This is a genomic window from Paenibacillus sp. GYB006 (assembly GCF_036577645.1).
Lineage (GTDB): Bacteria > Bacillota > Bacilli > Paenibacillales > Paenibacillaceae > Paenibacillus.
Genome location: NZ_JARBDA010000018.1, coordinates 1 through 57,671, shown reverse-complemented (window position 1 = coordinate 57,671; position 57,671 = coordinate 1). Strand labels below are relative to the sequence as shown.

At 38.2% G+C, this 57,671-nt stretch carries 59 protein-coding genes (1 of these 59 running past the window's edge); 42 read left to right on the top strand and 17 right to left on the bottom strand.

The window, feature by feature from the left end; genetic code table 11:
• The 9 genes from PV403_RS22075 to PV403_RS22035 all read left to right on the top strand — a co-directional run.
• Nucleotides 1-532, top strand: the 3' portion of a protein-coding gene (locus tag PV403_RS22075) for a hypothetical protein (RefSeq protein WP_332085997.1). The gene continues 68 nt to the left of window position 1, outside the view; the window shows 532 of its 600 coding nt (coding positions 69-600); its start codon lies beyond the left edge, outside the window; it ends in the stop codon at nucleotides 530-532.
• Nucleotides 529-1,599, top strand: coding sequence for a peptidoglycan DD-metalloendopeptidase family protein (locus PV403_RS22070; protein ID WP_332085996.1), 1,071 nt, complete (start codon nucleotides 529-531; stop codon nucleotides 1,597-1,599). The genes PV403_RS22075 and PV403_RS22070 overlap by 4 nt, the downstream gene beginning before the upstream one ends.
• 330 nt (nucleotides 1,600-1,929) lie before the next feature.
• Nucleotides 1,930-4,548 (top strand): lipase/acyltransferase domain-containing protein, encoded by a 2,619-nt coding sequence (locus PV403_RS22065; RefSeq protein WP_332085995.1) that lies wholly within the window; start codon nucleotides 1,930-1,932, stop codon nucleotides 4,546-4,548.
• A gap of 26 nt (nucleotides 4,549-4,574) precedes the next feature.
• Nucleotides 4,575-5,153, top strand: a complete 579-nt coding sequence (locus PV403_RS22060) for a hypothetical protein (protein ID WP_332085994.1) — start codon at nucleotides 4,575-4,577, stop codon at nucleotides 5,151-5,153.
• Between the two features lie 440 nt (nucleotides 5,154-5,593).
• A complete protein-coding gene (locus PV403_RS22055) occupies nucleotides 5,594-6,970 on the top strand; it encodes an HIRAN domain-containing protein (protein ID WP_332085993.1) in 1,377 nt (458 codons plus the stop codon).
• A 151-nt stretch (nucleotides 6,971-7,121) separates the two neighbouring features.
• Nucleotides 7,122-7,826, top strand: a complete 705-nt coding sequence (locus tag PV403_RS22050) for a hypothetical protein (RefSeq protein ID WP_332085992.1) — start codon at nucleotides 7,122-7,124, stop codon at nucleotides 7,824-7,826.
• Between the two features lie 673 nt (nucleotides 7,827-8,499).
• Nucleotides 8,500-9,105, top strand: coding sequence for a recombinase family protein (locus tag PV403_RS22045; protein WP_160037133.1), 606 nt, complete (start codon nucleotides 8,500-8,502; stop codon nucleotides 9,103-9,105).
• A gap of 738 nt (nucleotides 9,106-9,843) precedes the next feature.
• Nucleotides 9,844-10,245, top strand: a complete 402-nt coding sequence (locus tag PV403_RS22040) for a PBECR3 domain-containing polyvalent protein (protein ID WP_332085991.1) — start codon at nucleotides 9,844-9,846, stop codon at nucleotides 10,243-10,245.
• A gap of 822 nt (nucleotides 10,246-11,067) precedes the next feature.
• Nucleotides 11,068-11,784, top strand: a complete 717-nt coding sequence (locus PV403_RS22035) for a phosphodiester glycosidase family protein (RefSeq protein WP_160037216.1) — start codon at nucleotides 11,068-11,070, stop codon at nucleotides 11,782-11,784.
• A gap of 51 nt (nucleotides 11,785-11,835) precedes the next feature.
• On the opposite strand, the gene PV403_RS22030 is transcribed toward PV403_RS22035, so the two are convergent.
• The 3 genes from PV403_RS22030 to PV403_RS22020 all read right to left on the bottom strand — a co-directional run bounded on the left by PV403_RS22030 (nucleotide 11,836) and on the right by PV403_RS22020 (nucleotide 12,826).
• A complete protein-coding gene (locus PV403_RS22030; RefSeq protein ID WP_160037217.1) occupies nucleotides 11,836-12,216 on the bottom strand; it encodes a hypothetical protein in 381 nt (126 codons plus the stop codon).
• A 104-nt stretch (nucleotides 12,217-12,320) separates the two neighbouring features.
• Nucleotides 12,321-12,539: a helix-turn-helix domain-containing protein gene (locus PV403_RS22025; RefSeq protein ID WP_160037218.1), complete on the bottom strand. Its 219-nt coding sequence runs from the start codon at nucleotides 12,537-12,539 to the stop codon at nucleotides 12,321-12,323.
• Nucleotides 12,449-12,826, bottom strand: coding sequence for a hypothetical protein (locus PV403_RS22020; RefSeq protein WP_332085990.1), 378 nt, complete (start codon nucleotides 12,824-12,826; stop codon nucleotides 12,449-12,451). The genes PV403_RS22025 and PV403_RS22020 overlap by 91 nt, the downstream gene beginning before the upstream one ends.
• A gap of 1,350 nt (nucleotides 12,827-14,176) precedes the next feature.
• On the opposite strand from PV403_RS22020, the gene PV403_RS22015 reads away from it, so the two are divergent.
• The 4 genes from PV403_RS22015 (at nucleotide 14,177) to PV403_RS25360 (ending at nucleotide 16,667) form a co-directional block, all read left to right on the top strand.
• On the top strand, nucleotides 14,177-14,617 hold the full coding sequence (locus PV403_RS22015) for a hypothetical protein (RefSeq protein WP_160036954.1): 441 nt from the start codon (nucleotides 14,177-14,179) through the stop codon (nucleotides 14,615-14,617).
• Between the two features lie 388 nt (nucleotides 14,618-15,005).
• The gene (locus tag PV403_RS22010; RefSeq protein ID WP_213534486.1) at nucleotides 15,006-15,329 is read left to right on the top strand and encodes a hypothetical protein; all 324 of its coding nucleotides are present in this window, start codon (nucleotides 15,006-15,008) and stop codon (nucleotides 15,327-15,329) included.
• A gap of 156 nt (nucleotides 15,330-15,485) precedes the next feature.
• On the top strand, nucleotides 15,486-15,689 hold the full coding sequence (locus PV403_RS22005) for a hypothetical protein (RefSeq protein ID WP_213534488.1): 204 nt from the start codon (nucleotides 15,486-15,488) through the stop codon (nucleotides 15,687-15,689).
• 846 nt (nucleotides 15,690-16,535) lie between these two features.
• On the top strand, nucleotides 16,536-16,667 hold the full coding sequence (locus tag PV403_RS25360) for an IS3 family transposase (protein ID WP_160037121.1): 132 nt from the start codon (nucleotides 16,536-16,538) through the stop codon (nucleotides 16,665-16,667).
• Nucleotides 16,668-16,834: 167 nt separating this feature from the next.
• Here the strand turns inward: PV403_RS25360 and PV403_RS22000 are convergent, their stop codons facing one another.
• Nucleotides 16,835-17,293, bottom strand: coding sequence for a hypothetical protein (locus PV403_RS22000; RefSeq protein WP_160037120.1), 459 nt, complete (start codon nucleotides 17,291-17,293; stop codon nucleotides 16,835-16,837).
• Between the two features lie 236 nt (nucleotides 17,294-17,529).
• Here PV403_RS22000 and PV403_RS21995 point away from each other — a divergent pair, with 236 nt between their 5' ends.
• The gene (locus tag PV403_RS21995; RefSeq protein ID WP_160037119.1) at nucleotides 17,530-18,063 is read left to right on the top strand and encodes a hypothetical protein; all 534 of its coding nucleotides are present in this window, start codon (nucleotides 17,530-17,532) and stop codon (nucleotides 18,061-18,063) included.
• A 12-nt stretch (nucleotides 18,064-18,075) separates the two neighbouring features.
• Entirely contained in the window at nucleotides 18,076-18,726 is a 651-nt protein-coding gene (locus PV403_RS21990) for a hypothetical protein (RefSeq protein ID WP_160037118.1), read from the top strand.
• 1,238 nt (nucleotides 18,727-19,964) lie between these two features.
• Here the strand turns inward: PV403_RS21990 and PV403_RS21985 are convergent.
• Entirely contained in the window at nucleotides 19,965-20,165 is a 201-nt protein-coding gene (locus PV403_RS21985) for a hypothetical protein (protein WP_160037117.1), read from the bottom strand.
• Between the two features lie 160 nt (nucleotides 20,166-20,325).
• Here PV403_RS21985 and PV403_RS21980 point away from each other — a divergent pair, with 160 nt between their 5' ends.
• The 3 genes from PV403_RS21980 (at nucleotide 20,326) to PV403_RS21970 (ending at nucleotide 23,063) form a co-directional block, all read left to right on the top strand.
• Nucleotides 20,326-20,979: a stalk domain-containing protein gene (locus PV403_RS21980; protein WP_160037116.1), complete on the top strand. Its 654-nt coding sequence runs from the start codon at nucleotides 20,326-20,328 to the stop codon at nucleotides 20,977-20,979.
• 243 nt (nucleotides 20,980-21,222) lie between these two features.
• Nucleotides 21,223-21,492, top strand: a complete 270-nt coding sequence (locus tag PV403_RS21975; RefSeq protein ID WP_160037127.1) for an excalibur calcium-binding domain-containing protein — start codon at nucleotides 21,223-21,225, stop codon at nucleotides 21,490-21,492.
• 278 nt (nucleotides 21,493-21,770) lie between these two features.
• The gene (locus PV403_RS21970) at nucleotides 21,771-23,063 is read left to right on the top strand and encodes a hypothetical protein (RefSeq protein ID WP_160037115.1); all 1,293 of its coding nucleotides are present in this window, start codon (nucleotides 21,771-21,773) and stop codon (nucleotides 23,061-23,063) included.
• An 11-nt stretch (nucleotides 23,064-23,074) separates the two neighbouring features.
• On the opposite strand, the gene PV403_RS21965 is transcribed toward PV403_RS21970, so the two are convergent.
• The 3 genes from PV403_RS21965 to PV403_RS21955 form a co-directional block, all read right to left on the bottom strand.
• Nucleotides 23,075-23,413, bottom strand: a complete 339-nt coding sequence (locus tag PV403_RS21965) for a YolD-like family protein (protein ID WP_160037114.1) — start codon at nucleotides 23,411-23,413, stop codon at nucleotides 23,075-23,077.
• A gap of 2 nt (nucleotides 23,414-23,415) precedes the next feature.
• Nucleotides 23,416-23,697, bottom strand: coding sequence for a hypothetical protein (locus PV403_RS21960; RefSeq protein ID WP_201450770.1), 282 nt, complete (start codon nucleotides 23,695-23,697; stop codon nucleotides 23,416-23,418).
• Nucleotides 23,698-23,986: 289 nt separating this feature from the next.
• Nucleotides 23,987-24,334 carry a DUF3139 domain-containing protein gene (locus tag PV403_RS21955; RefSeq protein ID WP_160037113.1) on the bottom strand — a complete coding sequence of 116 codons (348 nt, stop codon included), beginning with the start codon at nucleotides 24,332-24,334 and terminating at the stop codon, nucleotides 23,987-23,989.
• A 120-nt stretch (nucleotides 24,335-24,454) separates the two neighbouring features.
• Between PV403_RS21955 and PV403_RS21950 the strand changes: the two genes are divergently transcribed.
• Nucleotides 24,455-25,177, top strand: coding sequence for a hypothetical protein (locus PV403_RS21950; protein ID WP_191805021.1), 723 nt, complete (start codon nucleotides 24,455-24,457; stop codon nucleotides 25,175-25,177).
• Between the two features lie 159 nt (nucleotides 25,178-25,336).
• On the opposite strand, the gene PV403_RS21945 is transcribed toward PV403_RS21950, so the two are convergent.
• On the bottom strand, nucleotides 25,337-25,660 hold the full coding sequence (locus tag PV403_RS21945) for a siphovirus Gp157 family protein (RefSeq protein WP_160037205.1): 324 nt from the start codon (nucleotides 25,658-25,660) through the stop codon (nucleotides 25,337-25,339).
• Between the two features lie 47 nt (nucleotides 25,661-25,707).
• Between PV403_RS21945 and PV403_RS21940 the strand changes: the two genes are divergently transcribed.
• The 3 genes from PV403_RS21940 (at nucleotide 25,708) to PV403_RS21930 (ending at nucleotide 28,496) form a co-directional block, all read left to right on the top strand.
• On the top strand, nucleotides 25,708-26,955 hold the full coding sequence (locus tag PV403_RS21940; RefSeq protein WP_249717592.1) for an MBL fold metallo-hydrolase: 1,248 nt from the start codon (nucleotides 25,708-25,710) through the stop codon (nucleotides 26,953-26,955).
• A 17-nt stretch (nucleotides 26,956-26,972) separates the two neighbouring features.
• A complete protein-coding gene (locus PV403_RS21935) occupies nucleotides 26,973-27,185 on the top strand; it encodes a DUF3006 domain-containing protein (RefSeq protein ID WP_213534498.1) in 213 nt (70 codons plus the stop codon).
• A 606-nt stretch (nucleotides 27,186-27,791) separates the two neighbouring features.
• On the top strand, nucleotides 27,792-28,496 hold the full coding sequence (locus PV403_RS21930; protein ID WP_332085989.1) for a hypothetical protein: 705 nt from the start codon (nucleotides 27,792-27,794) through the stop codon (nucleotides 28,494-28,496).
• Nucleotides 28,497-29,379: 883 nt separating this feature from the next.
• On the opposite strand, the gene PV403_RS21925 is transcribed toward PV403_RS21930, so the two are convergent.
• On the bottom strand, nucleotides 29,380-29,589 hold the full coding sequence (locus tag PV403_RS21925) for a helix-turn-helix domain-containing protein (RefSeq protein WP_332085988.1): 210 nt from the start codon (nucleotides 29,587-29,589) through the stop codon (nucleotides 29,380-29,382).
• 9 nt (nucleotides 29,590-29,598) lie between these two features.
• Nucleotides 29,599-30,075: a DUF2975 domain-containing protein gene (locus PV403_RS21920; RefSeq protein WP_332085987.1), complete on the bottom strand. Its 477-nt coding sequence runs from the start codon at nucleotides 30,073-30,075 to the stop codon at nucleotides 29,599-29,601.
• A gap of 227 nt (nucleotides 30,076-30,302) precedes the next feature.
• Between PV403_RS21920 and PV403_RS21915 the strand changes: the two genes are divergently transcribed.
• A complete protein-coding gene (locus PV403_RS21915) occupies nucleotides 30,303-30,932 on the top strand; it encodes an EcsC family protein (protein ID WP_332085986.1) in 630 nt (209 codons plus the stop codon).
• A 441-nt stretch (nucleotides 30,933-31,373) separates the two neighbouring features.
• Here PV403_RS21915 and PV403_RS21910 read toward each other — a convergent pair whose 3' ends face one another.
• The gene (locus PV403_RS21910) at nucleotides 31,374-31,508 is read right to left on the bottom strand and encodes a hypothetical protein (protein ID WP_332085985.1); all 135 of its coding nucleotides are present in this window, start codon (nucleotides 31,506-31,508) and stop codon (nucleotides 31,374-31,376) included.
• A 202-nt stretch (nucleotides 31,509-31,710) separates the two neighbouring features.
• Between PV403_RS21910 and PV403_RS21905 the strand changes: the two genes are divergently transcribed.
• The 5 genes from PV403_RS21905 to PV403_RS21885 all read left to right on the top strand — a co-directional run bounded on the left by PV403_RS21905 (nucleotide 31,711) and on the right by PV403_RS21885 (nucleotide 39,066).
• Nucleotides 31,711-32,313, top strand: a complete 603-nt coding sequence (locus PV403_RS21905; RefSeq protein ID WP_332085984.1) for a DUF4352 domain-containing protein — start codon at nucleotides 31,711-31,713, stop codon at nucleotides 32,311-32,313.
• Between the two features lie 138 nt (nucleotides 32,314-32,451).
• Nucleotides 32,452-33,048 (top strand): helix-turn-helix domain-containing protein, encoded by a 597-nt coding sequence (locus PV403_RS21900; RefSeq protein WP_332085983.1) that lies wholly within the window; start codon nucleotides 32,452-32,454, stop codon nucleotides 33,046-33,048.
• Between the two features lie 29 nt (nucleotides 33,049-33,077).
• Nucleotides 33,078-34,598, top strand: a complete 1,521-nt coding sequence (locus PV403_RS21895) for a class I SAM-dependent DNA methyltransferase (RefSeq protein ID WP_332085982.1) — start codon at nucleotides 33,078-33,080, stop codon at nucleotides 34,596-34,598.
• A complete protein-coding gene (locus tag PV403_RS21890; protein ID WP_332085981.1) occupies nucleotides 34,588-35,847 on the top strand; it encodes a restriction endonuclease subunit S in 1,260 nt (419 codons plus the stop codon). Before PV403_RS21895 ends, PV403_RS21890 begins: the two co-directional genes overlap by 11 nt.
• A gap of 27 nt (nucleotides 35,848-35,874) precedes the next feature.
• Nucleotides 35,875-39,066, top strand: a complete 3,192-nt coding sequence (locus PV403_RS21885) for a type I restriction endonuclease subunit R (protein WP_332085980.1) — start codon at nucleotides 35,875-35,877, stop codon at nucleotides 39,064-39,066.
• 552 nt (nucleotides 39,067-39,618) lie between these two features.
• Here PV403_RS21885 and PV403_RS21880 read toward each other — a convergent pair.
• Nucleotides 39,619-39,810, bottom strand: coding sequence for a hypothetical protein (locus tag PV403_RS21880; protein WP_332085979.1), 192 nt, complete (start codon nucleotides 39,808-39,810; stop codon nucleotides 39,619-39,621).
• A gap of 362 nt (nucleotides 39,811-40,172) precedes the next feature.
• On the opposite strand from PV403_RS21880, the gene PV403_RS21875 reads away from it, so the two are divergent.
• From PV403_RS21875 to PV403_RS21865, 3 genes are all read left to right on the top strand, one after another.
• Nucleotides 40,173-40,337, top strand: coding sequence for a hypothetical protein (locus PV403_RS21875; RefSeq protein ID WP_332085978.1), 165 nt, complete (start codon nucleotides 40,173-40,175; stop codon nucleotides 40,335-40,337).
• A 270-nt stretch (nucleotides 40,338-40,607) separates the two neighbouring features.
• Nucleotides 40,608-40,967 (top strand): hypothetical protein, encoded by a 360-nt coding sequence (locus PV403_RS21870; RefSeq protein ID WP_332085977.1) that lies wholly within the window; start codon nucleotides 40,608-40,610, stop codon nucleotides 40,965-40,967.
• A gap of 46 nt (nucleotides 40,968-41,013) precedes the next feature.
• Entirely contained in the window at nucleotides 41,014-41,853 is an 840-nt protein-coding gene (locus PV403_RS21865) for an ArdC family protein (RefSeq protein WP_332085976.1), read from the top strand.
• A gap of 85 nt (nucleotides 41,854-41,938) precedes the next feature.
• Here PV403_RS21865 and PV403_RS21860 read toward each other — a convergent pair whose 3' ends face one another.
• Nucleotides 41,939-42,442 (bottom strand): hypothetical protein, encoded by a 504-nt coding sequence (locus tag PV403_RS21860; protein ID WP_332085975.1) that lies wholly within the window; start codon nucleotides 42,440-42,442, stop codon nucleotides 41,939-41,941.
• Nucleotides 42,443-43,042: 600 nt separating this feature from the next.
• On the opposite strand from PV403_RS21860, the gene PV403_RS21855 reads away from it, so the two are divergent.
• Complete coding sequence (locus PV403_RS21855; RefSeq protein ID WP_332085974.1) at nucleotides 43,043-43,219, top strand: aspartyl-phosphate phosphatase Spo0E family protein; 177 nt, start codon at nucleotides 43,043-43,045, stop codon at nucleotides 43,217-43,219.
• Nucleotides 43,220-43,341: 122 nt separating this feature from the next.
• Entirely contained in the window at nucleotides 43,342-43,824 is a 483-nt protein-coding gene (locus PV403_RS21850; RefSeq protein WP_332085973.1) for a hypothetical protein, read from the top strand.
• A gap of 251 nt (nucleotides 43,825-44,075) precedes the next feature.
• Here the strand turns inward: PV403_RS21850 and PV403_RS21845 are convergent, their stop codons facing one another.
• From PV403_RS21845 to PV403_RS21835, 3 genes are read right to left on the bottom strand one after another with little or no spacing between them, the layout of a single operon-like run.
• The gene (locus PV403_RS21845; protein ID WP_332085972.1) at nucleotides 44,076-44,294 is read right to left on the bottom strand and encodes a hypothetical protein; all 219 of its coding nucleotides are present in this window, start codon (nucleotides 44,292-44,294) and stop codon (nucleotides 44,076-44,078) included.
• A gap of 28 nt (nucleotides 44,295-44,322) precedes the next feature.
• Entirely contained in the window at nucleotides 44,323-44,613 is a 291-nt protein-coding gene (locus PV403_RS21840) for a hypothetical protein (protein ID WP_332085971.1), read from the bottom strand.
• Nucleotides 44,614-44,630: 17 nt separating this feature from the next.
• On the bottom strand, nucleotides 44,631-45,758 hold the full coding sequence (locus PV403_RS21835) for an Alp7A family actin-like protein (protein WP_332085970.1): 1,128 nt from the start codon (nucleotides 45,756-45,758) through the stop codon (nucleotides 44,631-44,633).
• A 579-nt stretch (nucleotides 45,759-46,337) separates the two neighbouring features.
• On the opposite strand from PV403_RS21835, the gene PV403_RS21830 reads away from it, so the two are divergent.
• From PV403_RS21830 to PV403_RS21790, 9 genes are all read left to right on the top strand, one after another.
• Nucleotides 46,338-47,753: a primase C-terminal domain-containing protein gene (locus PV403_RS21830; protein WP_332085969.1), complete on the top strand. Its 1,416-nt coding sequence runs from the start codon at nucleotides 46,338-46,340 to the stop codon at nucleotides 47,751-47,753.
• 1,118 nt (nucleotides 47,754-48,871) lie between these two features.
• Nucleotides 48,872-49,609 carry a replication-relaxation family protein gene (locus PV403_RS21825; RefSeq protein WP_332085968.1) on the top strand — a complete coding sequence of 246 codons (738 nt, stop codon included), beginning with the start codon at nucleotides 48,872-48,874 and terminating at the stop codon, nucleotides 49,607-49,609.
• A 4-nt stretch (nucleotides 49,610-49,613) separates the two neighbouring features.
• Nucleotides 49,614-51,932, top strand: a complete 2,319-nt coding sequence (locus PV403_RS21820) for a TraM recognition domain-containing protein (RefSeq protein ID WP_332085967.1) — start codon at nucleotides 49,614-49,616, stop codon at nucleotides 51,930-51,932.
• A gap of 2 nt (nucleotides 51,933-51,934) precedes the next feature.
• The gene (locus PV403_RS21815; protein ID WP_332085966.1) at nucleotides 51,935-53,002 is read left to right on the top strand and encodes a conjugal transfer protein; all 1,068 of its coding nucleotides are present in this window, start codon (nucleotides 51,935-51,937) and stop codon (nucleotides 53,000-53,002) included.
• Nucleotides 53,003-53,013: 11 nt separating this feature from the next.
• Nucleotides 53,014-53,238, top strand: coding sequence for a hypothetical protein (locus tag PV403_RS21810; protein WP_202033001.1), 225 nt, complete (start codon nucleotides 53,014-53,016; stop codon nucleotides 53,236-53,238).
• Between the two features lie 13 nt (nucleotides 53,239-53,251).
• On the top strand, nucleotides 53,252-53,713 hold the full coding sequence (locus PV403_RS21805) for a TcpE family conjugal transfer membrane protein (protein ID WP_332085965.1): 462 nt from the start codon (nucleotides 53,252-53,254) through the stop codon (nucleotides 53,711-53,713).
• An 18-nt stretch (nucleotides 53,714-53,731) separates the two neighbouring features.
• Nucleotides 53,732-56,326 carry an ATP-binding protein gene (locus tag PV403_RS21800; RefSeq protein WP_332085964.1) on the top strand — a complete coding sequence of 865 codons (2,595 nt, stop codon included), beginning with the start codon at nucleotides 53,732-53,734 and terminating at the stop codon, nucleotides 56,324-56,326.
• 2 nt (nucleotides 56,327-56,328) lie between these two features.
• Nucleotides 56,329-56,817 carry a hypothetical protein gene (locus PV403_RS21795; RefSeq protein WP_332085963.1) on the top strand — a complete coding sequence of 163 codons (489 nt, stop codon included), beginning with the start codon at nucleotides 56,329-56,331 and terminating at the stop codon, nucleotides 56,815-56,817.
• Nucleotides 56,818-56,822: 5 nt separating this feature from the next.
• The coding region (locus PV403_RS21790; protein ID WP_332085962.1) for a CD3337/EF1877 family mobilome membrane protein at nucleotides 56,823-57,671 on the top strand (849 nt) is incomplete at its 3' end.

Genomic DNA, 57,671 nt, shown 5'->3' with positions numbered 1-57,671 from the left:
GTCGATTATTGAAGGAAACCGAATCGAACAAGAAAAGGCTGCTGCTGAAGATCAACAGCAGCCTGTAACCCAGGAGAAGCAATCTGTTCGCAAGTATTCTCCAAATGAGCAAGCGGAAGCAGAGAAGTATGCGGAAGAGGTGACTGCTCCAACAGAAGAAACGCAGACTGATATCCAAAAGGTTATTCCGGAGTTTCTGAAGGTGTACGTACCATTCAACATTGAAAACCCAAACGACTTTTTGAAGAAGTCTCTACCTTATGTAACTGATAACTTGTATAAGGCATTAGAACAGGAGCAGCGCCGGGGAACGCTAACGATCGTCAAAACGAAGGTACTTAATGTAATGCTGGAACCACAGAAAGAGGGACTAGAGGAACAGTGGTGGAATGCAGATATTGAGGTAGAGCATACCGATCAGGACGGCCAAACGAGTACAAGTACGTTAGCTTATATCATTAAGGTTAACATGATTGATGGTAAATGGAAGATTGATGATCTAGCTGTTCGTTCAAGGGCGTGGAATTCATGAAGAAATTCACTATACTTGGCGGTTTGGCCTTAATACCGATACTTCTTATTGGATCCTTATTTGCACTTATGTTAATGGTCATGATGTTCAGCAGCTCTGATTCTGAAGGTAATTATGGAGGCGGTGGATGGGGGAGCGGAATCATATCTTCTTTGGGTGAATCTGAGATCCCAGCAGAGTATATTCCAATCTATCAGGCGGCCGCAGAGAAATTTGGAGTTCCTTGGAATCTATTAGCAGCAGTACACCGAATTGAAACCAGGTTCTCTACGTTAGATCCTATGATTTCGTCCGTGGGTGCGGAGGGACATTTTCAGTTCATGCCTTGTACTTTTATCGGCTGGGGGCATAGCTCTTGCAGTGGTTCAGGGGCTGGAAACTTCAGCGATGAGGAAAAAACCAGTTTGGACTTAATCTCTAAGTATGGTGGATATGGCGTAGATGCAAACGGTGATGGAAGAGCGGATATGTGGGATTTAGAAGATGCGGTCTTTTCCGCAGCGAATTACTTGGGAAAGAGCGGAGCGGCTTCTGGTAACATTGAAAAAGCACTTTATCAATACAATCACAGCCAGGAATATGTATCAGAAGTAATGAAATACGCTACGCTTTACGTGACAGAAGGATACGACGCTATTATTATCCCAGAACCGGGTAAATCTGGGTTTAGTCGTCCGGTAAACGGCCAAGTTACATCCGAATTTGGCCCACGTACTCATCCCGTTACGGGCGAAGTAGGAAAACCACATGAGGGTGTAGACTTTGCTTGTTCCTACGGACAACCGATACCTGCATCTAAAGCCGGAACGGTAATTATGGCTGGCTGGCAAAATGCAAGTAATCCAAATGAAGGATATGGTCAGTATGTACGTGTGGATCATGGGGGCGGTTATGTTACTATCTATGCGCATCTGTCTTCCATTAAAGCTCGTGCTGGTGATCAAGTATCTGCAGGAACTGTACTTGGAGGGTGTGGTTCAACCGGCAGCAGTACCGGGAACCATTTACACTTTGAAATCATTATCAATGGTTTAAAGGTGAATCCCTTGCTATTTGTAGGGGGATAAGAAATGTAGCTAAATGAAAAGTTTATTGTACGTATTGTATGTATCCTGCCCTTTAACTTAAAGAAAAAGCAGCCGGTCATTTGAGCGGCTGCTTACTTGTTCTTATTAAACTAACGTTTTATCGTTGTTTACTTGGCAAAGGGATAATTTTACCTATACTTACTCTTGTATAAGCTGGTCAAGTTTCTCTAATGTGGCTTGGACAGAAGATTCAGTGGTTCATATGCTATATAGGACAATAAAGATTAATATGTACTTAATTGGAGAAAATTGTTATCTTATAAATAGAGTTCAGATTTCCGATTTCAGTGCACCGACGGAGGGGACAGAGTGATAAAACTACTATTTGTAGCTGGTATTAAAGGTACGGAACTACTTTATGAAGATGATAACGTTTGGTTCCCTAAGAATAAGCGAGATATGGAGACGCTTGACTATAAAAATAAGTTGAAACCGGGCAACTTATTGAGAAGTGTAAGTGCATTTTCTTACCTTCACGTTAATATATATAAAGGAATTCTCGACAACTTTCAGCCGCCAATGTTTGACTTCTATGCGTATGACTGGAGGCAAGATATTCAGACTCAAGTTCAGGGTCTTGTAGAAAAGATTATTGCTATGGCTAGTACAGGAGATGAAGTAGTACTAGTAGCTCACAGCATGGGTGGTATGTTATCGAAACTTGCTATTTTGAAGCTGCAAGAAGGCGGAAATCTTATTAAGTTGAAAAAATTAATCACTCTAGGTACACCTTGGCATGGAGCTCCTGATGCTTACAAAGCATTAGCCTATGGAGAACCAGGTATTTTTCCTAAGCTGCAACAGATATTATCATTTCTAGATGATAAAGCTACTAGGAGAATGGCGAGACAGTTTCCATCTGTATATCAATTAATGCCTAGTAAGCATTATTTCGACTCGAAATACGGCAAATTTCTATCTAACCCTAATAGGGATAAAGAATATATTGAAATTGCACTGGAATTATCACAGTTTTTTCAAAAAGAAAATCAGACATCTGTTAATGTTTGGGCGGAATTTATGGAACCCGTCCAGAAGGCAATGTTGTTACCGCTACCAGACGGTTTTGAGCATGATTGCTTGATTGCTCATTGTCGTCCTACTTTATATCAAGTTCCTGATAAGGCACTTTTTGATAAGAGGGTCTTCTTTAAGGGTAATGCTGTTTTTATGAATGGAGATGGTGTTGTTCCTTTGTTTAGTGCAAGGCCAACTCATTCAGCAAACATATTCTACGTTGAAGGACAACATCATGAATTAGGTTCTCTCCAAAGTGTTATTGATTTTATTAAATGGTCTATTAACGGTAAAGCGACAACGTTACCTGAGGGAATTGAGATAGAAGAACGTGATGAACTTAGTTTACCACATGGATTTATGGCAAGGGTAAAATGCCCGGTAAACCCTACTTTTTTTGATACTGATAACAGTTATGTAGCCGGTCAATTTGATCCGAGTATCGAAAGTGTTAGTGAGTTATCTCAAGATTCTAGATTGATGTATTATTCGATTGGTGATTCAAAATATCTCTTTATTCCCGAAGATGCATCAACTGAAATAAAGGTTAAAGTTACATCATATGAGAAAGGAATTGCTGATATCTCGCTCCAGATTCTCGAAGAAGAGGTAACGGAGGTAAAGTATGAGCCTTTACCAGTTGAAAAGGGAGAAGTAGCTTTCGTCACTTTGCCTACATTAAAAGGTAGTGAGGCTTCTAAACTTATAAAGCAGAATGGAAAAGAGTTTGATTTTACGTTACATAAGAAAGAATCCATATCTGAGGATATGGTGATTGATCGCCCGCAGACACCTCAGATTACGATAGTATCTAAGCCAGCTAGGGACACCAAGAAGGTTCCTTACCATGATGTATTCTCAGGTCCAATAAACGTAACTGTTAATTCATCAGATCCATCTTTGATTGACGCAATTTACTACTCGCTTAATGGTGCTGATCCAAAACTGTATAAAGAAACTTTAGATCTGGATTTACCTACTGGACAGCATAAGCTTGAGATATTTGGAAAAGATATCTACGGAAGACCTGTAAAAAGCAAGGAATATTTCTTCTCTATTGACATGGTTGCTCCCTTTACAAAGTCCAATTTACTTGCCACCCCAGAAGGTCTAATTGTATCTTTTTCTGCACAAACATTTGGGACTAAAGCGGATACTTATTATCGAATTGTAACTGAGGAAACAGCAAATCCTGATATTGATCCGTCAAACATCACTGAGTGGGAATTCTATGATCCGAGGGATGAAGTCAGTCAAGCATGGGGAAAACTTGCAACTAATAAAACTGCAAAGCTTGAAATTCAGTACTTTTCTAAAAATCCATTCGGACCAACTGAAGAAGTTAAAAGGGTATACTTTCGTCTTGGAAATATTCCCGAATTAATGTGGGATGACACTCAGTCTTACGTAACACCTGAAACAGTTTGGGAAAATGCCCTGAAGAACAATTTATTTTCTATAACGGATTTTAATGTAACTCTAATTGGTAAAAGTCACGAAGCAGGAACCTTTAATGAAGCTATTGCAGATAATGTTAAGGGGATTATTTTCGATTCACATTATCTGCGCATACAAGTTATGTATGACGAAAAGTATGCGTTATTTTTTATTGGCCCTCCTACGGAAGTATTGACTGTTGGCCAAGAATATAAGTTTTCTTTTGAGCTCTTAACAGAGAGATCGAAGGAGAAAATTAGAAACACTTCACCTCGAGCCTCGCTACGTGCTTCTCGTAATGCATTCCCTAATAAACAAATAACGCTTGAAGATGTTGAGGGAACATTCAAAGGGAGCTTTATTGTGGATGATAGAATGAAGCAACATAAGTTTAAGTTAGTAATAACTGATCAAAAAAATACAAATCCGGCACTGCGTGAGATACCTCTTACATTAAAAGAGGAAGAAGGATAATTTTACTAAAGGGGAGGTGACTAAGGATGATTCCAAACTGGATATTAATCCAAATTGGATTGTTGATTCTTTGGATCATTCTCCCTCTTGTGTACTATTTTACTAATGGATGGCGTACTGGCTTCCCGTTTAAGAAAGAGCAAGTGCTAAAGTTATTGTTTTTTAGAGTTGTACCTATTGGTTGGATGAGTTGTACATTAATATCAGGAATTATTTATTTCTTTATTACAACAAAAAACATAATAGATTTATTGCCAATTGTATTCATGATCGTCCTTCCGCTTATTGTTTTGACTTCAATTTTATATAGAACATGGAGACAAGATAAACAGACCGATGAGATTAAACGAGTTGAATTGCTTCAAATCAAAGAAAAACGCGATGGTTGCCTTAATTGGATTCATCAGTTTACCTTTATCGATGATGAGAGTATGGAGCTTAAGATATACATGTCACGAGGAACCCCTGTTGGTAAATTAACAGTTTACAACGTTACTCAAGATCAGGAATCAATTCTTCTTAGTAATAAGGGGCAGTTACCATTAGATGTACATCTTGAGACTGTTCCTAAAATTGACTCTGATAATAATGGAGTTAAGCATTAAGGACATTTTACTATATATGGGTGGTTTTAATATTCCTAATTGATGAATGTTATGGACAGTCTCCGAATACAATTCACCGGTATCACATTGTACTCCGTCTGCGATTACATGAAGCTAGGAATATTACAACTACAAATAAGTTGTAAAACAAGGGTGTTCCTGGAGTAATGGGGGCGCCTTTTTATGTTCCTGCACCATCTAGAGTTGGAATTATATGATTATGTTTATTATAGGACACACAATTTAATATGTAAGAAGTTTATAGATAAATAAGTTAGCAGAATTCTTCAAGAGCTTAAGAGAAATTAATTCATTTAGTAGCCTGAAGTTTAATTTCTAGTTCCTGTTTAGTTAGGTTCGTATTTATTGCTGCTTTGAACTTCAGAATGATTACAATTCAATTTATTGCATACAAAAAATGATAAAGGTGTGATGGGGTGATGGTTTTGAGAGGGGATATATCTTATGAAGAGTTAAAGGATATTATGTTAGATGCATTCGGAAACTCTATTAAACCAAAAACAATCAAATTACAAAGATACGTTAGATATTTTGATATTGATAAAGCATATATAAGAGATTTAAGAAAAATCTTTTATGAGTTAAAAATGAAAGTTAATGAATATAGAGTTGAACGGTTAAGAAATGATTATTTGGAGATAACTTACTTAGTTGAATATTTTGACGATGATGAAAAGAAGAAAATACTATATAGTGAAATTGAAAGTAGAATCGACTTTCACAAAGTATTATTTAATGGCACTAGTAAAGTAACACTGGAATATAACCCTAAGGTTAATGAAGTTGACGTATTTAAATACTATATATTTCATGAAGATGATCTTCAACAAGTAATTGAAATTTTAGAGTATTTAGGTCAAAGCAATACTTCATATAACTCCATTGAAATAAAAGAAAATCAGTATGGAATCAGTAAACTTTATTCTATTCAACTACATGATAAGTTTCCAGTAGACATTGTATATCCAAAGCCTGAATCGGTTATTGGAAAGTTTGAAAGCATTATGAGACGAGCTAATATATCTAATTGTGGTTTTACTGACCGAGATGGAGATATATCATTCTTTAGTCACATTATTAAAAATGATAGTAGAGTAAGTAATGTTGGTTTCAGAAAGGATTTAGGACAAGTTTTTTTATCTACCTACGAAGCGAATGTTGCAAGAATTCTTAATTTTAAGAATATTGAATGGGACTACGAGAAAAAGGGCTTTTCTTTAAAATCGAATACTGTAAAAATAGTGAACGATATTGAAATTGACACGATTAGTTACTTCCCAGATTTTTTTTTGAATCATAATATAATAATTGAAGTAAAAGGCTTTTGGGACAGGCACAGCATAGATAAAGTATCACTATTCAACCAGCAGATTCTTGATTACGAGTTGTATATTATAGATAGTGATATGCTTCTCTCACTAGAAAAAATGTATAAGAATATAATTCCGAATTGGGAAGCTATGAGAATTAAGAGTGGTGTTGAGATACTACCAATAGTAGGTATAACCAGGCCTGAACGAGTAGTTTTTGTTAAAAACTTAAAAGTCGGTGATGAGGTAATACTCTGTAGAGATTCGAATAATGAATATGATAAGAATGCAATAAAAGTATTGGATAAGGATAATAATCTGGTGGGATTCATTAGTAAGGAGTGGGCTTTGATTTTTGCTCCAAAAATGGATGTTGGAATGGAGTTTTTATCGAGGATTAAAACTAAAGAAAGTAAAGTTATTTATATATCAGTTCAACGTATAGATCTAAAAGAAACAACAGTTTATAACTTTTTGCTACTATGACTCAACAGTTCTCAGTAGACAAGTTTAAGTAGTAAAGGGTGATTTATCCGCAAAGTAATGGTGAAAGCGCATTCGAAAATATAGTTCCAATCAGATAACATTGTGATATAACTTAAATCCTATATATAAAATTCGTGGGAGGTGTACTTTAGTGGACGATAAACAGAAAGAGATATTTACTAGTATATTTAAAGGTACTATATCCGCAATTCCATATGTTGGTGGGGGACTGAATGAATTATTATTTGAATATAAGAGCCGAATTGCCCAAAGACGCATAAATGTTTTTGTAGAAAGTTTTCTAATGCACTTAAGTACCTTAGGATTGGAATATGATGAGAGAGTTATTAGATCTGACGAATTTATAGATATTTATTTTGCAGTCATAAAGCGTGTTATTGAAACCAAGAGTGAATATAAACTTAAAATCTATCGTGATATATTGATTTCGGGTTTGAACACAGATTATCAATCAGATTTCAAAGAGACATTCTTAGACCTTGTGAGTAGGCTAGATTATATTGAAATAGAAATATTAAAGTTGTATGAGAAAACTGGGCGAGAAGGAAGTACAGATACTAATAAGGGATTTAACAAATGCATTGTAAGCGAATTAACGAGCGCATCATACAAAGAAAGGATTTTTAAAATAATCAAGAGTGAGGTAGAGCACTTATCTACTATTGAAATAGAGGGAAGATATGAGTTTTATATAAGTGATTTAATATCTAAATCACTACTTTTGGATAAAAAAACAATAAGTAATACTTATGAAGATATGCGTAGGGAAGGATTTACAATGCTTTACATAACTGATTTCGGAAAAGAATTTATACAATTTATAAGATACAGCTAAGAAGTTGAGCAGAATGAAAGGGAAGTTGAAAAGATGGGAAACAGTTAACAATGAATATTATTATAGATTTTATTGGAGGGGCATCAATGGCATAAATATTCCGACAAGCGTACATTTAGGGGAAAAGAAAATGTTAGGTAGTCCATCGAAAACCGCTTCTGGAGTTATCAGTTTTTACGTTTTGGGACCTTACTGGCGGGCCTGAAAATTGCACAGATCGGGGAAGATGGAACGGGAGTCTGAAAATAACGAATAACGAATTGGTACATTGGGCGATACTTGGTTCAGTAGTAGTTATTTCGTTGTATTACACTGGTTAAGCCTACAGGAAAGTCATCTTGTAGGTTTTTATCAGTTTTTTTGATGTTATTTTACTTCAAAATTGATGCACAAAAATATATCTAGTCTATGGTAATATCCGGTCTCTACAGTAACATCAAGTAAAACAGCTTTGAAGAATACATCTCGCAATTGGGCAAACCGTCTCAAGTAATTTTAGTTTCTCTACCGTCTATAAAGGTACACCATTATAGACACTCAGTAAAGCAGTGTAATTCAGTCTATATAATACGACATATAAACCTTTATAAACGTCTATAAACTAATTGTTGTTTATATACCTAAAGGGTTATAATGAAGGCAGCAAGAGATATAGATTGGTGGTCGGGATACAATGGGAATTAATTTTGGGTACACTCGTGTGTCAACTAAAGAACAACACCTGGACAGACAGTATGAAGCGTTAAAGCCATATGTAACGAATGATAAATACATATATAGTGACAAGGCTTCAGGTAAAGATATGGATCGTGAAGGTTTTCAAAATATGCTGAAGGCTATGCGTAAAGGGGATACCCTCTATATCAAATCTATTGATCGTTTAGGAAGAAACAAGGAACAGATCAAACAATACCTACAATACTTTAAGGATGAAGGTATTCGTGTAAAGATTATTGATTTACCCACGACTATGCAGGACGTTCCCGAAGGACAGGAGTGGGTGATTGATATGATAAACAATATTATCATCGAGGTTTACACATCTATAGCACAGCAGGAACGTGAGACTCTTCTACAACGTCAGGCTGAAGGTATTGCAGTTGCTAAAGCTAAAGGTAAGCATCTGGGAAGACCTAAGTTAGAATTACCTGAAGAGTGGGGTAAACTGTATAAGCAGTGGACGTCAGGGAAGATTACAGCAGTAGCATTTATGGATATGGTCGATATGAAGAAGCCGACCTTTTATAAGAAAGTGAAGGAATACGAAGCTACTCTTTAGAGGAAGAAGGCATTACACGCAACCGATCGACAACAATGGAAGTTGGATAATAAATAGAAAATACATTGAATTGATATATAAAAATAAAATTCTAAGTTTGGTTGAAGTATGAACGTCTTTTTGCTATGATTATAGTATATTGTAAAATTATTTAAAATTATCAATTTAATAGAATAGTTTGCAAGGGGCACGGGAAGATATTCTTCCTATAGTGTCCCTTTTTTGTTTTTATATCTGTCTATTATCAAGTACATATTAGGCGGGTTCATGTGCTGTACGAATGACATACTCAAAATTTTATGTGGTATATACTTCGCAATCATCACGAAGTCTCACACCACTTATTATTAATTCTAAATAATCCAGTGTGAGGATAATTTTTTTGGGATAAAAAAAGGAATATCTGAAATTTTAAAAAAACAAACACAATCCAAGCCTTAAAATGGCCTTCTCATGTCCGTTTAAAACGATTTTTGTTTTTGTTTATGGGTAACTGGTCATAAAAATTGCTTAAAATTGATTTTAATTGTCCTTTTTTTAATCAAATACGCAAGTACAACAGTATATACTTGGCCCTGAACGACCCAAGACTTGTTAAATTATCAGAATCGTTTACATATAATGCTAATATCAAAACAAATATGCAAGGGGAAATCAAACAATATGAAAAACATCTGTAACACTCGGTCTGATTCAAGTATACTCACCTTATTAACCGCTTGGGAGAGGAACGAAGCCTTGGAATCATATAATATAAATATCAACGCTACTGACGTTCAAATCGTTGGGAAACTTAATATTGAAAGTATCAAAAGGCTGACGGGCATAAATTTCCCAGTTGCTGAAGTACAAATCTACCCAGGTGCGATTCGACACATCAAACGAGAGCATCCAGGGATTATTGAGCAGTATGGTCACTTGATTCCGGAGATGATTTCACATCCGGATTACGTTGGCAAAAACCCAACGGTTCCGAATAGTGTGGAACTTATTAAAGTAGTTACTGATACTGTTCTATTGGCGATTAAATTAGACCCGGCCGGGTACTTATATATATCTTCCTTTTACGATTTAAACAATGCTGCAGTAAAGTTAGAAAAGCGTCTACGTAGCAAACGTCTCGTCCAATACGTAGAGTAATTTGTATTAGTTTTATTCAATTTTCCCTATCTTATCTGTTGACTATAGTTAATGGATAAGATACTATAATATACATAGTATATCTTTTAGGTATATGACATTAAATTTCGATTTCTTGACTATAATATGAACTAAGGATCATTGAGGTGGGAAAGGTTCCCCACGCGCTTACCGAAAGGTAAGTTACCAGAGATCAGGATACGCCGCCCTGCTTTGATCCTAAAAATGAATGGACCCCGAAAGGGGTCTTTTTGCTTGTATATTTATAAAAAACCTTGAAAATTCATTGTTTTTTAATGGATTTTCTAAGAGCCCTTTATAAATTTCAAAAAACCGGCCATGTACATACGGACCGGCTTTTTATATTAACGCTTACCGAAAGAATATTTTTCTTTCTTGAGAACCTTCGATAATAAGCTCTTTATCCTATATACTACTCTAAATCCTTAGTTTCCATATTGTTAAGTTCGTTTTTTGTGAATTTATCGTGTTCGAATTTTAATTCATTATCTAATAAAGTGTTTTATTATCCAATTCAATTCTATCTCTTAACAATGCGCCACGGAGCTAAAATTTTCATAAATCATGAGAACCGGTTCATCTGAAAAGCAATATGGTGGCCGTTACCGGCCGAACGCTGCTCTTTCGAGCAGCTGAAATTTAAAATCCCAAAAAAAGAAATTCATCCCTTGATGAATCTTGGTTTCAAAACCCTCAATAAAAACTCCTTAGTAAGTGAAAGACGAAGAGGAGAGAGCGGTTTGGGACAACCACTTCCTCTTGGTCCCCGTCTTTACTAACTGAAGAATGAGGGATAAGAAAATGGCTATTAACTATTCTTACTTTGAGAGAGACGGATATCGCGTAATTAAAACACATGTAAGTAATATTGTTTCTGAAGTAATTAAGAAGCCAGTTTGCTCTACTAACAACTATGGAATTAATGGGGGATTTTTTGCATCTACTAGCTATTCATCTCCTCCTTACGCCGGTCTTTCTATCAGTTATGATGGTGTAACACAAAATCCTGGAAGTAACGCTGGGGGTGACCGTAACAGGGGCACATTCTTTACTTTTACGGACAATGGCGTAACAAAAGCTGGTGTTCAGCGGTGTACTACGATGACCGATCTAAAAGATAAGCTAGGTCTAAGTGCCTCACAGTTTAAGACTGTTATTGGTGGAGGTAGTTTGAATCTACCAGGGACTGAGGCCCAGTTTGAACAACTGTTAGAAGCTGAACAATGGGAAGTAGTTTCACCTAGTCTTCCGCTAACAAGACGTTCTGGTATTGGATTTAAAAACGAGACCAATGGGGTATACGCTTACTTAGTTACTTCCACTGTATTTAAGAGCCTCTATGGTCTTCGAGATTTTTTTAAAAATGATCTTGGCTGCTACAATGCAATTTTCTTGGATGGATCAGGCTCAGTACAAATGCAAGTTCATGCTAATGGTGAACTCATTCAAGCCGATGGTACAGATCCGAGTCCAGGAAGATATGTCTGGAACATGATTAAATTAATTAATAAAAACTAATATGAAACAACAAAAAACAAGCCTTTAGAAAGGCTTGTTTTTTGTTAATTTCTACTTCACTGTTATTTCAAATGCTTCAAACATATGATTATTGACTTGTCTACTCCATGCTTCGACTTCAACGCCTTCTTGTATTACACCAAAATCGGATTCTGTTCGTTTGACATCACTTGTCTGATCAAAAAACATTGTATTTTTAGTTACTGTTAGCACATCTCCAGTGTCGAGTTTTATAGAGTGAAGTACCTTATCGCCGTCAATTGTGGAATTTTCCTCAACTATTTCGACAATAGTACCTTTGTAATATTCCTGTTGCTTAGATGGAGATGGCCATCCTAGCAAAATATCAGAACTTAAAACGTACCAAATACCAAGCGCTATCATCAGAACAAGACTACCCGACAATACATACCACTTCTTTTTTGTCTTCAATCTCTTTCATCCTTCCTTTAGGTACTCACAATATGTAGACGCATGACTCCGAAAAAAGTTACAAAAAAAAGAAGTCGTGTCCAATAATATCCACAAGGTTTTTTTTATTTATTGTTATAATTTTTAATAAATTCTATTAGCTCAAGACGTAAGCTTTGCATTGCATCTTCTTTCGGCATTCTGATCGTTTTCGATAATTTTTCCATTTCGGGGTGATAAATTTCTAGTATTTTCAGGATAGCTTTGTCTTCACCGGATCTTGCTTTGACGAGTAGTTGTGCGAGACCTTCTTCTTCAAATCCTCGAGTGTCTGTCTCTTCCATTTATTCACCGCCTGTACAGTCATATTCATTTCTGCAGATACCTCTTTTGCGCTTTTTTCTTCAACGTACAGCGAATAGACAACCTTTTTACCATTTCCCTTATCAATCATGTTTAGCATATCTTTTACATGTAACTCGTCTACAATTTCATCTTCAAAAGATTCTTGCCTTGTAAAGTCATAAGTAAATGGGTACTGCCTAGCTGCTTTTTTTGCATGATACTGGAGTCTCCAAGCCATTCGTTTGAGTTCAGCATCAATTACATCTTTGATTTGTAGTTCGTTCATTGGACTCTCCTTTCATGTATATTGATAATTTTCTCTACTAACTAGGAACTGAATCATAGGATTTAGAAACCAATATTAAGAAAAAAGGGAACACAAGTTCCTATTCATACTATATTTTACCCATTTTACAACTATATCTAAAGTCTTTTTCTATAAAAAAGTGGTTAAATTAGGTGTTATTAATTAACTTTTTTGCTGTTAAACCTGGCGCTATGCTACCAGCGAAATATGCATAAAACGTCACATAAAGCTGATACGCACCGCTATCACTGTAGCGGATAACCAGAGTGCCTACTCCGAAAGAAGCATCCTAGACTAAACGTTCTAGATCTTTTCTATCGCTTAACACGTGCTACAGAGCCAAGAAATAATCTTAAAATTAAATAGGAAAATCATAAGCTAATTGAGGAATATGAGGACAGAAGGGTAATTGGATTCTTGAAATGGTAGATATCCGGCTTAAACAGTTTGAGGTTGGCAGGGGATGGTTGATTTATTTGAAGTTTGTCCAAGTAGAAAATAATTCTAGGGACTTTTTAATGACCCAACGTGCGAATACCTCCTATAGGGATTCGCTTTTTTTTGAGGGAAAATACATCAGCTGCTCTATTTTTCGTTAAGCTAAACGGCAGTATAGTTCAATAAATGTGTGTCAGCTGTGTAGTATACTTAGCCTGAATATTGTTTACATAAAAAGCGGATACATGAGACAAAATGGCGGGTATTTTAAATAGGTTACTATGAAAGTATAACCTAGATGTTTTGTGGATGAATGCGTGTTTGTTAATATTATCCCCTATTACTAAAGAGTCATTATAGAAATTTTATTAATATTGGTAAATTATAACTAATAAGTGTGACGATGACGTGATATACTTCTCTAGTATTATTTAAAGAGCAAAGCTATTAAAATATTTATGGATGGAGTGTCAAGGTACATGTTGGGGTTTATAGGAACTGATACAATTTTTTCTGTTTTATGTATAGTCTTCTTCATTTGTTTTGTTCAGATTTTTAAGAGTCAGAAGCACTACAAGATATATTTATTGATTGCCTGTATAGCACTGGCCTACATTTCGAATGATCTTTACAGAATCTCGCTTCATATCTATTAATTCTTTAATGTCATGTAAGAAGAACTAATGAGCATAAATCACATCTGGGTATATCCTCTTGGCATGGTTATGATAAGAAAGAGGAAGCTTCTATTGGCTATGAGATAAAGTGAAATGCCATTAATATTCTATACAACAAATATTTTAACGAGCTACTTCTCACGATTTTAGTGTTAGAAGATTACCTTGGTATAGTTGCCTGGGATTAGAACAAAGTAAAGGAGTTTTTTAGAAAATGCATAATGTTACAATTAAGCCTGGAGAATATGTTGGACCACTGAAATTAGGTATGCCTGAAACGGAAATTAATCATATTTTAAACGATTTAGAATATTCTTTTTCGGTTCTTACAACCAGCTATACGAATTCAAGTTTAACTGAACTTGAAATTTCAAACGATAGAACGATTGCAGCAGTCTTAGAAGGGTACAATATCGATTTATTTCAGACAAAAGTGGAAGACTTAATTCCAAAATTAAATGAAATTTCTCCATACGCTATTAATAATTTTTATAGCGAAGGGTGTCAATATGATTTTCCTGAGCTAGGTCTAAGATTGTGGAGAAGTATTGAATTGTACTCGAAGGATGTAGAGAACTTACCAGAAGATGAGAAAGAAGAGCGAGCAGATAAATTATATTTTGAAACCTTCGTAATTTATCCGTCTATTAAATGATATAACTCTTAAAGAGAGCAAAGATTCAATATTGATCTGAGAAATATATAGTGGATGCTTAACAATTGTTCGATGTTGTAGCGAATGGATTTTTTATCACAAATTATGAGATAGATGACGAAGATGTAAAACGATAGTTTAATTAGAAAAAGTAAGCAACCGATCAATAGACCGGTTGCTTTTTCTTTAAGCTCCTGGACAGTTTAGGACCCATATTCACATTGCATGGATTAATAATGAAACCTAGAATTTTAATCGTATTTCCATATTTTAACCTATAGTTATAAACAGACGATATGTTAGAATCTACGATTAAGTAAAAATTGGAAGGGAAAATTCATTAGTTCACAATTACAAAAGAAAGTTTAATAAAATAAAGGAGATGCTTATGTTTAAATTAGTAAAGGTTCATTATCAGAGAGATGCGAAAAAAATTTTATTTACATCTTTTATAATATTTTTTTTACTTTATTTGTTTTTCTATAGCTCAAGTATAACTACTATTACAAAGGTAGAAGGTAAGGAAGTTGGGAAATTCAAGAACTATATCACAATTACTAGTGGGAAAGGCGAACGAGAAAAAATATCTGTGCCTGAATCTACATATAGTTTGGTAGAGACTAATCAAACTTACTTCATTACGTATTACCATAACTTTATAAGAGGTAATTATATTAAAAATCTCAAAATTACTGAGCCACTTAGAAAATAAATTAAAGAAAAAGTTTGTCGGATGATGGGATCTTCTACATAAATCCGTTGGACTATAAGCGTACGTAAAACTTTAGATAAATAAGATTACAGTCGATTAGGCTGTTCGGGTTAGTATAGGTAGCTGGGAACTGGTATAAACCTAGGAGGTGAATTTGTGAAAGAAGTTATTAAAAATGCTCTATTGGGTTTTGTCGTTTTTGTTGTTGGCTTTGCCATTATTTTAGTTCTTACAAGATCCGGTATTGAAGCTGAACTGACATATTATGCTGCTATAGCATACGCTCTTTTATACTTAGCTAGTGTTATATCTGTCTGTGCAGTAGTAATTCTAAGAAAAATTACTCAATTAAAAAAATGAACTACTCATTTGAACTAACGGAAAAACGTTAGTTGAACACAGCAGGGAGCAGCTTACCAGTTGGCAGCTGCCCTTTTTGTTATGCAAACTGGGCAGTATAGCGTAATTAAGATTCATAGCGGAGAATCATCTGATTATGTTCGAGCATAGACCATACAGGACATCTGCCTTGAGAGATTTAAGAACGGTGAAAATTGAATTGGAAGGTAAGAGAGACGTGCGGCTTGGATTATCACACATTCAAACTATGACATTGTCTCGAGAAGTCGACGAATTGCACAACGAACTCATGCGTATTGAATGCAGTAAAAACCAAGGGAGCAATGTTGTTACGGTTGAAAGGGATTAATTATCTTTTCCTGCACGGCTGGTTCGGATTGGTACAGAAATAATTGATTGCCATCTTTCGTTTCTGGAACTCGGACAGGTGGAAGTGATCGTCGATCGTTTGGATTGTTTATGGAACATTACTATAATCAATTTGATATACAACCCTCTCTATCAAGATCCTCACTTGCTTTGCATCACTTAAGGGCTGATAATGCATTCCCCTCATAATCAACCATTCCTCGATCCCTCTAGGAACCGAGAACGAAAAGAAGGAACAACTGCTATAAAGGACCTGTATAATAACGAAATTATGTCTTATCAAATCAGTCGAAGAAATGATCTAAAGCTTGTAATGCTCCTTCACAAAGACAAGAAAAAAACAAAAAGTTGAAGGAATTCTCCTACATAGTGACCAAGGGGGTCCAGTATACCTCTCGCCAATATAACCAACGTCTTATAAGATACGGAATGATAGCTAGTATGTTGAGTAAAGGAAATTGATGAGAAAACGCATGTATGGATAACTTTTTTAGTCATTTTAAATCGGAGTGTTTTAATCTATACACTTTTCGTACTAGTAAGGAAGTAGAGCATGCCGTCCAACGGTACATCCATTTCTACAACCACCATCGTTTTCAACATCATTAAACAACCTAAGCCCGTATGAATATCGGACTCAGGTTGCTTAATGATGTTTTTAAATTACTGTCTACTTGACAGGGGGCAGTTCATATATTAAGGGGGTACTTTTTTAGATATATTCTTATATTATACCAATCGGAATTATTTGGTGATTTAGACTTAAATTATTTGTTTCATTTAAAATAATCCGCAAGTCTATTTAAATTATAACCATCTTCAATTTCGTATCTGTTAAGTCGATTATTTGAATCTTGGGCATCATATATTTCTAAATTGTACTCATCTAAAAAAGTGATTCCAAACCTTTCCTGCCGATTTACTTGTATCAGTACATCATAGCGGTACTCTGTCCTTGGGATATATTCGTTATATTTTTCTAATAATTCTATATTGTTAAGATTATTTATTAGAGAACTTATTTCGTTCGATTCAGAAATAATTACTTCTTCACGATATAAAGTGCCATAAGCTATTCGAGAAATCTTGATCTCGTTAATATCCTCTTTTTGTATTTGTTTAGATACTAATTTGGGAAATGAAGTGTTATTTTGAAATGAGTACACTGAAAAAATTACAATAAATATAAATAAAATGGATATACCTATTGCTAACATTCTACGTTTGTTTTTCATTTAACTCACTCCCTCGTTTTAATCTGTTAATTAGTGGTACTCATCTAAAGTATTTATTGATAAGAAATGGGCTAATTGGTTACAGCATCCTGAGAACACATTGTAATATATGTTCTAATTAAAATCGATCATTATATACTTTTTTTACTTTTTTTGTTTTATTCGCTGCTTTTATGGAATAATAGCGTCTAAGTAAATAGAGGGTCCAAATTATCTAGTAAATAGGAGGTAAACTATTGAAGAAAAAAATTGCACTACTCTTAGCCGCATCCTCTATGATGGGTGCATTGTTTATTGGGGATTCTATTATTAGGAATGATGTCGCTTTAGCTGATCCTATTGTTAGTCCTCAAGCAGTTAGTCCTTCTGATACAGATTTAATTTCTATGTGGATGGTTGATGATTCTGGAGCTCGTATTTATACACCTGTTAGTGTTACTACAAACGTTCAAATAAATGCGACAACTTCTGGATCGAACTGGGTTGCCACTAGAAGGGAATTAGTTAGTTCCACACATAAGAATGCCTTTTTAGCTTATCCGAATGCAACATGGGGAGCAGGAACGTTAGAGCTTAGAGGGGGGAATGTCTCCCTACCGAAAAAAGGTGCATATATAGGTCATACTGAACTTAGATATTCGGGTAAATACAATGACGCTCGACAGACATATAGCTCTACATCTGCTCCTGCAGCTGGTTCTACTGTATTCTATGGAGGATTTGGATCTTTTCAACTTGATAACACGGCTTGGGTTAATTTCAACTGGTAAGGAGGAGTATAAATGAAAAAGAATAATAAGTTGATCGTATCTTTAGGAATTTTATTAGCAGGTGTCTTTACGTTTGGGGCTTTATCATCTTCTGCAATTGATCCTCTTACTTCAGATCTTAATCGAATCAAAATTAATACTGAAATTAATAATAAAGCCGAGGAAAAGGTATTGGTACAGGTCGGGAACCAAGAAATTACGAATACGGATGTTTTAAACTATAAAGAGTATAATCGTACTTCCCAATCAAATTTTACTGATTCCGAAGTTCTTGAACACATGATTAAAGAAGAGTTGTTCTTGCAATTAGCTGAGAAAGAGGGGGTATCAGCAACTTTAGATGAAGGAAGACAGGAAGCCAAAAAAATGAAAGATTTATTAAGTCAACAGCCTATAGAAGTACAGGAAACTCATAAAAAGTTTATTGCTGCTGATGGAGTTACTGAAGATGAGCACTGGAAAAAAGTCGCACCACCTCTTTATCAGGAACTCTTATCAAAGCAAAACCTAGCCGAAAAGTTACTGAATGATCAAGTAGTTCTTTTAAAGGAATCTTCCGATATTGCTTTAGTCTTAAACCAATATAAAGAACAATTGTATAAATCGTCACTTTCAGATGGTACAGTCAAAATAATGGATAAAAGCATAGATCTGAATGAATAGAAGCTGGAGTTTTTTCTCACTCTCACTTTTTAATACCAGAACTCAAAAGATCAATAATACAGCAAGGCAGCCGTCTTGATATATGCTCCCCCTACGGTAGACAGGTTAAAAAATAAACCTTTCTGCAAGGGGGAGCTTTTCATGTCTAGAGGAAAATATAACGCTCTAGAGAAACTCGTTATTCTTGAAGAGGTCTCTAGTACCATACGGAGAGAATCCAGATACCTGTCCAGTTTATGCTATTAATAAGTGGTTAGAAGCAGCCAATATATCAGAAGGAGCTGTATTTAGATCCATTAATAGGCATGGGCAAGATCCCATGAATGGAATAACGAAGTAGGATACAATGTAGATGTTGATTCGTTAAAAACTTATAATATCAAATTAACCCCGTTTAAAGAATGGGCACAGAAATATAAAGACAAGATTAATATCGGTTAGTACCCTACTGGAAAACACAATAACACGAAAAATCCTCATCATAAAACAAAAAGATGAGGATTTTTATTATACGGTTTAATATATTATGTTTTGTTATTTGGGACAGTACTAAGCTCCCTCGAAATGATTTGATTACCTCACCCAGGCTCATGAATTCGCAGGATTTCTCCTTAGTCAAATTGAGAAAAATGAAAGAATAGGAGAAGCATGTAGCCGAGGCGACGTAAAAGGGCATGCGGAAACAAAGGTATTTACCTAATACCCATAACATTCCATATATGCGCACGTCTCAACTTCGCCTTAGCAATTCTCACTCCCAAGTCTAACGGTAAAACGTTAGTTCAAAAACAGAATGGAGCGGTTTGCCACTGGGCACCTACTCCATTCTGTAAGCTAACGGGGTTATGATTAGTTAAAAATAATTGGGGATTAATGTGTAGTTTAGGCCTGGAATTGAATATAATACTATACATTGATATATTCATAAGTGTAACAAAATATATGCGGTTTATCGTACAGAGGCGAATTGATTTGATCCTGAAAAGGTGATGATTGATTCGTTTTTGTTTTATCGGGAAAACAGACCTGTTAAACCTGTTTCGTTACAGCAAAGTTTAGACCACATTTTTATTCTCATGTGGTTTTTGACGTTAAAAATGTGTCTTTTCAGGTTAGGATTGTGAAGATATCAGAAATTTGAAAGCAGTCGTTTGTTGGACTAAGGAGAATATCTAGTTTCCATCCAAGATATTAGTATTAAGTAGTAAGTATTTCAAAGTAAGTGCCTCAAATCTTAGTTATCCTTCGCATTTAAACTCGCAAACCCCGCGCATATAATATTCGCCCTTCACTTTTATGCTATCCTCAGTAATCCTCTCGATCACACCTCTTCCATAGAGCTTCTTATTAAAGTATATAAAGATGGGTTTAGCCTCCATCTTCGCCGTGTATAACTGGTCATCCGCAGTCAGTGTCTTCATAGAATGTCTGTTTTGCAATATCATCGTGCTCCTTTTATGAAATTTTTGGGATGATTTAGACATAATAGTGCACTATCCCTGTTTAATTATTTTTACATTTCTTGTTAATTATATCGTCTGATTAACCGATATTTTTAATAGATGTAAAAATAATACATAAAAGGAGTCAGTAAGAAAGATGAAATTGAAAAGAGTAACTGTTTTGCTATCCGCATTTTTATTACTCAGTAGTTCGGTGGCTTTCGCAGCTAACACGCAAACGGTCAAGGCGACGGTTTCGAATCTCAAGTACACGCTTAATGGGAAAAACTGGACCGCTAAAACCACTGCAAAGCCAGTTGTCATTAACGGTACGACATACTTGCCGGTTGGTGTAGTAAAGGAAGCGACGAAAACAAACATTACCGTGGATTCGAAGACTGGCAAGATTAATATCGGGGAGAAGGGCGCAAAGACACCGTTCCAACAAGTAAGTTTTGATTATGATGACTTCAGTAATACAAGAAATAAGAGTCATACAAATATCGAGGGCAAAGAATACAAAGAAGTGCTGTATACCAAATTTACTGCTTTTGCTCATGATTACTCCACACCAGATAAGAAATATCAAACTTTGCATCTAGATCTATTTGCTCCAAAAGAAACGGTCGAAGTAACTGTATTCGAAGATTTAATCGATGATAGAAGTTTAGGGAATGTCTCTGTCGAACCAGGAAAGGTAACATCATTAGAAGTTAACGTAACAGATGTTAAAAAGATTATGATTAGCCTCAAGAACTTCGATAACGGTGAACATGAATTTGTAATTTTGCCAACCTCATATTACAAATAAAGTACATAATCATTGAGGTCATTTCTTAGTATAGGTGTATAACGCGTAAGGTCCTATTTTAGCGGCTTTTTTCATTGTAATCTTATGGTATAGCCAGTTAAGCGTGTAGAGATGAGTAAGGTTTGTAGGGGAGTTCAATCCGTACTCTTCGTTACAGTTTTTGCCGAATAATATCCAATATATTGAAGAAAAAGGACAATAGAGTTATAGTCTATACTGTAGAAAGGAAGTGTTAGTATTAATATCAAGAAGGTATTTGTGGCTATTTTATCTCTTGGGCTTATTATTGGACCAACGATAGGATCAACTGGCGTAGCAGAAGCAAAAGAAAAAGTAGTTACATATAAAAACTGCACAGAGCTGAATAAGGTGTATAAAGGCGGCGTAGCTCGTTCATCATCAACCAAAAATAAAGGTGGAAAAACAAAATATAAACCTCATGTTTCTAAAGCTCTATATGAAGCCAATATAAAAAGTGATAGAGACAAAGACGGTATAGCCTGCGAAAAATAAGTAGATTGATTAGTAATAGACTCTTCTCATGTTGAAGGGTCTATTTTATATTGCGGGTTAGCGTTGCAAAATCACTTATAAGCGGCCATGTCAATTTTTAACTTACCTTTTCTTGTGATTTATAGAATAATGACAGGTGCAATAAGTAATTTAAGTATGGGGGATTCTCTACGGGCACCACACGAAATCTAATAGGAGATGAAGAAGCACAGAATTTCCTTTGTGTAGCTGGTAGGGATGTTTTGGAAAGGTATAATTTTATAGAACGGGTGGAATCTTTGGAGACGGAAGTCCCAGAGGATCTACAGAGTGGTGTAATGTGTATCGGGGAGAATATTTACAAAGGTAAATCACAAAAAGCATACCTTAGTAATGATATTGAATTTAGAAATCTCCTCACATTGTTAATAGGACCCAGTAGGGCAGGGAAAAGTACATTAATCAGCAATTTATGTGTTGATGCTATTGAAAATGGAGAATGTTGCATAATTTTTGATTTCATCGAAACATGTCAGATGAGTGATGAGGTTGCAAAGTGTTTTCCCAAAGACAAGGTGTTAGAAATCAGATGTGACAATATAGAAGCTTTACAAGGCTTAGGCTATAACGAAGTGAATTCTGGTAATTCAGACACTCCATTTAAACAATATGAAAATGCAAAACGTCAAACCACTAACTTATTAACCTTGATAAATTCGATCAATGCTGACGACAGCCGATTAAGTCCTAAAATGGAACGATATTTAGAATCAGCTAGTTTAATCGCCTTTATCAACAATGGAAGTATCAAAGACGTGTTTGGAGTGCTCCAAAATCACAAAATACGTGGAAGATTCATACACAATGTTCCAAGGCATCAACTTGAGTTCTTGGAGGAGTATATTGAAAATCTACGTGAATTAGATGATTACAATAAGCAGGATATAGTTGAGGGAACTAAGACTAATCTAATCATAGGAATTCTTGATCGACTAAACGTACTAAAAAGAAATAGCTACACAGAACTAATGCTTAAAAAGGATACATCCAATAACATAGATTTTGTTGAAGAGATGCAGAAGAACCAATTGATTACGATCAAGCTCCCTCAACACATGTTCACTGTGGAGTCAGAAAAGGACACTATGGTCTTATACTTTCTCACGAAAGTATGGTTGGCAGCACAGATTAGAGCTGAACAAATAAAGGATAAATCGAAAAGAGTTAAGGTAAATATCGTTATCGATGAACTTTATCAGTGCAATCATTCTGAAAAGTTTCTTACCAGTAAACTGTCTCAAATGTCTAAATTTATACTCAAATCGATCATCAGTTGCCATTATCTCCTTCAACTCAAAATAATGAGAGATGAGCTCCGCAGTGCCAATGCATCTTATATTATTATCGCAGGTTCCGATAAGAAAAATTTCGATGAATTAAAAAGCGAATTACATCCTTTCACTGAAGAAGATTTGATGAATTTACCTCGTTATCATGCTCTGAATTACGTGAAGAATGTAAATGGCTATGCACGTTTTATAACTAAATTGCCTGGAGATGCCTCCAAAAGAAAAAGACCATCAACTGAATGATGGTCTACTCTTTATTCTTCTGATGCAGATATAATGTCCTTAATATAAATCCATTTCCAATCATCTTCTGCAGTTAAAAATTTAATTTCACGTTTATAAGTGTTTAAAGCAACTACTATACCTGTAATTTCTTTATCCTCGTATGGATCGAATAAGACAAGCTTTATTTTTTCTCTTCTATTATACGAACGCACAATTTCATACTCTATTCGTTGTATTTCCTGATCGTCTAAAGTTGGTTTAAATCTTGCTAATTTAGTGTTCGCCATTCTTATCCAGGCATCTCTGTGTTCAGGCAATATCATACGTGAGCTCTCAAACAATCCATTATCAAATAGTTTTTTCGCCATAATTAATACTCCGTCCAATAATCTATAGTTCCATGTGGAGATGTGTAAGTTCTTGGTCTATTGCTTTCATCTTCCCACTCTTTTAATAAGATAATATTCTCCAGTGTAGATTTATCTTCCCACAATATAAACTCCTCTGATTCAAGCAGAAGTAGCGCTTCTTTTATACGACTAGTACTCTGTCCTGTTTTAATCTCCAGCTCCCGTATAGTTGGAGTTCTTCCACGTTGGCTTATGTAGTTGTATAGAATCCTATGCACTTTCCGTTCATAGTCAGGTAACATGTTGCATCACTCCTATAAGAACATTTGTTTGCTTTGTTTATTATAACCAAACATCCGTTCCTATATCAATGTATTTTATTGCTATTTGATTTCAAATCGTTTTTTTGATAAATCACATCTTCCAAATGCTCACTTATGCTCCCTTATACTCCCGTTTCCTCACTCGTTATTATCATAAAACACGCATTTTATTCAATGAATAATTGAGCAGTGTCATATTTACAAACTAAAAAGACGGCACCGGTTATAGTAACGTCTTTTTGATAGATTAATATTTATTTATTATTATTTACTCTTTATGCTTATAAGCCCCTCCAGTACTTCCGTTCTGTTTTATTTCACCGTCTTCTTCTAATTTGTAAGCATATAATTTGTCAAGTTCATCTGAGAATTCAACAAAGGTTTCATAGCCGGAAGATTTCGGCATCTTTTTAGCTTCAATACTAGCTATATCGCTCTCAGAATAACCTTTGTCCTCAATCAAGTACTTCATTACTCTTTCCTCGTTATATGCGACAATTTCTGGATCACTCTTTGGTGGAGTATTAAGAGAGTACAGAGTAAAAACAACAAAACCAATTGCAATGCATACAAGACCAAAAATGGTCCATGCGCTAATTAATCCTAATTTTTTCAAATAAATTTCCCCTTCAGTTTTTTTATTAATAAAATATTAATCTTTTCCAATAAAAGTATACCAAAATTCATATTAATATAATATACTAATTTAATACAATGTAGAGGAGCAATTATTAATATGAAGAAAATTAAACTATTAACTGGATTTATGGTGTTTATTGTTTTGTTAGGCTCTTATGCACCGCAAAGTTTTGCAGATGAACTTCCAATCGGTAATTACGGATTTACACAAGAAGAAAATAATATGTATTCGCAATTTTACACACCTGAAGAAATTAAAGAGATGGAACAGCAGTTTAACTCTATAATGAAAGATATAGAAAGTAGAGGAGCAGTTGTCACTGCAGATGAATATATTAATGGTGGCTCTCGTGCAGGAAGCTATAATGGAATTGTAGCTCGTTCAGGTGATATCTTGGTAGCTAAGAAGAATGGAGGACCTAAACCTGCTAATTGGGTAGGACATGCAGCAATAGTTACTAATGCTGGATCAAGTATTACACATTTCCCAGGTGTAGGAATTGACCCTAAAGAAGAACCTTTGAAAGTATTCTTTGAACAGAATAGCGAAATTTATGTATTAAGACATAATGACTATAATGCCTCTATAGCTGCAGCTCAATGGGCAAATTGGTACATGGATAAATATCCAAAAGCAGAATACGATGTATTAAGTGGATACTTAGTTTTGGATCCAAATTACTGTTCTAAATTTGTATGGCAGGCTTATTATTTTGGAGCCGATACAACAATTTCACCAATGTTTGCTTGGAAACCTTTAGCACCGATGGAGTTAGTATTATCAGCTAGGGATACTGCCCAAATTACATACGTACCATAATATAAGTTTCATAAAAAGATGATACTGTTAAGAATACAGTTATCATCTTTTTATATTTTCTATCCTCTTATCTTTATTTTTTCTTAATTCAAATTTTTCGTTCTCAAGAAGGTATGTTGGAATTTGTCCCCTCTTGACACAACACTTAGCTTTGGTTTCTTACAAAATTCTCAGATGTTGCCTATCTGTAATAAGCTCTACTCCTTCAATCACTACACCATTCTTCACATCACTCAGCAGTTTCTTACTATCAATCTTAGGTTCTTGTGCAATCTTATATGTATCTGGAACTTTATTGCTATCTAAAACATTGATTGATGGAGGATTCTTCTGTAGTTTTACTTTAAACATTCCTGCATTTACCTTATCAATCTTATTCACTTCTAGGACGCTCTGAGTGTATGACTTAAGTCCATTATTTTTGTTCTCAAGATATTTACGTTTCTTTGCTAGTCGCTTTTCTTCTGCCTTAAATGCTTCGATATCTGATTTTTAGCAAGAATAGTTACTTTGTTTTACTAACGTGTTTAGTGTTTCTTATCCTTAGTGGATGCGGATCAACAACAATAACACCGGTAGACAATAGTAGCACTATTCCACAGACAACAGATCCAGCATTAAGTAAGGACGATAATAACTCTTCCAATAGTACTTCTTCAGATAAAGATTCATCAGAGACAGAAACAACAAAAGATGAAACAACGAAAGATGAAGAAAAAAAAGAGGAAACAACTACACAAGCAGCCAAACCTTCCACAGCTACTCCTACAGGTAAACTAACCGTTCATTACATAGATGTAGGGCAAGGTGCTTCTCAGCTTATACAGACACCAGGTGGTAAAACGATGCTGATCGATGGAGGAAATAATGATGATGAGCAGCGTATGGTTAGCTATCTAAAAAAACAAGGTGTATCGAGAGTCGATGTTCTCATTGGAACGCATCCCGATGCTGACCATGTTGGAGGACTTGATGCGGTAGTAGATGCTTTTGATATCGGTAAGATCTATATGCCAAAAGTGTCTTCCAACACAAAAACATTTGAATCCTTACTTACCTCAATTCAAAATAAAGGTCTTAAAGTTACGACAGCAAAAGCAGGTGTAACGATCGATTTAGATGATCAGCTTGATGTTAAGATGGTTGCTCCCGTTAAAAGCTATGATGATAAAAATGAAATGAGCGCAGTTGTTAAGCTTGCTTTTAGCAAAAACTCGTTTCTATTTACGGGAGATGCGGAGTCTGGAAGCGAAAGCGATATGATAAACAGCGGTGTGAATTTAAAATCAGATGTGCTATTAGTAGGCCATCACGGATCCAATTCATCGACCAGCCAGGCTTTTTTAAATGTGGTTAATCCTACGTATGCTGTCATTCAAGTAGGTGACAATAGTTATGGCCATCCGACGGATAACATTTTAAAGAGACTTCATAATAAGAATGTGAAAATTTATCGTAACGATCTGCAGGGAACGATTGTATTTACGTCCGATGGAACGACCATTAAGCCATCTGTTAGTGAATGGAAATATACTACATCGGTGAAAGATAAAGAAACAAACAGTCAAAAATCAGATACCACTTCAACTAAAAAGGAACCTGCAGCAACGACGAGTAATAAGGACACTGCAGTAACAAAGACGGAAACAAACACGAATGTTTATTATAAGAACTGTACCGAAGTAAGAGAAGCTGGGAAGGCACCGCTTTACGAAGGTGATCCTGGTTATAGCACGAAACTCGATCGAGATAAAGACGGTATCGCTTGTGAAAGATAAGAAGGAGGCAGGTACATTTGAGGGGAATCGTTGATCGGTTTGAAGGTGACTTTGCGGTAATTGAAATCGATGGCCAGACACATGATGTTCCTATGTCTGCTGTTGATGCTTCTGTGAGTTCGGGGGATGTCGTTACTTTAGTAGAGGGAGTATGGAAGCCAGATCATACGGAAACAGAGGATCGTAAGAAGCAGATTAAGAAGCTTATGGACGATGTTTGGGAAGATTGATTGGTAATTTATTTCTACATGTATAGTTTGCTTATAAAAACCCGATTTCGTTTGTAGAAGTCGGGTTTATTTTATTTCATAGTATTTGGACTAAACCCTTGGATACGCTTGTCATCTTCAGTTCGTTTCCTAAGTAGGAGGGTTACAGGCTCTGGATTAAACTAGTATTCCCTAAGCTGAATGAAGCTATGTTTTTGTTTTACGTCACACTGGCCATCTACTTCTTCTAATCTTTCATTTTTATCATTTTGATTATCTAGTTGGCAGACTTATAATTGAATTAAAATGTAAAATATGAGATAATATGACAAATGATAAGGGGATAGGTCGAATAATAAGGACTTAAAGGTATATCAATATGCTGGTCTAAAGGAGTTTTGGACACAAACCATGTAGAGGGACAACAGTAATCCTATTAAGATAAAAAGACATGTCTCTAAATTAATTCCTCAGCTATTTCATTAAGATCCGCTCGATATAATCAAATTTTTCAGTAACGGGTAACGATAGCTCCCAATAGAACAAGTAAGCATGTTGTTTGCTCATTGTTAAGTAGCAGGCTTTTATGTACTGAGTTACCTATAATGAAAAAAGAGAGGTGTTTTCTTGCATACTTTAGGGAATTTATTAGACAGTTTTATTGATGAATCCGTTTTTAAATTGAATGGGGTACAGATTGTGAATCAGTATCCTAATTTGGTGGACATTGTTGCAAATTATAAGAATGAACTGGCAAGTGCAGATAATAGTCAGCCATACCTTTTAAACAGCCATCATATGTTTGAAGAGACAATGTACTTTCCTCACTGTAACGGTGAATACACAGTGACGTGGGATATCAATAGAGCGAGGCACCTTATTAACCAAATGATACAAAATAGAAGATTGATTGCAAACGAAGTCAGCGTGGAAGAAGTATACCCTTACATTCAAAAAAATGAAATTACGGAAAGTTATTTACCTAATGCTTTAAAAAGCAATGAACCTATCATTTTAGTTTGGTATTCTCCAACTAGCCAAAAGCTAATTATTGATGGAAATCATAGAGTTGCTGCAAGATACCGGCAGGATCCAAAAACTAAAATTCAAGTTTATGGGCCATTCTCACATTACGCTCATATTGATTTTATGTCGAATGATTTAAATCGTAAGCTCTTTGTTATTCATCATAATATGCAAATGATATTCAACTACATGAAGGGAGATATGACAAAGAGGGAACTATTTTCAGGGGAAATAGGGTTATTCAACGGAACTGAAGATTTAAATTGGATGAAAGGTTATTTTACTCCCTTGTTAATGAATCATTGAAGTAGTCAACCATCGTAAAGCTGATGAGTTCTAGTACACAGGTGCACCTAAATCATGGGGGCACCTTTTTTCTATTTGGGCTGCTTGGTTTAAACCAAGCCTCAGTGAAGAGCAGTTTCCCGGATCTTAAATGAGCTTTTAGCTTCAGCAAAGAGGGATAGATTGTGTTTCAGCTGAGGTGCTTATACGAAGTGGTGAAAAGAGTCAAATAGAAGAGATTTAGACATTAGGGCTGATGCTACCAGCTCTAAGGCGGCAAGATCGGCCACCTAAGAGCCGCTACGCACCGCTGCGGGGTTACTTGGGCCGATAACTAAAGCGCCTAATCGGTGTAAAGCATTCCGGTTAAGGCGCTCTATGTTCCTGTCCCTCGCTTTACACCCCGCACGAGCTTAAGGACCAAGGGCGTTTTTATGGGAAATCAGGGATGGCATGGCTGCATCATGTCCGCTCCGCGCAGCTTCGCTCCCATCAAGCAGCTCATGCATAAAAAATAGCATCATGATTCCGCTTCGCTTCATCATCATGCAAGGGATTAGTAAGCATAATCAAGGAAGGGAAGGAGAGAACCGGCATACGCCGGTTCTTTTCATAGAGGGATTATGAAAAACCACTTGTAGTTCTATTTATATAAACCACTTGTGGTTATGCAAATAAAACTACTCTTTTAAAAGGAAGGAACATTTGTGTAAATGTCTCGACCGAAACAAAGACACAAAAACCACAAGTAGTTTTATATTGAAAACTACTTGTGGTTTCCGGGGATCGGGGATACCTTCAGTTTCTGCAGGAACAGCGATCCTATTGCAACGGGGCTTCTTATATGGTTTTAAGTTTTTTTCTTGGACCAACTTAACAAATTTACTACAATTCTTCTCAGTAATTAATTTTCATCTTGATAACTAAGAATATCTCCGGGTTGGCAATCTAGAGCTTTACAAAGAGCTTCTAAAGTTGATAGTCGAATCGCTTTCGCCTTCCCATTTTTTAATATAGATAGGTTAGCCATGGTTATTCCAACTCTCTCCGAAAGTTCCGTTACACTCATTTTCCTTTTGGCCAACATCACATCAATATGAACTATAATTGCCATATCATCACCTCAGACTGTTAAATCATTTTCTGATTTTATATCTACTGCATCTTTTAATAGTTTTTGAAGAACAGCAGCAAACACTGAAACCACTATTGAAGCAAAAATAATAATTAATCCGATCAGAACGACACCTGGAGCGTCATCTTTATCACCTAAAAGAAAAAAGAATGGAAATCCCATAATATACAAGATACTGATAGAGATTGCACAGTATTTTATTTTCTTTAAAGCTTTCACTGAAATAATGGAAAAGGCTTCATTCTTGTCAATATATCTTAGAAGTTGTAACGTCTGATACAACGCAATAAAATAAGGGATCGCTGAGATATACATAATGCTTACGATGGGATATAGCATATGGGCATACTCTGGGTTTGCGGGATTATTGACTAACCAAGGCAAGCCAATCAGACAGAAGGCGAGCACTGGAGATCCGATAAGAAGCACTGCCATTTTGAGAATTAGTGTTGTTCCAAATTTCATATAAAAGACTCCTCATAATGTATTATCAATGTTAATATACCAGCTTATTTATCGTATTACAATAAAAATATATCGTTATTCGTTTGTTATGATTGTATTTGTATTTGTAAGACTTTTTTCTACAGTGAAAAGTAATGAATAGGGATATATCATATACCTTTTTAAAAAGATACGATTATAATAAAACTGATCAGTAGGAGGTTAGAAAGTAAAGGAGCGTATACATAATGGCTAAAGACATAATGACTGAAGGAAAAATAACACAAATGTTAGAGTGGTCCTACGAAAAAGCTATCAATGGTTTACCAGGTACAGATACAGTTGAAGAGCTGGCCGAGAATTATTTGAAAAAGTATAGCTCAAGCGATAAAGCAATTGATGCTTTAATCCGCTGGCAAAATACTAAAGGTGTAACAAGTGGGTTTTTAACTGGTTTAGGTGGTCTTGTTACTCTTCCCGTAGCTATACCGGCTAATATTGCTTCAGTAATGTTTGTTCAAATACGAATGATAGCGGCCATTGCTTATATGCGAGGATATGATCCTAAAGAAGATGAGGTAAAAACGTTGGTTTTTGTTTGCCTTACAGGACAAGCCGCTGCAGATATTTTAAAGCAGGCTGGTATAAAAACAGGAAATATTTTAGCAAGGCAAGCAATTAAAAAAATTCCAAACGAAGTGATAAAGGCGATAAACAAAAAAGTAGGAGCTAGATTACTAACCAAGTTTGGGGAAAAAGGCGTTATCAATTTAGGCAAAGCTGTTCCGGTGTTAGGCGGTATAATCGGAGGAGCGGTAGACGGAATCGGCACAAATATTATTGGGAAAACGGCTAAAAATACATTTACCCAGTTCTAGAAATTACTTTGAATTGATGTATATATTGATGTATATATCGTTCCCTTGGAAAGTTAAAGCATTGATCTGGTTGAAGATCGTACATATTAGTTTCAAAACGTGGGTGCACCTGAATAATGGGTGCATCTTTTTTTCTTTCATTTGGTTGCAACCAAATGAAAGGATAAATTAAAAGGATTATTTGGAGTAATGGGCTTTTATCTTCTGCAGGGTAATCGATTGTGTGGTAGCTGGTGGTACTTATTAAGTAAAGAAGAGTGAAAGGTAGAACGCTCGTGCTGATGCTACCAGCTCTAAGGCGGCAAGATCGGCCACCTAAGAGCCGCTACGCACCGCTGCGGGGTTACTTGGTCCGATAACAAGAGCGCCTAACCGGGAAAGAAAGCATCCCGGATAAGGCGCTCTATGTTCCTGTCCCTCGCTTTACACCCCGCACGGAGCTTAAGGACCAAGGGCGCTTTGATGGGAAATCAGGGATGGCATGGCTGCATCATGTCCGCTCCGCGTTGCTTTGCTCCCATCAAGCAGCTCATGCATAAAAAATAGCATCATGATTCCGCTTTGCTTCATCATCATGCAAGGGATTACTTAGCATAAACGGAGAAGGAAAGGAGAGAACCGGCAAGGCATCCGCCGGTTCTTTTTTTGGGAGAGCAACAGATTAATTTTATTGACTCAGACAATAAAAAGGACTATTATGAATTTATTGACTCAGACAATATTTTTGAAAAACTGATTGTTTGAGTTATAAAAGAGAATCGTATAGGGGGATTTAGTTATGAAGAAATTTTTGAAAATCACCGCAATTATTTTTGGTGTACTTATTGCAATTGGTATTATTGGTTCCATGGGCGAAGACGATGCATCTACTGCAGGAGATCAAGCTTCAAACGAGACAGTCACAACAGTAATTGATAAGAATAGCAACAGTACAAATGAAACAAAAAAAGAAGATGTAAAAACATATCAAATTAGCGATACGGTGAAAACAGGTAATTTAGCATATAAAGTAACGAATGTAACAGCTACCAATGAACTGAAATCAGATAATCAATTTATCGAATCTGCGACAACCTCAGGCCAGTTTATCGTTATAGATCTTGAAGTATCTAACAATGACAGCAAAACAAGAATGATAGATAGCAGTATGTTTAAGATGTATGACGATCAAAATAGAGAATTTGAGCCGTCGAGTGATACGGAAGTAATCATGGTTGTAGAGGGAGCAATGGACTTTTTCCTTCAAGATATTAATCCAGGATTATCAAAAACAGGACAACTCGTATTCGAGTTACCTTCGGACTCCAGTAGTTATACACTTCAAGTATCAAGTGGCTATGGATGGGCCGGCGGAGATTATGAAAGCATTAAATTAAAGTAAAGATTTATTCAGGGACAGAGATTAAATCTCTGTTCCTTTTTTAAACCTTCCTTTGGAAACACTCCCTCATTGAAAACTAACGTCATAACAGATAAAATGAAATCTATTGACTAGGACAATAAGGACGGGGGTGAGGATTTGAATGGTCTCGAGTACATACTTAATCTATACAATATGCAGCATATTGAGTTAGCCGATAAACTTGGTATTAAGAAACAAAATATCAATATGTGGATTAAAGGAAAACAGAATGTACCGAAAAAGTATCTTCCCGTCCTCGAAGAGTTATTTCATATTCCAGCAAGCTATTTTCAAAAAGAGTTAACAGATCTCGATAAACTGGAAATCCAAAAGGAAAAACTTAAGCAAGAACTTAAGCCGGTTATTGAGACTCATGAGACACAGTTTAGTTTAGATGAAGAGTCGGAATATCTTATCGACGTTCCTATCTATGACAAAGAAGAGATCAATGCGATCGAGCGATCCATCGACAAAGCAAAGCTGGTTGCCCGTTTCAAAGCAGCAATTGAGGTTGCCGATGATAATCCTTATATCGAAGTTTTTGCACTTGTCGTGAAACTTCTTGAAAAATCGCAACATGAGGCCATTCTTCATAGAACGATAGAAGGATTAGCACATTACCTTGAGGTGCTGCCTGATTTTATTGACAGTGACGAATCACAGTCCGAGTTTGAAAGTGAGCTTTTTGAAGTTCTTGATGATTATAACTACTAATAGAAAATGAATCGGGGGAAACAAACATCATGTCTACAACTGCGAATGTAGGATTTGAAGAAACACTATGGAAAGCAGCCGATAAACTGCGGGGAAGTATGGATTCAGGTGAATATAAACACGTTGTATTAGGACTCATCTTCTTAAAATACATCTCAGATAAATTTGAAACGAAATACAACGAGCTGGTAGAAGAAGGCGATGGTTTTGAAGAAGATATCGATGAGTATACCGTGGAAAACATCTTCTGGGTACCTGCCGAATCCCGCTGGGACTACATTAAAGATCATGCTAAAGACGTAAAAATCGGACAAATCATTGACGATGCGATGATTTTAATCGAAAAAGAAAACCCTGTACTAAAGGGAGTTTTAGATAAACGTTATGCTAGACCTGAAATAGATAAGCGCCGCTTAGGAGAACTCATTGATTTAATTTCTACTATTAAATTGCACAGTAGCGGCGAGAAAGATTTACTTGGCCGTGTATATGAATATTTCTTAGGAAAATTTGCAAGTGCAGAAGGAAAGGGCGGCGGTGAGTTCTATACGCCGACAAGTATAGTTAAAACACTAGTTGAACTGATCGAACCATATAAAGGGCGTATTTATGACCCGGCATGTGGGAGCGGTGGGATGTTCATTCAAAGTGAAAAGTTCGTCACTGAACACCAAGGGAAACTTAACGATCTATCGATTTACGGGCAAGAATTAAATTCGACAACTTGGAAATTGTGCCGTATGAACCTTGCTATTCGGGGATTAGACGGAAATTTAGGTGAACATCACGCGGATACATTCCATGATGATTTACATCGTACATTAAAAGCGGATTATATTTTAGCAAATCCTCCTTTTAACATCAGTGATTGGGGCGGCAGCAGTTTAACTGACGATGTCCGCTGGAAATACGGCACGCCGCCAGAAGGTAATGCTAACTATGCTTGGCTGCAGCATATGGTCTATCACCTGGCACCAAATGGAGTCGCTGGAATTGTATTAGCCAACGGTTCACTAAGCTCTAATACGTCAAACGAAGGTGAAATCCGTAAAAACCTGATTAATTCTGATCTAGTCGATTGTATTGTATCATTACCAGGAAGCTTATTCTATTCGACTTCTATTCCAGTATGTCTGTGGATCTTAAATAGAAATAAGAAACAACATGGAAAGTTCCGCAATCGTGAAAATGAAATTCTCTTTATTGATGGCCGTAACCTCGGAACGATGGTCGATCGTCGTCACCGTGAGTTAAGTGATGATGATATTAATAAAATTGCGGATGTGTATCACAATTGGCGAAATGAAGATGGAATGTATGAAGATGTGCAAGGGTTCTGTAAGGCAGCGAAATTAGAAGAAGTACGTGAACATGATTATGTTTTAACACCTGGACGCTATGTAGGGATTGAAGAAGTCGAAGATGATGGTATCCCGTTTGAAGAAAAAATGGAGAAACTGACCAGTGAGATTGGTAAATTATTTGAAGAATCACGCCGCCTAGAGGATGAGATTAAGAAAAACCTAGGAGGTATTGGGTATGATTTCTAATGGCTGGAAGGAAGTTTCATTAGAAGATGTAGTTGATGCACTAGGAGATGGATTACATGGGACTCCTAAATATAAGGAAGAAGGAGATTACTATTTTATAAACGGTAACAACCTGGATGGAAATATTCTTATTAGTGAAAAGACGAAGAAAGTAGGGCATGAAGAATTTCTGAAATATAAGAAAGATTTAAATGACAGAACTATCCTTGTATCTATAAATGGAACATTAGGAAAAGTTGCAGTTTATAATGGAGAAAAAGTAGTTTTAGGAAAAAGCGCCTGTTACTTTAACGTTAAAAAAAATTACAGTAAACAATTTGTTAAATATGTAATGTACAGCAAGGGATTTAAAGATTACTTAAATACTCATTCTACAGGTACAACTATAAAAAATATGGGCTTAAAGCAAATGCGGGCATTTAAATTTCATATTCCACAATTGCATGAACAAAAAGCGATAGCCAACATTCTTTCATCCCTCGATGAAAAAATTGAAGTCAACAATCAAATTAATAAAAAACTAGAAGAAATGGCGCAGGCCGTTTTCAAACAATGGTTTGTTGATTTTGAGTTTCCAAATGAAGAAGGAATGCCATATAAATCTAGCGGCGGAGCAATGGTTGAAAGTGAACTTGGGATGATCCCTGAGGGCTGGGAAGTTGGAGTAATTAATGATATAGGCATTGTTACTGGTGGCGGAACCCCTTCAAAAAAAAGAGAAGATTATTATACAGATAAAGGCATACCTTGGATTACGCCTAAGGATTTATCTATTAATAAAAATAGATATATAAATAATGGTGTAACTGATATTACTGAAGAAGGACTGAAAAACAGTAGTGCAAAATTGATGCCAGAAGGAACTGTACTATTTAGTTCAAGAGCTCCAATTGGGTATATGGCGATAGCTGGGAATCCTCTTTCTACTAACCAAGGATTTAAATCTGTAATCCCATATTCCGAGTATGGAACAGAGTTTGTCTATCAATTATTATCAATTAATAAAAACATTATAGAAAATCATGCTTCAGGTTCAACCTTTAAAGAGATATCGGGAGGAGTACTGAAACAAATTAAAATATTGTTACCTAGCAAGGAGTTAATTGCTAAATTTAATTCTGTATCGGAAAGTTTTGGTTTGACAATTAAAAACCATGAAGAACAAATTTCTAAATTAACTATGATTCGAGATACTCTTCTACCAAAGCTCATGTCAGGAGAAATCCGTGTTCCGATAGATAAAGAATAGTTTTTGCATCAGAAAGGGGGAAGCAATATGAGTCTTTTAGAGAACTTCACTGAAGATTTGTTAGAACAAGCGGTCATCGAAATCCTGCAAGAGATGGAGTATGAGTATGTGTTTGGTCCGGAAATCGGTCATGATGGGGAATACCCAGAGCGGGAAGATTACCGCGAAGTGATTTTAAATCAGCGCCTTCGGGATGCTCTCTTTACACTCAATCGTCATTTACCAGAGGATGCACTAGAAGATGCATATCGTCAGATTATTTCGTTTAGTAGTCCTTCCTTACAAGAGAATAATAAACAATTTCATAAGCTTTTAGTTGAAGGCATTGATGTAAGCTTTCATCAAGACGGACAGATTAAAACAGAAAAAGCGATGGTGCTAGATTTTGATCAGCCAGAGCGAAACAGCTTTGTCGCCGTCAATCAGTTTACGATTGTTGAAAAAGAAGAACGAAGACCCGATGTGCTTATCTTTGTGAATGGTCTTCCGCTTGTGGTTATTGAACTAAAATCAGCTTCGGATGAAAATGTAGGCATTGAACAAGCCTATAACCAGATTCAGACCTATAAAAATGATATCCCTTCTCTATTCCGTTACAATGCGTTTAGCATCATCTCGGATGGCATTAATGCCAAAGCAGGAACCATCACTTCAAATGAAGAGCGTTTTATGAACTGGAGAACAGTGGATGGAATCAACATCGAACCTTTAGAGGTTCCTCAGTATGAAGTAGCGATCCGCGGTATGCTAGATAAAAAACGTTTAGTCGATATCATTCAAAATTTTATCCTCTTCCAAGAATCAAAAGAAGCTATTCATGACGAGAATGGGAACAAAATCGGTGACAACAAGACCATTATTAAAATCATGGCAGCCTACCATCAGTACTTTGCAGTTAAAAAAGCAGTAGAAAGCACGAAACAAGCTACCGCAGAGCAAGGGGACCGGAAAATTGGGGTCGTATGGCATACCCAAGGGTCTGGGAAAAGTTATTCCATGGTATTTTATACGGCATCTCTAGTAAACGAATTAAATAATCCTACGATTGTCGTCATTACGGATAGAAATGACTTGGATGAACAATTATATACAACGTTTGCGAAATCTGAAGATATTTTACGTCAAACTCCTAAACAAGCTCATATTCGTAAGCTAACCGAAGAACAAAAGAAACAGCAGGCAAAAGATCATTCAAAAGAACTAAATGGATTATATGATCTCTTAAATGACCGAGAGTCGGGCGGTATTATTTTTACAACGATTCAAAAGTTCAAACCGGAAGATGGAGAAATGCCTGTTTTAACGGATCGCCGCAATGTCATTATCATCGCAGATGAAGCGCACCGAAGCCAGTATGGACTGGAAGCATCCACGGATAAAAAAACAGGTGAAGTGAAATATGGGTATGCAAAATACTTGCGTGATGCCCTGCCGAATGCTTCCTTTATCGGTTTTACCGGTACACCTATTGAGTTTGAGGATAAATCAACACCAGCTGTATTTGGTCATTATATTGATGTGTACGATATGACGAGAGCAGTAGAAGATGAAGCAACGGTCAAGATATTCTATGAAAACCGCATCATTAAACTAGATACAGATGAAGAAGAATGGAAAAAGCTAGATGATGAATTTGAAGAAATCACAGAAGGCCAAGAAGATTACGATCGGGAAAAGTATAAATCCAAATGGTCTCGTATGGAAGCCATTGTAGGAGCACCCAATCGTGTGAAGCGACTAGCAAGAGATATTGTAGAGCATTACGAGGAAAAATCAAAAACGATTGCTGGTAAAGCCATGGTTGTATGTATGAGCCGTAAAATCTGTGTTGCTCTATATAATGAAATTATTAAAATACGTCCAGAGTGGCATAGTGATGATCTTGAAAAAGGTGTCATTAAAATCGTTATGACTGGCTCCGCTGGTGATGAAGAGTATTTACAAAAGCACATTGGCGGGAAGCATCGCCGTGATACCCTTGCAAGAAGAATGAAGGACACAAGTGATGAACTGCAAATCGTGATTGTTCGTGATATGTGGTTAACTGGATTCGACGTGCCTTCCATGCACACAATGTACATCGACAAGCCGATGAAAGGCCATAACTTGATGCAGGCTATCGCACGTGTTAACCGTGTCTTTAAAGACAAACCTGGCGGTGTCGTTGTTGACTATATCGGGATTCTTGAAAACTTAAAAAAAGCGTTAAAGCAGTATACCGATAGCGACAGAGCCAATACAGCGATTGACACGAATGCAGCCATTGCAGTTATGTACGAAAAACTAGAAGTGCTGCGCAGTATGTTCCATACATACGATTATTCGGCTTACATGGGTACATCCCAGGTGGGGAGAATCCGGGCGATTACTGGAGGAATGAACTTCGTGCTGGGATTAGACGAGAAAGAGCAGAAGGATTTCAAACAGTTTGCCATAGAGGCAGCAAAAGCTCATTCACTATGCGCAGCTACGGAAGAAGGAAAGAAAACTGCACTGGAAATTAGTTATTTTAAAGCTGTAAAAGCGAGTCTTTCTAAGCTGGGGGAAAAAGGAGCGAAAAAGAAATCCAAGAAGGAAATTGAAGCCAGGGTTAATCAAATGCTCGAACGTTCGATCATTTCGGAAGATGTCATTGATGTGTTTGACAGTCTTGGGATTCAGCGCCCTGATGTCTCGATCCTCTCAGAAGAGTTTTTGGAAGAAGTGCGTCATCTTCAGCATAAAAACTTAGCTGTAGAAATGCTGCGTAAATTGCTTGAAGGCAATCTGAAAGTAATGGAGAAAAGCAATCTCGTGAAATCAGAGAAATTCTCGGAAAAACTGAAGAAAGCGATCAATAAATATCGCAATCAGGCCATTACGAATGCGGAAGTAATTGAAGAACTAATTAGAATGGCACATGAAATCAAACAGGCGAAGAAAGAAGAACAAGCCTTAGGACTAAATAGTGATGAAATTGCATTCTATACGGCACTAACATCCGATGAAATTGTTAAACAAATGATGGGTGATGAAACATTAAAAAAAATCGCCCAGGAACTAACGACTGCGATCCGAAACAATATTACCATTGACTGGAGCGTACGCAAAAGTGCACAAGCAGGGATGCGCCGCATCATCAAGCGATTGTTGAAGGAATATGATTATCCACCAAAGCAAGCAAAAGAAGCACTGGAAGTTGTTATGAAGCAGGCGGAATTAATGTGTGAAAACATGTGAGGAAGGGCCTTTAGCTTCTGCAGGAGGATGAAAGGTGTTGCAGTTGAAAATACTTATACAAGGCAAGAAAAGTTTTTGTATTGACATTTTATAGCGGTAATATGGGTTAGAAAAACTAAACTTATCGATAAAATTTTATCTGTATTTACATGAAGTTAGGGATATTACAAATACAAATGAGTTCTAAAACAAGGGCGTTCCTGTATTATTGGGAGCGCCTTTTTTCTGTCCTGGTTGCAACCTGTGCTTGGTTTAAACCAAGGATGGATTGAAAGAAGGAATTCAGGATCAGGGATGCTTTCAGTTTCTGCAGGAGGCGCGATCTTGTTACAGCTGAGTGCTTATACCAAGCAAGAAGACTAACTTCATGGAATAGGGAAGATGTTAGGGCTAATGCTACCAGCTCTAAGGCAGCAAGATCGGCCACCTAAGAGCCGCTACGCACCGCTGCGGGGTTACTTGGACCGATAACTAGATCGCCTAACCGGGAATAGAGCGCCCCGGATAAGGCGCTCTATGTTCCTGTCCCTCGCTTTACACCCCGCACGGAGCTTAAGGACCAAGGGCGCTTTGATGGGAAATCAGGGATGGCATGGCTGCATCATGTCCGCTCCGCGTTGCTTTGCTCCCATCAAGCAGCTCATGCAAAAAGATAGCATCATGATTCCGCTTTGCTTCATCATCATGCAAGGGATTACTTAGCATAAACGGAGAAGGAGAACAGGAAAAGGAGAGAACCGGCATACGCCGGTTCTTTTTTATGGAAAGATTTTTCTCCCTTTTGCCTTCCGCATGGTAACCCGCTGCAAAGCCTACTAAGTTTCCGGAAGGCCGAGCCTCCGGCTTCGCCCCTCAACCTCCCGGAAACCAAGTAGGCGGGCATACGGTCAAGGGGCAACAAAACTTTTTCTTCCTATTTGGAAAAGAAGAAGCGGAAGAAAAACTTTGGTGTGCTGATCCCTTGACCGCCTGCCATTGCACGGGTTCCCAAGCATGCGTCAAAAGGGAAAAAAATTCCCCTTTGGGGAAGCCAGCCATGCGGTAGGCAACGTTCTAAAAAATCTCTTTTGACACCTAAAACCTTAAAACAGAAAGGAGGTGAGAAATTGCAAAATGAAACCATTGTCCTGCTTGCCGTGATCGCGGCATTTTTACAAGTCATTGTACAGTTTCTTGGAGTCATGAAAGCATTTACCGAATGGCTTACGGCTAGAAATAAAGGGAAGGGCTCCGACCGATCGAAGCGGTCGAAGCCCAAGAAACCTAAATAACTAGCCGGAAAGAAACAAGAGTAAGGGGTTTTGACAACCCTTACTCTCCTATTTTAACACAAAATTCCAGTTTGTTAAAGGGAGGACAAGTCTAATGGAAATGTTACTTTTGATTCTCATTTTGTTTTCAATTTTCCTTCAGTCCATTACATTCCTGCTTCAGTGGTCTACGAAAAAATACAATGATCGTAAGTAAAACCCAGGTGGCAGTAGCCGCAAAGGTTGCTGCCATACCTACACTTTAGATTCAGGGAGCAGGAGGCATTTAAAATGAAAACTCATAAACCGAAAATCGTAGCGGCACTTACGGTGTGTCATGGCATTTATAAAAAAGCAGTGTTTGTATTTAACGATCAGCCTGTGAAAATACATTTTCTCACGATGGACGAGTACAGGGAAATGGTGGCTACTCTTTCGCCCGCTAGAGTCCGTGAGTGGGCAGGGATGCTTAGAAAAATAGATGAAAGAAAGCCGATCTATTACTGCATTTGGACGGTGAGAGTGAATGAATATCACCTGATAACGAACAAGATTCAAGAACTAATGGATGCGGTCATAAGCGAGAGTTTAGTGACGTTTGAAATGGACATTTCTTCGATTGAAGTTCGCGAAGAGCGAGAAGCAAATTAATCCACTAAGCCGGGTTTCTCCCGGCACAGAAGAGGAGACTTTGACCATGGCAATGAAGAAATCGGTATATGAAATTGTGACGGAACGGATTTTAGAACTGCTTGCGGCGGGTGTAGTGCCGTGGCGCAGACCGTGGGTCGTTAGTGGCGCGGTAAACTGGATATCACAGCGGCCCTACCGGGGGATTAATACTCTGCTTCTGCCGCCGGGAGAGTACGCCACCTATAAGCAGATTACGGAAGCGGGGGGCAGTGTCAAAGGCGCTAAGTCTCAAATCGTTGTTTTCTGGCGCTGGTTAGAAAAAGAAGATGCGGATACGGGAGAAGCTGAAAAAATACCGATGCTTCGCTATTACCGGGTGTTTGATATCAAGGACTGTAAGGGGATAAAAAGCAAGCGGAAGGAGATTAGTTTTGACCATGATCCTATTGCTGAAGCGGAAGCGATTGTAGACGGGTATATAGACGCTCCGCCGATCGGCTTCGCGTCAGGACGGGCTTATTATATGCCATCTCCAGACAGAGTCAGTGTTCCGCCCATACAAGACTACCCCAAAGCAGAGGAGTATTATTCGACCTTATTTCATGAACTCATACACAGCAGCGGGCATCAGAGCCGTTTAAATCGGCCAGGCATCGAGGAATACGCCGCCTTTGGCGATGAAAACTATTCCAAGGAAGAACTTATAGCCGAGATTGGAGCCGCTATGCTTTGCGCGACATGCGGCATTGATAACAGCACGATCGAGAACAGCGCCGCTTATATCCAGTCATGGCACCGAAAACTGAAAAATGATCCAACATTAATTGTAAAGGCCGCAGGACAAGCCCAAAAGGCGACAGATTATATACTAGGCACGACTTTTGACGAAACTAGTGGTAACTAAAGGAGGCAGGGGCTTTGCCCCTGCGAATTGAGTTTCGCCAGGGGGATTCCTCCCCCTGGACCCCCTCTTATTTAAATAAGTAGCACTACTTCTTTTCCTTTTCTCGCTTCGCAGCTTTTATTAGTTCAAGATTTACTTTTGCAGTAGCCCACTGAATTAAGGTGGGAATCGCATTGCTCACGAGTTTCTCCATAGTTCCGAACCGTTTTCCTGTAAAGGGGCATATGTACTGGTCTTTTACTTCTACAATTACATTTTCCGCTTGGTTAGGATAGAGAACTCGAAACATTGACTCTTTTGCGGCATCTATGATGTCAGATGATAGTTGTTCATCCGTGCGGTCTAGATAAGTGTCCCAACATTCTTCCGCTAGAGGGCGAGGATAGGAGATGGGAATACGCTGCGTTTCCCATTCAGGTCTTAGGGTAACATCAGGCTGTTTTTTCATTTTATCTTTTAAAAATGCAGCTACAGTCTTGCCCGAATCTTCAATTTCTGTCCATTCTTCTGTGGTTAGCGTTAATGAAACTTTTTTGGTAATTCCTTGAGAGGGACGGCCAACAGGACGCGGATCATGAGTCTCGTTCACAAGTTTCACTCCTTATCATTTGAGTAACTTTAATTATTATAATATAGGTTACCTAAATGATCGCCTTTAAAAAGTTTAGAGCCATAGTACCAGGTATATCCCTTTTTTTCGGATCTGGTTTCAACCTGGGCTTGGTTTAAACCAAGCCTTAATAAATAGAGGTTAGAGGAAGCTTTTAAGGGATCTAGCTCTACAGGGGATGGGTCGTGTTCAGCTGGAGGTGCTTATTTAAAGCAAGATAGAGACTTCAGAAAAACAGAAAGATGTTAGGGCTGATGCTACCAGCTCTAAGGCGGCAAGACCACCCGCCTAAGAGCCGCTACGCACCGCTGCAGGGTTACTTAGGCCGATAACAAGAGCGCCTAACCCGGGGAACAATCATCCCGGATAAGGCGCTCTATGTTCCTGTCCTTCGCTTTACACCCCGCACGGAGCCAAGATCAAGGGCACTTTGATGCGCCTCAGGGAAGGCAGGACTGCATGCTGATTACGCTATGCTTTGTCATCCAAGGCCATTTGTTAGCACAAATTTTTTGATACTTCTTAACCCAATATGAAAACAGTAAGGATGAAGTAAGATGCGCTTAGGAGGGGTTTGATTTGATCGAAAAAAACATAGCCCGTATTGAACAAGCTAGAAAACTGCTTAATGACTTGGTTAAGGTACACAGTAACGATTTTCAGCATCCAGATGTAATAAAGCAATCGGTGCTATTAGATGAACTTATTAACCAGTATAGTAGAAGTGGAGAACAAAAAGAAAAGCCGGTTATTTGACTAATCGACTCTGGGTGAAGAACCTTTTCCCGGATCCCTCGATTTTCGAGCTTAACATTTCATACAGAATAATGGATTCTATAAATAAATGATGAAGAAAAAGGCCAGGAAGGAGCTAGATTATGCAGACATGTGCGTATTGTGGTTCAGCTGTTGAACCCCTCGGTAAGGGGCTGTATTGCTCATTTTGTGATATGGAAGTCTACCGGGATGAGGTGCAAGAAAACGGGATGAGAAGGCCGCTACTAGCTGAAAAAGCAGTGTTTCTGTCCGCTGCTAAGCGACCGACACAGGAACTTATGGAAAAGGACAGTTATTATTTGACCTTACTACTAAAGCTGGTTCGCAATGAACGCAAGCGCACATATAATCTGCTCCGAGTGGTTAATAAAGGAGCCGAATTGCAGCCTAAAAAATTTAAGTCGGGACAAGATGAAGGTGCTAGGAATTACCAGTATTGGACACGAAAAGCTTGGATTATTGAAAACATTTTACGCGATAGAGCGGGTTACTATCCGATAAAAATTACGGATAACATGTTAAATAGCATCATTGAGCAAATGGAGGAAAGTAATCAAAAACCGATGACATTTTCTCCAAAGTAATTGGTTCTAAAGCAGCGAGATTACAAACAATTTTAGCATTTTAATTTAAGTAACTTAAAAGGAATTTTATCATCTGTATTTAAGTAACTTAAATGAAAATCATGTATTTGCGATTTAAGTTACTTAAAATAAATTATAGCATTAGAATTTAGGTAACTTAAAATGATTTCATCATTTGAATTTAAGTAACTTAAAAGGGTGTCCTCCCGGAGAACACCCTTTTTCTGTACTTAGTTCAAAGAAATTAATACTTAATTTGTTTCAATAAAATCAATGACTTCGATTGGGCTTTTGACATAATCGACACCTAAACGAATCATGAGGTCATAAACCCCAACTTTATATTCAACATCACTAACTTTTTGTACTTCATAGCGCTTATTTTGTCCCATTGCGACTCCACCGATCGTATAACTCTCTCCTGTATGAAGTGATTCAATTGTTTTCTTTTCCACTTCGCTTAGTAGCATAATATTCCTCCGTTATTCGTATCTAGAACTAATCTTTCATACGAGAAGTAAATGCTTGTCCTCCGATACCTGGAGGGAGTTTTCGGCGCTTTTCTGGTGCTGGTGTTGCAGTTTTAGGTTCTATAGCAGGCTGCTGAGTGCTTTGTTTAGGGGCTGGAGCAGCAGTAGCAGTAGCACCTTCGTTTTTTGTTGCATTTAAGAAGTAAATAGCAGCAAATTTGAGGAAACCAGCTTGGCTACCATATTGCTTCATGGCTTCTAGGATATCTGCATGCTTTTTTTCATTAAAAGTGACTTCGACCCGTACTCTATCACTCAAAGTTTATCACTCCGATCTTAAGCCGTTACCATTGATTTTGCGTATTTGTAAAATCCTAGGGCATTGGCGATTTCTGCATCTTTAACAAACTGTGCATATGGGTATTGGCTTTTAACTTCCTCTTGGTTAATTAGATTTGACGTTCCACCCGTTAAAAGCATTGTATCGTTCCGTAGTGTAGCTTTTAGAGTCGTGCTAATTATATTAAGCACATCCCTTGTGTATTTGGTAATGGCTTTATTAACGTAGGGTGTAATATTAAAGGATTCATTTTTATTTGGTTTGAAGAAATATCCTTCTATTGGATCTGAATTGCGAAGGATCATCTCGACTTCATAAGAGGTCAGACCCTTGATTCCAGAGTCAGTAACCAGGTTAACAATTCGATCATAGAGTTCGTATGCTCCGCTTGGTTTTTGAGTCCGTGGATTGCTTAGATTCATGTTTTTTAATGTATCAATCAGCATTGTACCACCGCCGATATCTACGACGACGACTTGCTCTTCTAAAAGGCTTGCTTTTTCTTCAACGATAAACCCATCAATGTCTAGCACTTCATTATAAGCCGTTCCGACTGGCTGTGGATTGACAATAACTTCTTTGACTCGAACATTTAAACTGATATCGTCAACTTTGATATTGTGATCACCCAACAAAGTTTCCGTAAGAGCCTTTACTGCATCTTCGGTAAAATCGTCTGTTGGTACTCCAGTCGTTACGGTCACTTCTAGTATGCCTGTTCTTGCTTCTTCATAGTCAATAGCTAGCTCAGCTATCGACATGTCCGCTAGCACCTTAAATTCGCGGCGGGAATAGCGATCCTCAAAGCCAATCGTACTAATAAACTTTTCTTCTGCATGAACTAAATGAAGATCCGTTCCCCAGGCATAGGCGAATTCAGCATCTTTGCTAGATACGTATTTTTTAATATGTAACTTGTCCTTAGTATGAAGCGCTGTGCGCTGATCTCCTAGATCGTCATAGTCCAGATAGTGAGAAGGTAGTATTTTAGCTCCCAAACGTTCTACTAGAGTTTTAGATTCACCCTTCTTTTTTTTACTAGATGCGACACGTTGCTGTTCTAAAGTCTTTTCAGAGATTAGTTTCACTTGCTTATTTCCTAGATCTAACGAGAAAATAGTCATTTTTTTCTCCCTCTCCTTATTACCGGTATTTTTACGGTATAGTTACCGCTCTACCTGCTATGTTACAGGTAATATACCGGTATGTCAATAGAACGCATCTGAATTTATACCTGGTAATATACCGGTATATATTAAATATCATTTAGTTTATACCTGGTAATATACCGGTATATTTTAAATGAAAAAAAAGGCGCATTTCGTTGGAAATGCGCCTTTTGCTCATTTATATGAATCAAAAATACTTGCAAAAATGATAGAATAGTGGCAAAATCATGATAGAAACAGAACGTATCTACATCTACTAACTTATAAATTAACTATCGGTTTTACATATAAAACAAAAAAAAAATAAAGCACCACCACTTTTTTATAAAAGATTTCCGTTTGGCGACCGACTTCTTTTATAAAAACCCAGAGATTGTGCTTTACTTTTTTTAAAGCTCTATTTGAGGTTCAATAATAACTTAACCTTTTTGTTAGGTCTATTATACCCTAATTGCGAAAAAAAAGTAAAGTATAAACTCTTATTTTCCTATTGCCTTTTTTTGTAGGCAGGTGGTGCGGAAATAGGAGTTTTTTATGTCTACAGTACAATCTAAGGTGCCGCAAGGCCATATATTACGTCGTTTTTTCAGATCGCAAATTCAAGAGGTTCCCAGTAAGCACAAACAAGCAGGTGCTGGCAGGGGATATGATTTTGGTTGGATTTATACCAGCCAAGATTGCCATACATATAATGCATGCCGGTCATATGACACATTGGCATCGCAATCTGAGAGTAACACGTATTACACCCCAAATACATTTTATCGCAACGATCGGCGCGCTCAGGAAACCCTTCGCTGGCTAAATGCTGTTGTTTTGGACGTTGATACCAAAAACGGCCAAAATGAAGGGCTAATCTTGCCTGATCTTTTAGATCGCATCAGCGCAGCTGGTTTGCCGCAACCTTCTCTTATTGTCCGGACACCTTCAGGTGGATTTCATGTGCACTTTATTTTAGATCAACCGCGCAAGGCTTACTCTAATGCTGTGCGCCATTATCAGTTGCTTCAGCGTACTATGGCCGAAGCTATTGGTGCTGATCTTCAAGCAATCGGTGCTGAACGATTTTTCCGGATTCCCACAGACAATAACATTATCTTTCAGACGGATTCTACTGTTTCATTTGACGCTTTAAACGACTGGTACTGGATTAACCACGTAGATAGCTCTGCAGGCTATTCTAGGCCTTCTGGACACGCTGATCTAAGTGGTAGAGGAATACTAAAGCATCCAGCCTTCCAGGCATTGCTTCAAGGAGTACAAGTAGGTGCTAGAGATAGGGCAGCTTATACTTTGGCACTGGCTTTTAAGGTGGAAGGGTATTCAGACGAAGAAGCTGCTTTAAAATTACATGCTTGGAATGGACTCTTGGATAGTCCTTTGCCATCTTGGCAAATAGATAAAAAAATAAAAAGTGCATACCGTGAAGGGGCGAAAAAAGGCCCGAAAGCATCCTTCGTCACTGAGCTATCTGGAATCCCATTTAAATATGGGTCTATTTGGGAGCCAGCAAAACCAAGAGAAGAACGAAAAAACAGCCACTTTGACGAATGGGAAAATGACATAATCCAATCTCTAAAGGTGTTGCCTGGAAATGAAATAATAGATTCACAACGGAAATTAGCCGCTTATTGGGGCATGTCTTTGTCGTCTTTTCAGCATGTAATTCGCAGTTTAATGGAATCGGAGCGTATCACCGTAGAAGTTACCGGTAAAGGACGGTCAGCGAAGACGGTCATTCGTCTTGTTTCGGGAGCCTCGGAGGAAGCTGCTGAGCGTACTAAAAACAACGTAGCCCCTGCTACTATAGAAAACAGTTTGAAAACAGAAAATTTAAATGTACCAGACTCCAATACACTTATTCTAGATACGGCGGTGGGTGGGTCTGGCCTTCTGGTGTACCGTTTCATGTATGTGCACTTTTGGCTGCCTGGGTTTGATCCTCCTTGATCGGATGTGCCTTGTTTTCTTCTTGCTTGTTGTCTGCCTCTTATGGTCTAGTTTGTGTTCACTCTAGTTCTTATGTTGCATACGGGTGCTCTTTTATGTCTGTGTTTCTGGGAGCTTGTATCCAATTTGTGGGCGTTTTTTACAATTTACTGGAAATTTCTTGCTCTGCTTTGGTATACTAAAAGTGTAACTAAGCAGGTATAACAGCTATTAACTACAGTATTAATTAAGCTGTCCACTCTATACTATCTTAGTTACTAGTGTTAATTGATGTTATGCCTTACTGCTACTTGGGAGCGGAATCCACCCACCTCCCGAAAGCAATTCCTGACCCCACCTACACAACGTCCGTAGATGGGGTCAGGAATAACGGGAGGTGGGTGGATTCTAAGTTAGTATGGTGAGTGAATGTGATTTAAGAATTTAAAGATTTAAGAGTTAAAGAGGTGGAGGAGGTAGTGAGGGGGGGATGAGTAAAATAGAGAAGAGATAAAAGATGAAGAGATAAAAGAGAAAGAGTTAAAGGTGAGGTTGTGAGTTAGTGTGGAGGTGGGAGTTAAGTTAGTGCGGAGTATTGATGTGAATGTGAGGTTAGAGTTACTTTAGAGCGGATCGTGGAGAACATTTTTGCGGGGTACTATATCGTTTGTGGTGAGTGCTACGTATAAAAATAATAGCGAGGTAGTAGCGAATTTGCTGCAGATTGTGACAGGTCGTCACAGGTCCTGGATGTATATTTTGTGTCTGTAAACATGACTTTTAAGGTCTTTGATGGGCAGCGATAATTGGTGATTAGTTATAGCCTTAGTTACGTTTTTAGTTACACTTTTGGATCTAGAGTTCATAGGTGAATGAAATGTCTGTATGAGTCATGGTTTTAAGTGACAGCTAGGTGATGAGTGTTCCCACTTCAAATAGGTCGCCATGATTGTTGATTTGGGAGACAGATACCCTATCGTTTTCACTTGCAAACTGCGTCTAACACAGATGGAAAATGATGGTTAACTTATGACTTTAGTTACGCTATTAGTTACTGCCTAGAAACGTTTAGGGTTGCTAAGCAAAATTTGGTATAGTTAGAAGGAGAGTGATTTAGACAACGAACGGGGGGCGCTTTTTTGTTAAGTAAATATACGGACTTTAAGGAGAAGGATTTAGAGATTCTACGCTTCATTTTGAAGCATGGAATTGTTACATCAAAGCAAATCCAAACCCATATCCAAGAGGATGGTATTCATAATGTGTACCGAAGACTGAGGAAGCTGGAGAAAGCAGGAATGGTGTGGAAGAAAAAGCTTGCACTTACGTTAAACGTCTATTTTCCAAAACGTGATGCTAGGGACTTCTTAGACTACCCTGTTACAGTTGCAAATGATACAACGATGTATACAGCGCAGCATGATTTGATCATTAATGATTTAATTTTGCATTTGAAAGCACAACTGAAAAATCAAAAATTCGACTATAAAACCGAACGGGAGTATCGCTTTGAGTTGCTAGAAGATCGAGGTAAAGCGGAAATGCTTAAAAAGTGGAATGAGATCCGCGAAACTTTGCCCGACTTTGTCATTCTGTTAGCGAATCACACGATAGCCGTTGAAGCCGAACTGAATACAAAAACGGTATCCAGGCTGCAAAAAAAGATTGATTTGTATGCGCGAGAGATCCGCGAGGGGAAATATACTGATGTTTGGTATTTTGTTCCTAACGGTACGGTGGGTAACGCTATCGAACGTGCGAAGGTTCTAGTGGCAAAAGAGTGGGCCAATAAAGCCCGTTCTGCAGAAACCGAAGCTGGCGTGAATGTATTTAAGCAAATCGGCGTGAAATCCCTACCGGAAGAGGTAAGGAGCTGAACATGTGCAGCGAAGTACTGACGACGATCTACTACTACAGGGCAGAGGCAACGATGAGGAAGCCAGGACGGTAGGACAGATAGCAATTGCTGTGATCGGGCTTGCGGCTGCGTGTTTTACTTTATTTGCTCTTATAGCAGCGGCGCTAATTTATGTGGGAGTCGTGTTTGGGATCAAAAGGAAATGGATCTTGTACACACTCCTGCCAGTAGCTGTACTTGGTTTACTTATCATCCATGGAACAAGTGAATGGTTGGCTCTCCTTGGATTTATGTCCTGGCTTGAGATCCCATTTGTTACCCCACTAGCAGAAGAATACTTGAATCAGAGTAAACCGTTTCCCATTAATGCTTACAGCTATTTAGGGACGCTGTCCTTAGGGATCCTGATAGCCAATGCGGCGCATCCATTCATCGAATACTACCGAAGTAAAATCGTCAAGTCGAAGCATGATGGACTTAGGAAGCGAAAAAAAGAACGTGACTACCAAAAATTCCGACTAAACAGAGAGAAATACTTAAATAAAAAACAGCTACAATTCCGCAAATCTAACTCAGCAGAAAATTTTATTGGATACGATGAGTTTCAGGAGCGAGTGGCACTTAAAGCACATGAGCCAAACCAGCATATATTGGCCGTTGCCACAACTGGCGGTGGTAAAACCGTCCTCATCGGAACGAACGTGGAAAATGCATTACGCCAAAACAAGCCTATTATCTTTATGGATGGTAAAGGCGAGCTGAAATCCATGCTGGAATTTAAAGAAATGTGTGAGAAACATGGGCGCAAAGTACACATGTTTACAGACATAGACGAGCTTTCATTTAACTTTCTGCGGCATGGATCTCCAACGCAGCTGCGGGATAAGGTCATGAACTTATTTGAATGGTCCGAACCTTTCTATAAAACAAACTGTTCCAGATTTCTGCAGCTGGTTTTTCGGATGCTTCGAGATTTTAACCAGCCTATAGAACTTGAGACAGTATACCAATTTACAGCAAAATCTACCGTTGCACGGTTCCTCACTGAACAGACAGAACGAGCAAAAGTGATGGTTGAGGTTAAGAAACCCATAAAACCAGCTAAGCTTGTTGTAGATCAAGAACTTCCTCGAGAAAATCCCCTAGAACCAGCACAAATAGAGGAACCGGAAATAAAACCACAACTACCCAATGAAATGAACAGTGAAGAACCTGAGAAACTGCAGAATGATGAACCATTACCAGCAGATCCGGATTTTGATTCTCTTGCTTCCCTTTTTGGAATCCAAGATGCATTAGAACCGAATGATCCTATCGCTGCGCATGACCCTGAGGAATTACCCGAGCAGCCTGCAAAGGAAGACGCTAAGAGTGCTCCAGTAGATGACACTCTACAGGAACCTACTCCAGCAGATGCAGAAGAAGAAACAGCTTGGGTAAGAGCAAGCGCACTATTTGAAGGGCTTGAAGATGAAGATGCAGAGGATCCTAGTGAGTCCGAGGTTCAGTATCAGATAGAGTGGAACGAGGATTTGAGAAGGAAAATCCAGTACTATCGGGATCGGTTTTTTGGATTAGAAGAAGAGGACGAAGATGATGAATCTTCCGGAATCAATTTTACTACACTCAAGAGTTTACGTAATCAGCTGGGCGAACTCATTGAATCGGATCTAGGACACTTATTTGTAGAAAGAGAGAATGGCATAGATCTCAAAACGATTACGGATAACAACGAAGTTGCGATATTCTCTATTTCAGGTAACAAGTATAAGGACTATATCAAGACACTTGGCCGTGTCGTCATTATGGAAGTGAATACCTTGGTAGATTACCGCCAAAAAGAGGGAAAGAAATCTATCATGTCCGTTTACGACGAATTTTCAGCTTATGTCAGCCACGAAGTGGTGGATGTTATCAATAAGAGTAGATCAGCTGGTTTTGAGTGCCTGTTGTCTGTACAAGGGTTGTCAGATATTGATGCCGTTGATCCTGTTCTTACAAGGCAGATCATCAATAACTGTAATACGTACATGATTGGCCGGGTTAACGATCCGGCAGATGCAGAAGTACTTGCCGCTGCATGCGGTACTTATGAAGATGCAGACATCACCAGTCAGGTCGAAAAAAATGTTTGGAAAAAGCGGCTTGAATCTGAAATGGGAACGGTACGGATGGTACAGCGTTACCGGGCACATCCGGATGATATTCGCGGACTTGGGACTGGAGAAGTTTTCTTGTGCCGGAAGACCATCGATCAGGAAGGAGCACCTTATGTAGCCCGTGTCTACGTTCGTAATGCGCTAGATCTTACCGGAATCGGTGCTCAAATACAGGAGGTGTAACTATGGCGAAGAGTTTAGCTAAGCGGAAAGCTGAGGCTGATGCGCCGCGGCAAGAAAAAGTGTCTGCCGGGGAGCAGAGTAAACGTTTTTTTAAGGTCTTACAGAAACCGAAGGTAAAAGAACGCAAAGCCTATCGCCCACGTGGTTATCGTACAAGGAAGTTTGGAACGATTGTATTTTGGATCATGTTTAGCTTTGTGTTTCTGGTATTTTTCTTCTCTATGCTAAATCCGTCAAAGCAACAGGAAGTGAGCGCAGAAGCTGTAGAACAAACTCCGACACTAAACCCTGCGACAACGACTACAGCCGTCCAATACGCCGAGAACTTTGCCAAGGAGTATTTTGCTTGGAAGCCAGGAAGCGAAGCTCTGGCGAAGCGTCAGAAGCGTCTTGCGCCATATCTGGCTGAAGGTATTGATCCACATGCTGGATTAGAGCCTACTTCACTAAAAACTACATCCGTTTTGTTATCATCGGAAATCGCCAATATCGAGGAAAAGGGTGATAACAAGGCTTACGTTACCCTTAAGGTGTATCAGAAGATTGGTATACCGAAGGAAGTTGTGACTACAGACGAAAAGACGAAAAAGGAAACGAAGACTACAAAATATGAATCGAAAGAAGTTAGTAAATTCTTTGTTGTACCAGTGGCTTATGCTCAGAATTACGGAATCTATGACCTGCCGAAATATACCTACATCAATCCGCAGACCACCGTTGTTGCAACAAACCAGGTGGCTGGCCTTCAGGACGTAGCAGAATCTGAAGTGAAGCAAAATATCCGCAATTTTTTAGATACCTTTTTTGGTTCATATGCTGCAGATCCTGCTGACAAGTTAGCATATCTGCTTGAAGACGAAGATCATCCAAGCGGCTTAAATAAGCGCATGAATTTTGTGAACGTTAAAAATTCGCAAGTTTATCAGGGCGAAACTATGGAAACTTATATTGTCTTTGCCACTGTCGTGCTAGAAGATCCCGTTTCTGAGGACCGCTTTGTAACCAATTATAGACTCGATATTAAACAAAAAGATGGACGCTACGTTGTAAGTAAAATAGACCAACAATAGGAGGAATCAATATGAATATTGGTTTTGATGGGTTGCTAGACTGGGCATCAGAGCAAGGAGCAAATTTGATCTTGGTTGCTGCTATTTTCTTCGCCATTGTCCTTGCCTTTAAACGTCAGTTTATCGGAGCTATTGGCACATTTATGGTACTGCTAGTTGCATACGCAATTGTGGCAAAACCAGAGGTCTTAGGGAGAATTTCGGAGTGGGCTACAAAAATGGTCGGCATAACTTAAGGGGGCATTCTTTATGCAGCAGCGGAAAGATATGTTTGTTCTTAATGAGTTTTTGAAGTTTGAACGCAAGCTGTATCAGTTTGCTGGCTTTAAAGTCGGACGACCTCTCAAATTAAAGTCTATCGGCTATTTTTTCGGTATCGCCGCCATTATGGTTGTTTGGTATTACATTCCTGTACTGAATGTACCTCTGAAAATCATTCCGAGTTCTCTTTTAATTGCTGCACCGTTTATGCTTACCTATCTCCTCATCGACGTGGGAACAGAGAACCGATCACCTATCAAGTTTGCAAGAAGTATGTTTCTGTATCACATGCGTAAATCAAAACGTGTCACGTATTTTAAGGGGATGGAGCTTGACCGGCCAAAATCATACGGTTTTGGCGGTCAACTTTCTACAAGAGAATATCGGCTGAGAAAAAAGAAGAAACGCACCAATTATCAATTCAAAGGATACATGACCATGCGAGATTAGAGGAAGGAAGGTGAGCTGATGAAGGTATTTACCGAATTTCCAACCAAACATATTGAAGGAAACCTAGCCTTTGGGCGGGATGGAAGTGTATGGGCTTATTATCAGGTCGAAGGTTACGGGTATGACTTCAGGGATTATGTTCAGAAGATACACCCTTACAATAATCAGCTATCTTACTATGTTGAAAATATGAGTGATCTTCACTTTCTTATGATCCCGTCCCTTACAGATGTGAACGGGATTTTAGATGAAACGATAGAGGACATTAAGCGAAAGGATTATCCTCTAAAGGAGAACGGTATCGATTATTTTGAGAGACTAAAACAGACGCTCAGTAATCAGCGTGCTTCCCGGGAAACGAACGAATATCATACCTATATTGGGGTACAACTTGATCCTAAAAAAAATGAGTTTAGGAAGGTTGGTAACACGGGCTTAGCGCTCGTTGCTGGACTATCGGATTTCATCAATGGCTTTAAATCGCCTGTATACCGTGCAATGGGACTCGAACCTAACGATATATTGAAAGTAGATATTGAGCAGTTCAAACATCAGGCTGAAGGCCTTAGAGAAACGCTTAGTCAATCGATGTCTTCACTAGTACGGATGCTGAGTAAGGAAGAAACTCTTTTTCTGATTGAACAGAATTTTAGCGTTACGCCTAACGATACGAAGCTGCGGAAGGGATACGAAACCAGTATAGACGTCTTTGGCATTGATGGAGAGCGTAAGGAGCATGAAGCTCGCCGCGGGCGCGCACAATCGTTTTACGAACTGCAAAATGCAGAAATTGAAGAATACGATCAAAAGACGCTCAAGCTTTATAAAATGGTCGATGAAGAAATTAAGGAAAGTTACGTCCAGTACCTGGTTGCCGATAAAATGACTCCACACAGTCTGCATCCAGGGTCTGAATGGATGTTCCATATCCAAAATCGTCTTCGATTCCCGGTTGCTGTGTCTGTCAAAGCGGGTCTGCTTCGGAATGATCAGATCATTAAAAACCTCAGTAACGTAAGGCTCTCCTATGAAGATCAGCGGCAGGAAGCTCAAAAGGGAGATAGCAGCATCGATCTCAACACCGAAAAAGCGGAGAGCGGCGCTATCCAGATGGAAAGCAGATTTACGGATACGGGCTATCCGGCATATGGATGTAGTTTTGTTTTCCGTGTCTCTGCGAAAGACAAAGATCAGCTGCGTGTGAGGGTAGATGAACTAAAGCGAGAAATGCAAGCTTTTGGTATTCATTTGCTGAGTCCATACGGGGAAATGATTGCATATTTTATGGAATTTATTCCGACAAGTCCGCGAATCAATAGTGACTATATTCAGTATGTCGAACCTACGAAACTGGCCGGGATGATGTTTGGAGCTACAACGAATATCGGTGACAATCGCGGTTTTTATATAGGGCAAACGCTCAAGCTTAACCGTCCCGTATTCATTCAGCCGGACCTAGCGGCAAAAGCATATGAAGGCGTAAATAACGTGGTCGATTCCCTAGCTATGATGATCGCAGGGATGACCGGAAAAGGGAAATCATTTTGGGCAAATCTCTACACCTATCTATGTGTACTTACGGGTTCACGCGCACTGATTATAGATCCAAAGGGCGACCGCAAAGGATGGGCAGAGGGCTTACCGTTTATTCCGCCAGAATTTATTTCGGTTTGGACACTCGGAGCAGATAAGCGGGACGCAGGGTGTCTCGATCCATTTCGGACCAGCGTATCTATTCAAGAAGCGAAGGATATCTCTTTAGACATTCTTTCATTCCTATGTGATCTCAATTTGGGAGATCCGGGATTTACGCGACTAAGTGAAGCCGTAGAACATGAGGGAGATCAGCATGATCCGTGTCTTGGAGGGGTGCTACATTACTTCAAAGGACAACTTGACATAGCAGATATGAGTGAACGCAACCGTGAAGCCGTTCAGGGGATTGTAGAAACACTCGAGACATTGAAGCGCACTCAGATTGCAGGGCTGCTCTTTGGTGAAAAGGGCCAAGATTACCGGGTCCTAGAGGTCACCAAACCACTGCAAGTGTTAATGGTGCAGAACCTAAAGTTACCGCGCGGTAACAAAGCACCACGACCTATTGAGAAGATTTCCGAAGCCATTTTGATTTCGATTACTTCCTTTACGAAGCAATACATGCTGGAACAAGATCGATCAATTCATAAAGTCATTTTGCAGGATGAGTCCAAGACGATTGAAAATTCATCGGAGGGAAAGAATCAGATGGATTTCATCGTTCGTATGGGTCGTCACTATAATACGACTTTGGTTAAAGGGACACAAAACGCGACCGACTATGACGAGGATGTATCTAATATGGGTATGAAGTTTTGCTTTGCTCTAAAAAAAATTGAAGAAGCAGAAGAGATGCTGAGGTATTTTGGGCTACCCGTTACACCATCAAACCTAGAATATCTTAATAGTCTGGACCGAGGTACGGCACTGTTCCAAGATATTTATGGCCGGACAGCAGCAGTCCGAATTCATCCCGTTTACAAAGAGATTGAGGAAGCTTTCGATAGCTCAACCGCGACCCAAGAAGACCGGGCGTATGAGCGTGAACGCCAAGAGAAAATACGAATGGGGGTATGAGCATGCAAACAAGACGGATTACCTTTTATGCGAGCTTTTTAAGCCTAATATTGTTTTTATTCCTAATCGGATGCACTAAGCAAGGGAGTACGGAAGCATCCGCTGATGTAAAATCAGCGGATGCTTTGGCTCTAACCTATATTCAAGCTAGTGTTGAGTTTGATGATGATTTATTTAAGACCATTTTATTACCGGATCAGCCTAGATATAAAATTTTGAAAGATGGAGAGCACACAAATCCTGGAGCTTTTGAGAAACTTGGAGAGAAATATTCCATCTTTCGTTACAGTGAGGAACCGAACGAAGATGGCGAGATTTTTTATAAGGTAAGATATTTTTTAGATAATCATCAAAAGTATTTTTCTGATCTACTAAGTATGAGTAAAGTGGATGATGAGTGGAAGATCCGAGAAATCGATGAAGAGGAAATGCTAAGAAATGCGAATCCAGACGAAGCGATCATTGTGCACAAAGACGGTAGCGGGGAGTGATCGGAATGAAGCGCTGGCTTCGATATGGCATGCTTGTTTTTATCTTTTTTGTGAGCTGTACACTGCCAATAGCAAACGCAGCCGATCCGGATAAAATTTTTAGCAATAATATTTCGTCAAATCTGTTTAATACTGACCACGAAGTAACCAGCGATGGATCTCCAGCCTATTACCAAATTGATGTTACTTCTAAAACAGAAGACGGAGATGAAGAAGAGAATGTTTTTTCCCAAGCATTTTCAACGGTTGGCAGCTGGATATCAGGGGATGCAGTTAAGGATTCAATCATGGCACAGTTCTATGAAGCGATGAACTTTATGGTCAATATCTTATTTAAAATGAACTTATACATGACCAATGCCATGTTAACCGTTCTTGATTATGCATTTGATTTTGATGTAGTAAATACGCTAATTGAGCGTATTGAGGGAGTCATGCAAAGTTTAACAGGCATTTCCTCGATGAGTTTTAGTAGTTTGGGACTGTATGGAAAGTTAATTGGAATCATTGGAATTTCTATTGGCTTACTATTTGCTTATCAGTATTTATTCAAGAACGCACAAATTGAAGCCGTCGGAAACTTGGTGAAGACATTTCTAATCTTGGTAGTTACGCTGTTGTTCTTTAGTAACTATGCTACCGTGCTGAAGGGAGCTAATTCTCTTACGACCGAAGCATCGGCCATTATCATGGGAGCTGGTTCGGGTCTTAGTGAAGACGGTACAATAAGTGGAAGGCAAAGCATGGGAAACAATATGTGGGATCTATTTGTACATCGTCCCTATTTATATATGCAATATGGCACAGATAAGGAAAGTGAGGTAGGAGTAAGCCGGGTTGATGAGTTATTGAGC

What these genes read in the sequence shown, in the direction of transcription:
- PV403_RS21880 (WP_332085979.1), bottom strand. Translation starts at nt 39,810, where the DNA reads ATGCCGGTTCTCTCCTTTTCCTGTTCTCCTTCTCCGTTTATGCTAAGT.
- PV403_RS21815 (WP_332085966.1), top strand. Translation starts at nt 51,935, where the DNA reads ATGGCGAAGAGTTTAGCTAAGCGGAAAGCTGAGGCTGATGCGCCGCGG.
- PV403_RS21905 (WP_332085984.1), top strand. Translation starts at nt 31,711, where the DNA reads ATGAAGAAATTTTTGAAAATCACCGCAATTATTTTTGGTGTACTTATT.
- PV403_RS22015 (WP_160036954.1), top strand. Translation starts at nt 14,177, where the DNA reads ATGCATAATGTTACAATTAAGCCTGGAGAATATGTTGGACCACTGAAA.
- PV403_RS21885 (WP_332085980.1), top strand. Translation starts at nt 35,875, where the DNA reads ATGAGTCTTTTAGAGAACTTCACTGAAGATTTGTTAGAACAAGCGGTC.
- PV403_RS21965 (WP_160037114.1), bottom strand. Translation starts at nt 23,413, where the DNA reads ATGGCGAAAAAACTATTTGATAATGGATTGTTTGAGAGCTCACGTATG.
- PV403_RS21835 (WP_332085970.1), bottom strand. Translation starts at nt 45,758, where the DNA reads ATGACTATTTTCTCGTTAGATCTAGGAAATAAGCAAGTGAAACTAATC.
- PV403_RS25360 (WP_160037121.1), top strand. Translation starts at nt 16,536, where the DNA reads ATGGATAACTTTTTTAGTCATTTTAAATCGGAGTGTTTTAATCTATAC.
- PV403_RS21950 (WP_191805021.1), top strand. Translation starts at nt 24,455, where the DNA reads ATGAAGAAAATTAAACTATTAACTGGATTTATGGTGTTTATTGTTTTG.
- PV403_RS21810 (WP_202033001.1), top strand. Translation starts at nt 53,014, where the DNA reads ATGAATATTGGTTTTGATGGGTTGCTAGACTGGGCATCAGAGCAAGGA.
- PV403_RS21865 (WP_332085976.1), top strand. Translation starts at nt 41,014, where the DNA reads ATGGCAATGAAGAAATCGGTATATGAAATTGTGACGGAACGGATTTTA.
- PV403_RS21795 (WP_332085963.1), top strand. Translation starts at nt 56,329, where the DNA reads ATGCAAACAAGACGGATTACCTTTTATGCGAGCTTTTTAAGCCTAATA.
- PV403_RS21870 (WP_332085977.1), top strand. Translation starts at nt 40,608, where the DNA reads ATGAAAACTCATAAACCGAAAATCGTAGCGGCACTTACGGTGTGTCAT.
- PV403_RS21805 (WP_332085965.1), top strand. Translation starts at nt 53,252, where the DNA reads ATGCAGCAGCGGAAAGATATGTTTGTTCTTAATGAGTTTTTGAAGTTT.
- PV403_RS21845 (WP_332085972.1), bottom strand. Translation starts at nt 44,294, where the DNA reads ATGCTACTAAGCGAAGTGGAAAAGAAAACAATTGAATCACTTCATACA.
- PV403_RS21800 (WP_332085964.1), top strand. Translation starts at nt 53,732, where the DNA reads ATGAAGGTATTTACCGAATTTCCAACCAAACATATTGAAGGAAACCTA.
- PV403_RS21990 (WP_160037118.1), top strand. Translation starts at nt 18,076, where the DNA reads ATGAAAAAGAATAATAAGTTGATCGTATCTTTAGGAATTTTATTAGCA.
- PV403_RS21890 (WP_332085981.1), top strand. Translation starts at nt 34,588, where the DNA reads ATGATTTCTAATGGCTGGAAGGAAGTTTCATTAGAAGATGTAGTTGAT.
- PV403_RS21895 (WP_332085982.1), top strand. Translation starts at nt 33,078, where the DNA reads ATGTCTACAACTGCGAATGTAGGATTTGAAGAAACACTATGGAAAGCA.
- PV403_RS22045 (WP_160037133.1), top strand. Translation starts at nt 8,500, where the DNA reads ATGGGAATTAATTTTGGGTACACTCGTGTGTCAACTAAAGAACAACAC.
- PV403_RS22025 (WP_160037218.1), bottom strand. Translation starts at nt 12,539, where the DNA reads ATGGAAGAGACAGACACTCGAGGATTTGAAGAAGAAGGTCTCGCACAA.
- PV403_RS21960 (WP_201450770.1), bottom strand. Translation starts at nt 23,697, where the DNA reads ATGTTACCTGACTATGAACGGAAAGTGCATAGGATTCTATACAACTAC.
- PV403_RS21980 (WP_160037116.1), top strand. Translation starts at nt 20,326, where the DNA reads ATGAAATTGAAAAGAGTAACTGTTTTGCTATCCGCATTTTTATTACTC.
- PV403_RS21920 (WP_332085987.1), bottom strand. Translation starts at nt 30,075, where the DNA reads ATGAAATTTGGAACAACACTAATTCTCAAAATGGCAGTGCTTCTTATC.
- PV403_RS22070 (WP_332085996.1), top strand. Translation starts at nt 529, where the DNA reads ATGAAGAAATTCACTATACTTGGCGGTTTGGCCTTAATACCGATACTT.
- PV403_RS22010 (WP_213534486.1), top strand. Translation starts at nt 15,006, where the DNA reads ATGTTTAAATTAGTAAAGGTTCATTATCAGAGAGATGCGAAAAAAATT.
- PV403_RS21925 (WP_332085988.1), bottom strand. Translation starts at nt 29,589, where the DNA reads ATGGCAATTATAGTTCATATTGATGTGATGTTGGCCAAAAGGAAAATG.
- PV403_RS21830 (WP_332085969.1), top strand. Translation starts at nt 46,338, where the DNA reads ATGTCTACAGTACAATCTAAGGTGCCGCAAGGCCATATATTACGTCGT.
- PV403_RS22000 (WP_160037120.1), bottom strand. Translation starts at nt 17,293, where the DNA reads ATGAAAAACAAACGTAGAATGTTAGCAATAGGTATATCCATTTTATTT.
- PV403_RS22060 (WP_332085994.1), top strand. Translation starts at nt 4,575, where the DNA reads ATGATTCCAAACTGGATATTAATCCAAATTGGATTGTTGATTCTTTGG.
- PV403_RS21910 (WP_332085985.1), bottom strand. Translation starts at nt 31,508, where the DNA reads ATGATGATGAAGCAAAGCGGAATCATGATGCTATTTTTTATGCATGAG.
- PV403_RS21850 (WP_332085973.1), top strand. Translation starts at nt 43,342, where the DNA reads ATGCAGACATGTGCGTATTGTGGTTCAGCTGTTGAACCCCTCGGTAAG.
- PV403_RS22035 (WP_160037216.1), top strand. Translation starts at nt 11,068, where the DNA reads ATGGCTATTAACTATTCTTACTTTGAGAGAGACGGATATCGCGTAATT.
- PV403_RS21915 (WP_332085986.1), top strand. Translation starts at nt 30,303, where the DNA reads ATGGCTAAAGACATAATGACTGAAGGAAAAATAACACAAATGTTAGAG.
- PV403_RS22055 (WP_332085993.1), top strand. Translation starts at nt 5,594, where the DNA reads ATGGTTTTGAGAGGGGATATATCTTATGAAGAGTTAAAGGATATTATG.
- PV403_RS22020 (WP_332085990.1), bottom strand. Translation starts at nt 12,826, where the DNA reads ATGAACGAACTACAAATCAAAGATGTAATTGATGCTGAACTCAAACGA.